Raw genomic sequence first — 57671 nt, 5'->3', positions numbered from 1 at the left:
TTCCTCCACTATTAGCCACTCTAATCCCCGATAAGAATCATCCATTTCCTCTTCTTAACATCTCGGCGTAATATCGCTGCCATTCCGGCCCATCCTCTCTTTGGGACGCAGCTATATTTTCGAGGAACTTCCCATGTTTTCTGTTTTCTTACAGGGCTTTGCCTTGAGCGCAGCCATGATTTTGCCGCTGGGCCCACAAAACACATTTGTTTTGAGTCAGGGGATCCGTCGTCAGTATCATCTGATGATTGCTTGCTTATGCGCACTGAGCGATATCGTTTTAATCTGTGGCGGTATTTTTGGTGGCAGCGCTTTATTGAGTCAGTCCCCCCTGCTGTTGATGCTAGTGACTTGGGGTGGGGTGGCATTTTTGCTGTGGTATGGCTGGGGCGCTTTTCGTGCGGCAATGGCGAAAGAGGAGATTCAAACGGGGGCTAAGGTGGTGCAGCAAAGCCGCTGGCGGATTGTAGTAACCATGCTGGCTGTGACATGGCTTAACCCACATGTTTATTTAGATACGTTCGTTGTGTTAGGAAGCTTAGGTGGACAGCTTGCAGCAGACGCCCGCAGTTGGTTTGCTTTTGGCGCCGTCAGTGCTTCTGCGATTTGGTTCTTTTCATTGGCATTGCTCGCCGCGTGGCTAGCGCCATGGCTGAGTACGCCTAAAGCTCAGCGGGTGATTAATCTTCTTGTTGCCTGTGTAATGTGGGTTATTGCCCTGCAACTGGCAAAAAATGGACTACATTTGTAAGGTGTTGTTGGCAGCAGGTGGATAAAATTCTGGATTGTTCCTAATGCGTTAGCGCTGTTTTTAGTTCAGGATGTTGTTCATCTTTCAGCGCCAGATAACGGCAGTTGAAACCACTAAACATCGAGTATGTCTACAAGGAGACACCATGAAGCTAAAAGCCTTAGCGATGGTTGCAGTGATGGGATTAAGCGCGTTGCCAGCGCTGTCTCAGGCGGCTGAAATGCCAGAAGGACCACATCTGGTGACCTCTGGAACATCAAGCGTAGACGCAACTCCTGATATTGCGACGCTGACTTTCCAAGTGACCGCTTCAGCGAAAGATGCGGCGAGCGCCAAGACGCAGGTCGATCAGCGTGTGGCAAAATATTTTGATTTTCTGAATACCAACGGTATTGAGAAAAAAGACATCAGTGCAGCTAACTTAAGCACTCAGCCAGAGTACGATTATCTGAAAGACGGCAAAAGTGAGCTTAAAGGCTATCGTGCCGATCGCCGCGTGCAAGTCACTCTGCGCCAGTTGGATAAGCTGAATGGTTTATTGGATGGTGCATTGAAAGCTAACCTCAATGAAATTCGTTCTGTTGAGTTAGGCGTTGCCAAGCCTGAAGCTTATCGTGAACAGGCACGTCAGGAAGCGATTAAAAATGCCGTGAGTCAGGCTCAGTCTCTGGCCAAAGGCTTTGGTGTGGTGCTTGGTCCGGTATACAGCATTCAATATCACGTATCCAACTACCAGCCAGCGCCAGTAAGCCGCATGTATATGGCGGCTGATTCAATGCCAAAAGCATCGGCTGCGCAGACCTATGAACAGCAAACGATCCAGTTTGACGATCAGGTTGATGTGGTCTTCAGCCTGAATAAATAACGTCTGCTGAGAGAGCAAAAAAGCACACCTGAAGGTGTGCTTTTTTTATGGTTTTTATAGCGACGATGAAGGGCTTAATCTTGGCGTAGTACGTTGTGCCCGTGAGAAAGCAGTGCATCGGTGACTCGACGCATCATGCGGCTTTCTGGTGCGAAGCGGTGCCAATACAGCATACGGCGCTGAACCATGCCGGGGGTTAAGTTTATCAGCGAGCCTTCTTTCAGCTCTTTTTCGATCTGAAGATGCGGGATCATACAGCAGGTGGTTCCCTGCAATGCGAGTTGTACAAAGGCTTCAGATGAATTGACGATATGGCACGGTACGCTGCCCGGCGGTAGATCAAAGTTCTGTTGCAGGAACGCTTGGTGCATATCGTCTAAGTGGTCAAAGGCGACGGCTGGCGCTTTCAGCAACGAAGAACGATTCACGCCATTTGGGAAATAACGTGCAGCAAAAGCCGGTGACGCTACAAACAGATAATCGAGAGCACCAAGGCGGTCGACTAAACAGCTAGGTAATGGCTGTGGCTGGATACTCACCGCGCCGACCACTTCACCACGACGAAGTCGTTCCTGAGTTCGGGTTTCGTCTTCAACCTGAAGGTTCAAGCGCAGCGGTGAATCCGCCAGCACCGGTTTTAAGGCGGGCAGCAGCCAAGTTGCCAAACTATCGGCGTTGACGGCGAGAGAGAGCAACAGAGGGCCATCGGTGCTGCTATCGTTGCCTAGCCACTCCTCTTCAAGCAACTCAACCTGATGCAGCAAAGCCAGTAAACGTTGCCCCTGTTCCGTTGGGCGAGGAGGGACGGTACGAACCAGCAGAGGCTGACCGAACAGGTTTTCTAACTGCTTGATTCGCTGAGAAACCGCTGACTGAGTTATACAGAGTTTTTGTGCCGCACGCTCAAAGCCACGTTCGCGTATTACCGCATCCAGTGCTTGCAAAGTCCGGTAGTCCGGGCGTTTCATGTTGTTCTTCGTCCCCTGCTCTTATGATTTTTATATCTTAATAACTGCAATATGCCACATTTTTTCCCCTTCAAGAGGAGAAAATACACTCTTGTCATGGAAAAGGTGATCGCGTAAGGCGAAAAAGCCGCCCTGTGACACGCCATTTATGGGCAGTTGCTCTATAATACGCACACGTTTTCGTAGCATAGTCCATAGGATTCGGTAATGACTCAAGATGAACTGAAAAAAGCAGTGGGTTGGGAAGCGCTCAAGTATGTAAAACCTGGCACCATCGTGGGTGTGGGCACGGGCTCAACCGCCGCGCATTTTATTGATGCGCTGGGCACCATGAAAGGGCAGATCGAGGGCGCGGTTTCAAGCTCTGATGCTTCCACTGAGAAACTGAAAAGTTTGGGTATTACTGTTTTCGATCTTAACGAAGTCGATTCGTTAGATATTTATGTTGATGGTGCGGATGAAATCAACGGCCACATGCAGATGATCAAAGGCGGTGGCGCGGCACTGACTCGCGAGAAGATCGTGGCGGCCGTGGCGAAGAAATTTATTTGCATCGTCGATTCTTCTAAGCAGGTAGATATTCTGGGTAACTTCCCGCTGCCTGTAGAAGTGATCCCGATGGCACGCTCCTACGTTGCGCGTGAGCTGGTGAAATTAGGCGGTCAGCCAGAATATCGCCAAGGCGTTTTGACCGATAACGGCAACGTGATTTTAGACGTGCATAATCTGAAAATTATGGATGCGATTGCGTTAGAGAAACAGATTAACGGTATTGCCGGTGTGGTCACCGTTGGCCTGTTCGCGAATCGTGGTGCGGATGTCGCACTGGTTGGCTCGGCTGACGGCGTGAAAACCATTACGGCTTAGGTTATCCGCCATGATGAATCAGCAGCTCCGAATCTTCGGGGCTGTTTTTTTATGTGCAGCACCTTGCGATTTTTTATCTTATTCCTCCCTCTTTGTTAACTTCGTTTTAAACATAGAATTCCATTTATTTATCACACCCCCTAAATTCGGTGACATATGTCACATATTTGCGCTTGGCGATACTTTCACGCTGCCACGATGAAAAGCAGTAGCATTTTTCGCCAACTTTTAACGTTTTCAACCCGTTGCTGACCCCCTTGTAGGCAATCGGTTGGCTTGCTGGATGCGTAATATTTGTTATGTTGGCTGCATGCCGCAGGAGTTTTGTTTTCCGTTGCGGCCACACTAAGGTTCGAATTAACAGGGGTTAGGGTCGGGTCATGGCAAAAGTATCTTTGGAGAAAGACAGGATTAAGTTCCTTTTAGTTGAAGGGGTTCATCAAAGCACCGTCGACAATCTACGTGCAGCGGGTTACACCAACATCGAATATCATAAAGGTGCGCTGGACTCGGAATCGATGAAGGCGTCCATTCGTGATGCTCATTTCGTTGGAATTCGTTCCCGAACCCACCTGACCGAAGATATCTTCGCTGCGGCTGAAAAATTGATTGCCGTAGGCTGTTTCTGCATTGGTACCAATCAGGTCGATCTTACTGCGGCGGCAAAACGTGGCATTCCGGTATTTAATGCGCCGTTCTCTAATACACGCTCGGTAGCCGAAATGGTGCTGGGCGAGCTGTTGCTGCTGTTACGCGGCATCCCAACGGCCAATGCCTGTGCACATCGCGGTGAGTGGAATAAACAGGCGGTGGGCTGTTTCGAAGCGCGTGGTAAAAAACTGGGTATTATTGGATACGGTCATATCGGAACTCAGCTGGGTATTTTGGCGGAAGGGATTGGTATGAACGTCTTCTTCTACGATATCGAGAACAAACTGCCGCTGGGGAATGCGCAACAGGTACGCCATCTCTCTGATTTGCTCAACATGAGCGATGTCGTGACATTGCATGTGCCTGAAACGCGCTCCACCAAAGATATGATTGGTGCCGAAGAGCTGGCGCTCATGAAGCCTGGCGCTATTCTTATCAACGCATCACGCGGCACCGTGGTGGATATCCCTGCACTGTGCAACGCGTTATCTTCCAAGCATTTATCGGGTGCGGCCATCGACGTGTTCCCAACGGAGCCAGCGACCAACAGCGATCCGTTTAATTCACCGCTGTGTGAATTCGATAACGTCTTGCTAACGCCGCATATTGGCGGTTCAACGCAGGAAGCACAGGAAAATATCGGCGCTGAAGTCGCGGGTAAACTCACGAAATATTCTGATAATGGTTCTTCATTGTCAGCGGTGAATTTCCCTGAAGTTTCTCTGCCGATGCATGAAGAAAATGTCAGCCGTCTACTGCATATTCATGAAAACCGTCCTGGCGTACTGACGCAGATTAACCAGATTTTTGCGGAAGAGGGCGTAAACATTGCCGCGCAGTATCTGCAAACCAATGCTCAAATCGGCTATGTCGTTATTGATATCGAAACCGAGACTGAACGCGCGGAAGCGGCGTTGCTACGCATGAAAGAAATTACGGGGACGATTCGTGCCCGCTTGCTGTACTAATCTCTGAGCGCGATCTTCTTCGCACTAACAAAAATGGCAGCCTAATGCCTAATGCTGTTCACTTAAGCATGATTTTAGGGGAAGTACACCGATGGGGTCGTAGCAGCTTTAGCTGCCGGAGCGCCCCGCGGTGTGCTAGCCCCGTGTATCTCGATCTCTTAAACGATCTGCATTAGCCTAATCGCTGCCATTTTTATTGGGAAATTTTGTCATCTTACCAGCGGTAGTGAGTACTGGGCGTGATGATTTCCGGTAGTGGAACGTCCCACTCTTGTACCGGCAACGCATCGACTCTCTGACAGTCATGCGACAATCCTATTGGGTACGGGCCGCATTGTTGCAGGTAGGCACTTTCCCAATCCTGCAAGGTTCGGTCATAGAATCCGCCCCCCATGCCTAATCTTTGCCCTGTGGCGTCAAACGCAACTAGCGGGGTAAAAATAATATCTAGCCGAGATACCGGTAATACCTGCTGTACGTTAAGACGTGGCTCTTCAATACCAAAATGATTCAGAACCATTTCGCTTTCAGCGCTATAGCGTAAAAACAGTAAGTTACCGCGGCTGAAGGGATGTAGGACTGGAAGATAAACCGATTTTCCCGCCTGCCAAAGACGTTCAATCAGCGGTCTGGTATTTAGCTCGCCATCGAAAGAGAGAAACAGGGAAACGGTGTGTGCGTTTTGAACGCGCGGTAGTTCCATCACGCGTGTAGCAATATCTTGTGCGGCATGATGTTGGAAATCAGTACTAAGATTTTTACGTAATTGGCGAACTGAACGGCGGATATCCGAGCGGGATTGGCCCGAATTTGAAGAAGAAATGCTGAGAGAATTATTATTGGACATGACACACCCGTTTAAGGATGTTTGGTGTAAGGGAATCTCCGAGGTGCCGCAGCAGGCTGTAACCCTTGAACCCATGGTTCAAGGTGAACGCAACGACGCAATCTTAAGGCTTCTCGGAGACCGAGCGTGCTCACCGATTACGGATCCGCCGCATTCTTGAGGTATTAAATATCGGCTCAGGGGACTGGCCCGCACACGAACACCTCAGAGAAATTTTGTATCCTTTACGCTAATTAGCTTATCACATTTTTCTTAAATTGATACGATTTTATTTAAAAATCGCTTGCTAACCAACATGTTACAACTATAAGTCACACTTATTCGAACTGCGCACCCTGACGATCAGTGATGCGACCTTGTTCCAGCAGAGCTTGTTCAATTGTCTGCTGCAACATGCGAATTCTTTGCTCCATATTGGAGGCATAATCGCGAGTTTTCAAGCGTTCTTGCGCCAGTTCGTGACATACGTTTAATGCCGCGATGAAAACCAGTTGCTCTGTATTTGTGACTCTAGTGCGAACTTTGAGATCTTGCAACCGCTGATTAAGATCCTCTGCAGCCTGATTCAACGCTTCTTGTTGTTCTGGCGGGCAATTAACTCTTAACGAACGACCAAAAATTTGAATATCTACCGGTTGTGCAGACATACCACCTTCCTGCCTAGATTTTGCGCCAGTTTCAAAACCGCGAGGGTCACTAAATCGGGCGCCAACTATATATACCTCGCTATGCAGATACAAGCCTTTTGACTCATGTCCTTCATACTTGAAGATTTATCTGTGTTGGCTGCACTTGCTTGCCGACTTGATGTAACTCCAACTATCTTGGGCATGTACCCTGGGTTACGAAGCCGCAAATGTGAATGCAACTTCAATGACTTTGGGTATGACAAGCCTTATAGCGTGCCCTTTTCTGGTATAGCGACTGATCTTGATGGTAGCATAACACGAACTTTATCTGCCAACGATGACCAAAACGTATGTCAATTGAGATTACTGTACCCGAATATTCTGTTTTTACTCAGGCTTTGCAGCAGCAAGGCGTTGGATTAACTCCCGCTGAAATGCATGGCTTGATCAGCGGGATACTGTGTGGCGGCAATCAGAACGATAATTGGCGCACGATGATCCACGATCTAACCAACGAGGGCGAAGCATTTTCTCAAACGCTCGCACAGCCGCTTCAGGCAACTTATCAGCACACCCGTGATGCGTTAGAAGATGATGGTTTTGGCTTCCAACTGCTTTTACCGGATAGCGATGATGTCACCGTGTTTGATCGTGCTGATGCGCTTTCCGGCTGGGTGAACCATTTCCTGCTGGGTCTGGGAATGATGCAAAAAAATCTTGGCCAGATCAAAGGCGAAGTCGGTGAGGTTATCGACGATCTGCGTAGCATTGCTCAGTTAGGCTACGAAGAAGACGAAGATCAGGAAGAGCTGGAACAATCTCTGGAAGAAGTTGCGGAGTACGTGCGTATGGCAGCGATGCTGTGCCACAGCGAATTCTCACAGGAAAAGCCAAACGCGGCTGAAATGCAAAAACCAACCCTGCACTAAATAAGCATTACGAAAAGTGCGACGATGAAATCAGGCGGAACTCTTACCGCCTGATTGATCTTGCTTATCCCATTACGCAATCCGCATGATAGTCTATATCCTTCATACTTGAAGCCGCATCTGTGTTGGCTGCTCATTTCAGAGTTCGCCACGCTACATGCCCGCAATTGCCGATTTCAGGAGAAGGTCATGACCCAGCAAGAATTTCAACGTCGCCGTCAGGCTGTTTTGGCACAGATGGCACCCGGTAGTGCCGCGCTCTTTTTTGCTGCGCCAGAATGCACCCGCAGCGCCGACAGTGAATACCCTTATCGCCAGAACAGCGACTTTTGGTATCTGACCGGCTTTAACGAGCCCGAAGCCTTGCTGATCCTGATTAAAAGCGACGAAACCCATAATCACAGCGTGCTGTTTAATCGCGTGCGTGACTTAACCGCCGAGACTTGGTTTGGGCGTCGTTTAGGGCAAGAAGCCGCACCAGCAAAACTCGGCGTCGATCGTTCCCTGCCTTATGGCGATATTGAAGAGCAACTGCACCTGTTGTTGAACGGCCTAGACGTGGTTTATCACGCTCAGGGTCAATATGATTTTGCAGACCAAATTACGTTTGCTGCGCTAGAAAAACTGCGTCGCGGCATGCGTCAGAATTTCCGCGCACCGGCCACGCTGATCGACTGGCGTCCTTGGGTGCATGAAATGCGCCTGTTTAAATCGCAGGAAGAAATTGCCGCGATGCGCCGCGCAGGTGAAATCACCGCGCTGGGCCATATTCGCGCAATGGAGAAATGCCGTCCTGGTATGTTCGAGTACCAGCTTGAAGGCGAAATCCTGCATGAGTTTACCCGTCATGGGGCGCGTTACCCTTCCTATAACACCATCGTGGGCGGCGGGGAAAACGGCTGCATCCTGCATTACACCGAAAACGAAAGCGAGCTCAAAGACGGCGAGTTGGTGTTAATTGATGCGGGCTGTGAATATAAAGGCTATGCCGGTGATATCACGCGAACCTTCCCGGTTAATGGCAAATTTACTCAGCCTCAGCGTGAGATTTACGATCTGGTGCTGGCATCGATGGATAAAGCGTTTGAAATCTTTGGCCCAGGCCGCAGTATCCGTGAAGCCAACGACGCAGCGGTGCGCGTGATGGTTGAAGGGTTAGTCAAATTAGGCGTGATGAAGGGCGACGTAGATCAGCTGATTGCCGATCAGGCGCATCGACAGTTCTTCATGCACGGTTTGAGCCACTGGTTAGGTCTGGATGTGCATGACGTCGGAGATTACGGCTCTTCCGCTCGCGAACGCGTGTTAGAACCGGGCATGGTACTGACCTGCGAGCCGGGGCTATACATCGCGCCAGATGCCGATGTCCCGGTGGAGTATCGCGGTATTGGCATCCGTATCGAAGACGATATTCTCATCACCGAGAATGGCTTTGAGGTGCTGACTAAAGACGTGGTTAAGCATGCTGACGATATTGAAGCGCTGATGGCACAGGCAAAGACCGCTAGCTGAGGAACGATACACGGCATGAAAATGATCATTGTAGGCGGAGGCATGGCGGGCGCAACGCTGGCGTTGGCGGTTTCCGCGTTGAGCGCAGGGCGCGTTCAGGTTGAGGTGGTTGAAGCGGTTTCGCCAGACAGCCGAAAACATCCGGGATTTGATGCGCGAGCTATTGCGTTAGCCTACGGCACCTGCCAGCAATTAGCGCGTATCGGTGTGTGGTCAGCGCTGAAAGCGTGTGGAACACCGATTGAGCGTGTTCACGTCAGCGATCAGGGGCATGCCGGTTTTGTGGGGCTTGAAGCATCAGATTACCAGATCCCATATTTAGGTCAGGTTATTGAGCTTCATCAGGCGGGTTCGCGGCTGTTCACGCTGTTAGAAAAAGCGCCGGGCGTCACCCTGCACTGTCCGGCCAAAGTTGTCGACGTTGAGCGCCAACAGCATAGCGCGACTATCTCGCTGGATAATGGTACCCGTCTTTCTGGCGAGTTACTGGTGGCGGCAGATGGTTCATCATCGGCGTTAGCACAGCACTGTAACGTTGACTGGCGCAGCGAGGATTACGGCCAGATAGCGGTTATCGCCAACGTCACGACCTCCTTACCGCATCAGGGCAAAGCGTTTGAGCGCTTCACCCGCAACGGCCCGTTGGCGATGTTGCCGATGAGTGAAGACCGATGTTCGCTGGTGTGGTGCCATGCGGCTGAAGATCAGGCTAAGGTCGATAGCTGGAGCGATGCTGAATTTTTACACCAGTTGCAGCAGGCTTTCGGCTGGCGTTTAGGTGCCATGGTGAAAGCGGGGAAACGACATAGCTATCCGCTGCGCTTAACGTCTGCCCAGCAACATATTAGCCATCGCCTTGCGCTGGTGGGTAACGCCGCACAAACGCTACATCCCATCGCGGGGCAGGGATTTAATCTTGGCCTGCGTGACGTTATGTCTTTGGCGGAAACCATTGCTCAAGCAGAACAGCAGGGCAATGATATCGGCAGTTATCAGATATTAAGCCAATATCAACAGCGTCGAGAACCCGATCAGCAGGCCACAATCGGTGTGACCGATGGCCTGATTCATCTATTTGCTAATCGTCTGGCACCGTTAGTTGTCGGGCGTAATCTCGGCTTAATGGCGATGGAGTTGGTTCCTCCGCTGCGTGAAACGCTGGCGCGGCGCACCCTTGGCTGGGTAGAGCGCTAAGTTTATTCTTGTCGTGCTCAGCGCTATTTAATTTGCCTGAGTGATTGAAGGAATATGATTCATTAACAGGAACAGAGAATCACAATGCAATCTTTTGATGTGGTTATTGCCGGTGGCGGCATGGTGGGGCTGGCAACGGCGGCGGCGCTTCAAGGCAGCGGGCTTCGCATCGCGGTAATTGAAAGTCGCATTCCTGAGCTCACGGAGCTAACGCCTGAACCTGCGCTGCGTGTTTCTGCCATTAATGCTGCCAGCGAGCGTTTGCTACAACATCTCGGCGTTTGGCAAGATATCCTCGCTCTGCGAGCGAGCGCCTATCAGGGCATGGAAGTGTGGGAAAGCGACAGTTTTGGACGTATTGCGTTTCGTGCCCAAGAGTATGGGCATACTCATCTTGGTCATATCATTGAAAACCATGTTATCCAGTTGGCGCTGTGGAATAAAGTGAGCCGTCAGTCCGAGGTCACGATGATTGCGCCAGCGACATTCCAACAGGTGGCGTGGGGCGAAAACGAAGCTTTTATCACGTTGGATAATGGACAGATGCTTACGGCTCGTCTGGTGATTGGCGCCGATGGTGCGCATTCATGGCTGCGTCAGCATGCTGATATTCCGCTGACGTTTTGGGATTATGGACACCATGCGTTAGTGGCTACCATCAAAACCCAATTGCCCCACGAAGGCTGTGCGCGTCAGATTTTCCGACCAAACGGTATTTTGGCTTTCTTGCCGCTGGAAGATACGCATTTATGCTCCATCGTGTGGTCCGTTTCTCCGGAAGAAGCTCAGCGCTTAGAGGCTTTGCCTGAGTCTGATTTCAACCGTGAGTTGGCCGTTGCGTTTGATACGCGTCTTGGTCTGTGCGAAGTCGTCAGCGCTCGACAGTCACATCCTCTGGTTGGGCGATATGCTCGCAGCTTTGCCGCGCACCGATTAGCGCTGGCGGGGGATGCAGCGCATACCATTCATCCATTGGCTGGGCAGGGTGTGAACCTCGGCTTTATGGATGCGGCTGAATTGGCCTCCGAGATCAAACGTCTACAGCGTCAGGGCAAAGATATTGGTCGCTATATGTATCTGCGCCGCTATGAGCGCACCCGCAAGCATAGCGCCGCGGTGATGCTGACGGCGATGCAGGGTTTCCGTCAGCTGTTTGACGGTGATAATCCCGCCAAAAAATTGCTGCGAGATGTCGGCATGGCGCTGGCTGATAATCTTCCAGGGCTAAAACCACGTTTGGTTCGTCACGCCATGGGCTTAGCGGATTTGCCTGAGAGTTTGCAAAAATAGAGTCCGTCATATAGACGTTGTAAAAATAGTGCCTCGCGGCTAGCTATGTATTTATGTTAGCCGCTCCCACCTTTTTGTTCTTTCTTGCCATCCCTCCAACCTGGTTTGAAATATTCTAATGTTGCTACTGGTTTTGAATTAGTTTTTCTCATGCATGGCAATTTAACATCCGCTATTTTCCCTAATGAAATTGCGATATACGTTATATAACTGCAATGCACTTGCAGTGAAAATGTTAATAATGTGCCATTCGACGCAGTTTTGTAGATGAAACTTCTGCATTATCCCTTCTCTAAATTTCACTAACGATAAAGTCTGGTCTTATTTTAACTTATGGTTAATCGCTGATATCGGTGATAACGTCTGGGGAAGGGTATCGTTTGCGTAGCGATGTTTACAGGTGTTCAGCTTTAGGGTTCACATCAACATTTTTAGGCAAAAAATATCTTATTAGCGCGCCCGGGACTCTATAGCGGATGGCTTGTACCGGATGACAAACGTTCAGGAAAAGAGGGTTAAGATGGCCAAACAGACTCCACTCTTCGATCAACACGTCGCCTGCGGCGCGCGTATGGTTGATTTTCACGGCTGGATGATGCCACTGCACTACGGTTCTCAGCTCGATGAGCACCATGCTGTGCGTCAGGATGCGGGCATGTTTGATGTGTCACACATGACCATCGTCGATCTTCGTGGGCCGCGCACGCGTGAGTTCCTGCGTTACCTCCTCGCTAACGATGTGGCAAAACTGACGGTGCCGGGCAAAGCGCTCTACACCGGTATGTTGAACGCCTCTGCGGGCGTTATCGATGACCTGATCGTTTATTTCCTTGAGGAAGAATATTTCCGCTTGGTGGTTAACTCCGCCACGCGAGAAAAAGATTTGGCGTGGATCACCGAGCATGCCGAGCCCTATCACGTTGAAATCACCGTGCGCGACGATCTGGCGCTGATTGCGGTGCAAGGCCCGCAGGCGCAAGAGCGCGCCGCAACGCTGTTTACTGATGCACAAAAACAAGCGATCAGCGGTATGAAACCATTCTTCGGCGTGCAGGCTGGCGACTACTTTATTGCGACAACGGGCTACACCGGCGAAAACGGCTATGAAATTGCTTTGCCAATCGGCGAAGCGGCAGAATTCTGGCAGAAGCTGGTGAAAGCGGGCGTTAAACCGTGTGGTTTGGGCGCGCGTGACACTCTGCGTTTAGAAGCTGGCATGAACTTATATGGTCAGGAAATGGATGAAGGCGTTTCGCCGTTAGCCGCCAATATGGGCTGGACCATTGCTTGGGCGCCGGAAGATCGTGATTTTATCGGCCGCGAAGCATTAGAGCAGCAGCGTGAGAACGGTACCGAAAAACTGGTTGGTTTGGTAATGACCGAAAAAGGTGTGCTGCGCAATGAGCTGCCGGTGCGTTTCACCGATGCCAACGGAAATCTTCAAGAAGGTGTGATCACCAGTGGTTCCTTCTCACCAACCTTAGGTGTCAGTATTGCATTGGCCCGCGTGCCAGCAGGCATTGGCGAAGAAGCTATCGTGCAGATCCGTAACCGTGAAATGCCAGTGCGTGTCGTTAAGCCCGGTTTTGTGCGCAACGGTAAAAGCCTAATTCACTAGGCTACTGCGCTTGCCACTTTAAGCTTGGGCAGTGCTCGGAATCCTCACGTACCGTGTGTACGCTCCGGTTCCTGCGCGCTGGCCGCACTCAAATTGGCTACGCTCGCTACGCCAATTGAATCAGACTTATAAAGTAAAATTTAACAAACATTTAAGAGAGGATGTCGATGAGCAACGTGCCTACTGAATTGAAATATACCGCATCTCACGAATGGGTTCGTGCAGAAGGCGAAGGGGTGTATAGCGTTGGTATCACCGAGCATGCACAGGAACTGCTGGGCGATATGGTCTTTATCGATCTGCCAGAAGTCGGCACATCTTTTGATGCGGGCGATGACTGTGCGGTGGCCGAGTCTGTGAAAGCGGCTTCCGATATCTATGCCCCAATCAGCGGCGAAATCGTTGCTATCAACGATGAGCTAGAAGGTGCACCAGAGCTGGTTAACAGCGCTCCATACTCCGAAGGCTGGCTGTTCCGCATCAAAGCATCAGACGAAGCGCAAATTGCTGGTTTGCTGGATGCCGCAGCCTACGAATCTTCTATCGAAGATTAATGCCTGCGTTGTGAATGGTGTTGGGCGCAGCCGCGCTTGATCGTGCTTCATCCTTTTTCCCCGCGCTCTAAGCGGGGAGAAAGTGAGTTCGTGCCGCATTTAGTTGTGTCAAATCAGCATTTCTTTTGTATGTACATTTAGGAATCAGTCACTCATGACCCAGACTCTCAGCCAGCTCGAAAACAGCGAATCCTTTATCGCTCGCCATATCGGTCCGTCTGTCCAACAGCAACAGCAAATGCTGGAAACCGTTGGCGCACGCTCTTTGCATGAACTGATCGAGCAGATCGTTCCTTCCGATATTCAGTTACCTACTCCGCCAGCGGTCGGTGATGCTGTAACGGAACATCAGGCGTTGGCTGAGCTGAAAGCCATTGCGGGTCAGAATCAGCGTTACAAATCCTTTATTGGTATGGGGTATCACGGTGTTTTGATGCCGCCGGTTATCCAGCGCAATATGCTGGAAAATCCGGGCTGGTATACCGCCTATACGCCATATCAGCCGGAAGTTTCCCAAGGTCGTCTTGAGGCGTTGCTGAACTTCCAGCAGCTGACGCAGGATCTCACCGGTCTTGAATTGGCGTCGGCTTCTTTACTGGATGAAGCCACCGCCGCCGCGGAAGCTATGGCGTTGGCGAAGCGTGCTAGCAAGCTGAAAGATGCGAATCGTTTCTTTGTGGCTGCCGATGTCCATCCGCAAACGCTGGACGTGGTGCGTACTCGCGCTGAAACCTTTGGCTTTGATGTGATCGTCGATGACGCGGACAAAGTGCTCGATCATCAGGACGTGTTTGGCGTATTGCTGCAACAGGTGGGGACCTACGGCGAGCTGCACGACTACACCGATCTGATGAATGAGCTGAAAAGTCGCAAGGTGATTACCTGTGTTGCCGCCGATCCTATGGCTCTGGTGCTGCTGGCCGCGCCGGGTAAATTAGGGGCTGACGTTGTGTTTGGTTCTGCGCAACGTTTTGGCGTGCCTATGGGCTACGGTGGTCCACACGCGGCATTTTTTGGCTGTCGTGATGAGTTTAAGCGCTCCATGCCGGGGCGTATTATTGGGGTTTCTCGCGATGCCGCGGGCAATACTGCACTGCGTATGGCGATGCAAACGCGTGAGCAGCACATCCGTCGCGAGAAAGCGAACTCCAATATCTGTACTTCTCAAGTCTTGCTGGCGAATATTGCCAGCCTGTATGCGGTCTATCATGGCCCCGTTGGCCTGAAACGCATTGCCGATCGCATTCATCGTTTGACCGATATCTTGGCTGCGGGTCTGAAGCAAAAAGATGTGACCGTTCGCAACCATAGCTGGTTTGATACCCTCACGGTAGCCGTGAAAGACAAGGCTGAAGTGTTGGCGCGCGCGCTGAGCTTTGGTTTTAACCTGCGCAGCGATATTCCGGGCGCTGTAGGGATTTCTTTGGATGAGGCGACCAGCCGCGAAGACGTTGAAGCACTGTTTGCTATTCTGCTGGGCGATAACCACGGGCTGGATATCGATACGCTGGATGCGCTGGTTGCAGAAGATAGCGCTGGCAGCATTCCTGCCCACATGCTGCGTACCGACCCAATTCTGACGCATCCTGTATTTAACCGCTATCACAGCGAAACCGAGATGATGCGCTATATGCATCGCTTGGAGCGCAAGGATTTGGCATTGAATCAGGCCATGATCCCATTGGGCTCTTGCACCATGAAGCTGAATGCTGCTGCGGAAATGATCCCAATTACGTGGCCTGAATTTGCTGAGCTGCATCCGTTCTGCCCGCCAGAGCAGGCTATGGGTTATCAGATGATGATTTCTCAGCTGTCGCAATGGCTGGTTCAGTTAACCGGTTATGATGCCGTGTGCATGCAGCCGAACTCTGGTGCACAGGGTGAATACGCGGGTCTGCTGGCCATTCGTCGCTACCACGAAAGCCGCAACGACGCGGCGCGCCATATTTGTTTAATTCCAAGCTCAGCGCATGGCACTAACCCTGCCTCGGCGCAGATGGCGGGGATGAGCGTGGTGGTGGTTGCCTGTGATGATTCTGGCAACATCGATCTACACGATCTGCGTGCTAAAGCCGAACAGGCGGGCGACGAGCTCTCTTGTATCATGGTGACTTACCCGTCAACGCACGGCGTGTATGAAGAAACTATCCGCGAAGTGTGCCAGATCGTGCATCAGTTCGGTGGGCAGGTTTACCTCGACGGTGCGAACATGAATGCGCAGGTAGGGATCACCACGCCTGGCTATATTGGCGCTGATGTTTCTCACCTGAACTTACATAAAACGTTCTGTATCCCGCACGGCGGTGGCGGACCAGGTATGGGCCCAATCGGTGTGAAATCGCATTTGGCTCCATTTGTACCAGGGCACACCGTAGTGCAAATTGATGGTTTAACCACCCAGAAAGGCGCGGTTTCTGCGGCACCGTTTGGTAGTGCTTCCATTCTGCCAATTAGCTGGATGTACATCCGTATGATGGGGGCTGAAGGGCTGAAGAAAGCTAGCCAGACCGCTATCCTGAATGCCAACTACATCGCAACGCGCTTGAAATCAGCGTATCCGATTTTGTACGCAGGCCGTGATGGTCGAGTCGCGCATGAATGTATTTTGGATATTCGCCCGCTGAAAGAGCAAACCGGTATTAGCGAAATGGATATTGCTAAACGTTTGATCGACTTTGGTTTCCATGCGCCAACCATGTCGTTCCCTGTTGCGGGTACGTTGATGGTTGAGCCAACGGAATCTGAAAGCAAAGCCGAGTTGGATCGCTTTATCGATGCGATGCTGGCAATCCGTGCTGAAATTGAACGCGTGAGCAGCGGCGAATGGACGCTGGCGGATAACCCGCTGGTGAATGCGCCACACATTCAGGCTGAACTGGTTAGTCACTGGGAGCACGCTTATTCTCGCGAACTGGCCGTATTCCCAACGGAATCAACACGTGAGAATAAATACTGGCCAACCGTAAAACGTCTGGATGATGTTTACGGCGACCGTAATTTATTCTGCTCTTGTGTGCCTATCTCTGAATACGAATAGCATTTAGATAGGCTGCCCAATCAAAACCGCCCTGACGTTAAAATCGCGTCAGGGCGGTTTTTTTATGGGCGTTTATGATGGAAGTAAGCGTTACAGCAAATTCAGTAAGTGCAAAATAATATGGCTGCTGTCGCCGCGTCGCCACGCAATCGCAATATCACTGGTTAGCCGAGTGTCTTTGAGCTTCAAACACACCACGTTTTTTTCGTCAATTTTGCTTAGTGAATCAGGCACGATAGCCATGCCAAAACCGCCGCCCACCATGCTGATCGCCGAGGTTAACTGAGGCGACTGCTGGCCTAGATTGGGCGAGAATCCGGCGACTTCACAGGCATGAATGGTTTGGTCATAAAGGCTGGGGGCTACTTCGCGCGGAAAAGTGATCAGCGATTCATCTTTGAGATCGATCAGTGAAACCGTGCGGTTATGGCTAAGTGGATGCTGGCGTGGGAGTGCCACCATCATCTCTTCGGTGTCGATGACGCGACACATAAAATCTTTGCTGCGTTCGCACGGTAGGCGGATAAACGCGAAATCAATGTTCCCCTCTTCTAATGCATTCATCAAACCGGACATCTCTTTCTCCTGCGGCTGAAGGTGCATCATTGGGTAATTTTCTCTAAAGCTATGCAGTAAAGAAAAAACCGCAGGGTTGAACGCCGTGGAGCAGGCGAAGCCGATATTGACCGTTCCGCTAATGCCTCTGGCGACGTTGCGTGCTCGCTCAAGCGCGGCATCGGTGAGTTTGATGATTTCACAGGCGTCTTTATAGAGCGTTTTTCCCGTTTCGGTTAGCTCAATCCCGCGCGTTAAACGTTTAATCAGCGGGGTGCCAACTTCATGCTCAAGCCTTTGAATTTGCTGGCTGAGTGGGGGCTGTGAGATCCCTAACTGTTCGGCTGCTCGCGTAAAGTGACCTGTTTGAGCCACCGCGACGAAATAGCGTAAATGGCGTAGTTCCATATCAAAAACGTCTCAAAGTGAACACAACATCATATTGGAACTCATTGCTGAAAGGAGTCAACCTTTAGTTAACAACGCTAATGATTAAAAAATGGATCACCTCATGAAAGCACATCATTCTGACTGTTCATGCGTGGCAGACATCGCAGAAACTGCTAAACAGCTCTATCGTAAACATCCAGAACGCGTCATTTATCAAACTTCTCTAATGAGTGCGCTATTAAGCGGGGTTTACGAAGGGGAGACCACAATGGCCGATTTGCTCCAGCATGGAGACTTTGGCTTAGGCACCTTTAACCATCTTGATGGCGAAATGATTGCGTTTAACCGCAATATTTTCCAGCTGCGTGGTGACGGCAGCGCCCGCCGCGCTAAACCTGAACAGAAAACGCCTTTTGCGGTGATGACCTTTTTCCAACCGACTGAAGAATACCGCATCAACCGTTTGCATAGCCGAGATGAGATCCATCAGGTTATCGACAAAATGCTCACCAGCCAAAACGCCTTTTGCGCGCTACGCATTGATGGGGTTTTCCGTAACGTAGAAACACGTACCGTGCCGGAGCAGCACCGTCCTTATAAACCAATGCAGGAAGCCATTGAGGCTCAGCCGACATACCACATTGAACATCGCGAAGGGGTGTTGATTGGTTTTCTGACACCTAATTACATGCAAGGTATCAACGTTGCGGGATATCACGAACACTTTATCACCGCCGAACGCGACTGCGGCGGCCATATTCTTGATTATCAGGTGGAAAGCGGCGTTTTGACCTTTGGTTCTATCGATAAATTACTGATCGATTTCCCTCATGATGATGATTTTATGCAGGCCGATTTGTGCCCTGCAAATTTAGATACGGCGATTCGTTCCGTTGAAAGTTAAGCCTTTTTGGCTGCGAGGAGTGTGGTTCCATGAAAAAGTCTGATAGCAATAAAGCATGGCAGTGCGGGGCGGATTTGATCGTCGCTCAGCTAGAAGCTCAGGGAGTGAAACACGTATTTGGTATCCCTGGTGCGAAAATCGACAGGGTGTTTAACTCGTTGGTTGATTCCAGCATTGAGACAATCGCCGTTCGCCATGAAGCCAACGCGGCATTTATGGCGGGAGCCGTTGGGCGTTTAACCGGCAAAGCCGGTGTGGCCCTAGTGACATCTGGACCTGGGTGTTCCAATTTAATTACCGGCGTAGCGACGGCGACCTCAGAAGGCGATCCTTTGGTTGCGCTGGGCGGGGCGGTGAAACGTGCCGATCATTTAAAACAGGTACATCAGACGATGGATACCGTGACGATGTTCCGTCCGGTAACCAAATATTCAGCCGAGGTGACTTCGGCGTCGGCATTGTCTGAAGTGTTGGCGAACGGCTTTCGTGCCGCCGAGTTTGGACGCCCCGGCGCCAGTTTTATCAGCTTGCCGATGGATATTCTCAATGAGCCGGTCAACAGCAGGGTGTTAACAACACAGCATCCTACTCTTGGTGCGGCTCCTTTTGAAAGCATCGTGCAGGTGGCCCGTCGGCTTGAAAAAGCGAAGAATCCGGTGATTTTGCTTGGCTTGATGGCAAGCCAGCCGCGTAACGCGGACGCTATTCGCCGCCTATTGCATAAAAGTGGACTGCCGGTAACCAGCACTTACCAAGCCGCTGGGGTTATCGATCAGGCTCACTTCCATCGTTTTGCAGGGCGTGTCGGACTTTTCAATAATCAGGCGGGAGACCGCCTATTGCGTAACGCTGATTTGGTTATAACGATTGGCTATAGCCCGATTGAATATGAGCCAGCACAGTGGAACAACGATGGTGCCGATCTGGTTCATATCGACATCATGCCTGCCGAAACCGATAGCGATTATCAGCCGGATATTGAGCTGGTGGGGGATATCGCTGAGACGTTAGATCTGCTGTCGGAACATATTCATGCCGCGCTTGATTTAAGCAGCGACGCGGTGGCGATTTTAGAAGAGCGCCGTCAGCAGCGCGATCTTTTAGCGCAGAAAGGAAGAAGCTTAACCCAGTTTGCCATTCACCCGCTGCGCTTGGTCAGAGCCATGCAGGATATCGTGAATAGCGACGTGACGCTGTGCGTTGATATGGGGAGCTTCCATATTTGGATCGCCCGCTATTTATACAGCTTCCGTGCGCGTCAGGTGCTGATTTCAAACGGACAGCAGACGATGGGGGTTGCGTTACCGTGGGCGATTGGTGCCGCGTTAGTCGACCCGAGCCGTAAAGTGGTTTCGGTTTCCGGCGATGGCGGTTTTATGCAGTCCAGCATGGAATTGGAAACGGCGGTGCGCCTAGGCGTGAACCTGTTGCATATCATATGGGTAGATGAAGAATACAATATGGTTGCGATCCAAGAAGACAAAAAATACCACCGTACGTCGGGGGTTAAATTTGGCCCAATCGACTTTAAAGCCTACGCGGAAGCGTTTGGTGCCAAGGGATTTGCCGTGACGTCTTCAGAAACATTGGAAAGCACGTTGCGTGCAGCGATGGACGTACAGGGCCCAGCGGTTGTTGCCGTGCCGGTTGATTACAGCGATAACGCACTGCTGATGAGCCAACTGAATATGAGCGAACTGTTTTAATTTTTATTATTGTCATTTCACCTACCCCGAAGGCTGTCTGACATAACATCTCTTCGGTTTCGGCCTCATCGTTTGCTTGATGAGGCTTTTTTTATTTATCGCGTTCAGGAATATCTTTAAGCCTTACTTTTTTTCATTAATTTTGGGTGAGATTTTCTAATGACAAAACCCAATAACTACAATTAAAGCTTGGCTGGGTGATAATATAAAAAGTGATAAATATTAAATAATTACATTATTATTACATCCTATTACTTACGCTAATCATCATTTTTACTCATGTTACTGATGGTCGGTTTCTGGGCAAGTCTGGCGACAAAAGTGTGATAGAGTTCTCACCGTGAAATGTTCCCCTTTTTAAGACGAGATCAACGGGGCCTAGCTGGCCTTATCTGTTGATACATCTGCATTTTTCATTATGGCAACCCACCTTGGTGCTTATACAGACTACGGGTGAACTATTGGCTTAAAACAACAACCATGACGTGTGACCACACACGCACTGGCATAAAAACAGGTAAGGCATTATGGAATTCATTGCTCAGTTAGTTAATCAGGTTAACAGCCTGCTTTGGGATGAACTGCTGATTTTCCTCCTGTGTGGAACAGGTATTTACTACACGCTGCGTTTGGGTTTCATTCAGATCCGTCATTTTGGCTCTGGTTTTAAAGCGTTGTTCGGCGGTATTTCTTTGTCAGGTGCAAAGGCTGACAAGCAGGGTATGAGTTCATTTCAGGCGGTTGCAACGGCTATAGCAGGACAGGTCGGTACCGGTAATCTGGCTGGCCCCGCAACGGCAATTGTGGCTGGAGGCCCCGGTGCGATTTTCTGGATGTGGGTTTCCTCGTTTCTGGGAATGGCGACGATTTACGCGGAAGCGATGTTGGCGCAAAAATTCAGATCAAAAGATAAAAACGGTCAAGTGGTCGGTGGCCCTGCGTATTACATTGAAAAAGGGCTGAACTGCAAATGGCTGGCCTGTATTTTCTCCGTGTTGGTGATTATTGCGCTGGGCTTTATCGGCAATATGGTGCAGTCCAACTCTATCGCGGCGGCGTTTAATAGTTCTCTGGGTGTACCAGGCTGGGTGATCGGTATTGTATTGGCTGTGATCACCGGCGTGGTGATTATGGGCGGGATCAGCAGCATTGCCTCATTCACCGAGAAAGTTGTGCCGATTAAAGCCGTATTTTATCTGTTGGGAACCTTGGTTATTTTGGTGCACAACGCCCACTATATTTTACCGGCGTTTAAATCGATTTTTGTGGCAGCATTTAATCCAACTGCGGTGTTGGGCGGTGGTGCAGGGATTGCGATTCAGCAGGCAATGCGTTTTGGTATCGCTCGCGGTCTGTTTTCCAACGAAGCAGGGATGGGCTCAACGCCGCATGCTCACGCGGTGGCTAAGGTTGAACGTCCAGAACAACAGGGTTATATCGCGATGATGGGCGTGTTTGTGGTGTGCGTTATTGTCACGTTAACCGCATTAGCGATTATCACGTCGGGTATGAGCATGTGGGAGTTAGGTGGCAAAACTCAGACCAACTTCCTTGGTGTATTCACCGGACAAGGCATTGCGGTGACTCAGCAGGCATATACCTATGTTTATGGCTATTTTGGCAGCCTGTTTATTTCGGTTTCGCTGTTCTTCTTTGCTTTCTCAACGATTGTTGGTTGGTACTACTATGGTGAAATGAATATTCGTTATCTATTCAATTCCCAACGTGCGGTACGTGCTTATCAGCTGGTGGTGATTGCCTTCATCTTTATTGCCTCGTTCTTCAAAGTCGAGCTGGTGTGGAATATGGCGGATATGTTCAACGGACTGATGGTATTGCCAAACCTCGTGGCGCTGATTTTGCTGTCGCCGATAGTGATTAAGATGAGTAAGTATGTGGGTGGGAAGGTAGCGGAGAATAAGGTTTAAACATTGGTGGATGTTATGTCCGCAATTTTACCTTTGTACTGTGTGAACGTCCTTTAGGTATGGTGCATATTACGTCCGCTTAAAATCCCGAACGCTACCAGTGCATCGTGCAGGCGTCCGTGTTAGGGGGCCAATCGCCGCCCCCTAACAACCCGGCTTGGCACCCCCTTCCAGCCCGCTACGCGGGTGCCCTCATTTCATCATTCCGGTCTTAACGGAACGAACGGCAATCGCCATCCTGGCTCCTCCGTTCTTTCGCCGACGTCCCTGTCGGCGAATCCTAACCTGCATGATTCACTCGGCTGTCCGGTAACGTGCCGGAAAAGGTCAAACCCAAAAGACAAAAACTCGATCTGTTTTTTAGTTTAAGTCATGGCATTTAGAGCAGTGAAAACAGGATGTTTTCACGAGGGGAGGAGGCGCCAAGGATGGCGCATGCCGACCCGGCGCGGAGATGGCATCTCGGATAAAAGCGCGCGAGTTGAGAGCCCCCGCGCAACGGGGCTCTCATCGGACGCCTTCGACTTGGCTAAATATGAAAGCGGTTATTGATAGGCGGTCGAAACCTTACACCATGTCGTACAGAGAATAGGCGAACAAAACCTGCCCCTACCATCTACACATACAAATAAATCGCAAAAAAATGACAAGCGCATCCGCCCAGCACAAACGCATGCCAGATCGCGTGGTTGTACGGAATTCGTTTACTGACGTAGAAAATTACGCCTAGCGTATAAACAATCCCACCTACCGCCAGTAGCGTTACACCACCCCATGCCAGCTTGGTTGCTAACTGATAGATAACAATTAATGACAGCCACCCCATCGTGAGGTAGGTAATAAGTGAAAGCACTTCAAAGCGATGGGCAAACGCGAGTTTGAACAAAATACCAAACAGTGCAATCCCCCAGATGACCCCCATCAACCATTTGGCTAAGGTGGAATCTAATCCAACCAGCAGGAATGGCGTGTAGGTGCCGGCTATCAATAAATAAATGGCGCAGTGGTCAAACACCTTCAGCCAGCGTTTAACGTTCTGATGCGAAATCGCGTGATAGAGCGTGGATGCAAGAAACAGCAAAATCATGCTGCCGCCGTAAAGGCTGTAGCTGGCGATTGCTGTGGCATCGGCACCGGTACCAATGGCTTGCACCAACAATAAAACCAGACCGACGATCCCCAGAATAAAACCAATTCCGTGACTGATGCTGTTGGCAACTTCCTCTGCCAGTGAATATCCCTGCTGAACAATGTTTGCCTTTGCCATAGTGCGGCACTACCTCTGTTGAACAATGGAAATCATGCTATTGCTAAAAACTAGAGCTAGGTTAGCTGAGAACCATTCCAGTGTACACGTGTAAGCTCAAATATAATTGCGCTAATTACGACACGAATGACTTTGTTTTTGTTTATCATGTAATTATATGTTTTTAGAGCGAGTAGATTGGCTTTAGGAATAATAGTGCAGCAGAGTATTTGTCATGATTTTCACAAAATGACGATTGATTTATTATCATCCAAACATTTGTTGGTCTGCGACATTGTAACAGCGGCAAAGTTTCGTCAATTTTTTCCTTTTGTAAGTTGCGCAACCTTTCATCTAAACACAAAAAACGTGAGTGTTTCTCCCCGAATGCCTGATGGCATAAGCCTTTCAGGGCAATTCGTATGACAATGACTTGGTTTTAAATTTGATTATTGCCGCAAAGATTGTAGAATCCCTCCGAATTTTTTCATCGCAAACGTGAACGCAATCGATTACGTATTTAAGAATGTATTCAGAGATCACAGATTTTTGTGAGCAATAATTTCTATAATACGCACGGCCAGAAAGGTGGGTTGTTGATCAATTGATGGCTATTTGTGGTGATGTTTACATGGGTCTTTTCCCTGGCAGGGAATTTTGCTTAAGGTAAGTAGCAATATTATGAAAAAAATAATTTTAGCTGCAGGCACCGTGCTTGCACTTTCAAGCAGCGTTACCGCTGTAGCAGCAGACAACAACAGCGAATATCTTTCTGACTGGTGGCATCAAAGCGTTAACGTGGTGGGCAGCGCCCATACGCGTTTTGGACCACAGCTGAGAGACGATACTTACCTTGAGTACGAAGCTTTTGCTAAGAAAGATTGGTTCGACTTCTACGGTTACATAGATGCGCCAATGTTCTTCGGCGGTGACAGCACCTCTCGCGGTATCTGGAACCACGGTTCTCCTCTGTTCATGGAAATTGAACCGCGCTTCTCTATCGATAAGCTGACTGGCACCGATCTGAGCTTCGGCCCGTTCAAAGAGTGGTACTTCGCGAATAACTATATCTACGATATGGGTCGCAACAACGATAACCGTCAGAGCACTTGGTACATGGGTCTTGGTACCGACATTGATACCGGCTTGCCAATGAGCCTGTCGATGAACGTGTATGCCAAATACCAGTGGCAGAACTACGATGCGGCCAACGAAAACGAATGGGACGGCTACCGTTTCAAAGTTAAATACTTCGTGCCAATCACCGAAGTATTGGGCGGTAAGCTGAGCTACATCGGCTTCACTAACTTTGACTGGGGTTCTGACTTAGGTAAAGATTCTGGCCATAGCGACCTGAATGGCATGCGTACTCGTACCAGCAACTCTATCGCTTCTAGCCATATTTTGGCACTGAACTACGATCACTGGCACTACTCCTTCGTTGCACGTTATTTCCATAACGGCGGACAATGGCAGGATGGTACTGAGCTGAACTTCGGCAAAGGTAACTTTGACGTGAAATCTACCGGCTGGGGTTACTACCTGGTTGCGGGTTACAACTTCTAAGCTTCACCGAGTTGATGCCTATACGAAAGGAGCCTAAGGGCTCCTTTTTTGCATTTGGGCCCAGCCTGAGAGCGGATTAAAAGAGGAACTTTTAACAGCAAATTCAGCCATTTTCACCCTCCTTGTTTTAGTCCATGATAGTGGCAAAGGCAGGTATCACTCTGCGGCTTTTCTAAATTCATTTTTTGGCGAAGAGGTTCTATGACTAAACATCTCAATAAAGATACTCAGGTATGTATGTCGCTGGCGGCGCGTCCGAGCAACTTCGGCACGCGCTTTCATAATTATCTTTATGATGCGCTCGATCTGGACTATCTCTATAAGGCCTTTACGACCAAAGATATCAAAGCGGCAATTGGCGGTGTACGCGCGTTGGGGATCCGTGGTTGCGCGATCTCAATGCCATTTAAAGAGGACGTTATCCCGCTGGTGGATGAGATGGATGCATCTGCTAAAGCCATTGATTCCGTTAACACCATTGTGAATACCGATGGCTATCTCAAAGCGTATAACACCGACTATTTAGCGATTGCCCAGCTTTTGGCGCAGTATGCCGTTTCTCCTGAACAAGTCTTTGCCCTGCGTGGCAGCGGTGGTATGGCGAAGGCCGTGGCCTGTGCGTTAAAAGACGCCGGCTTTAAGCAAGGCTATATTGTGGCGAAGAATGAAAAAACCGGGCAGCAACTGGCTTCTCTATATGGCTATGAGTGGCGGCCAGATATGCAGGGAGTGGAAGCCGAGGTGCTGATCAACGCGACGCCAATTGGCATGAGCGGGGGAGCCGATGCTGACACGTTGGCCTTTAGCGAAGATGAGATTGATCGTGCGAAGGTGATTTTTGATGTTGTTGCTTTGCCATCAGAAACGCCGATGATTCGCTATGCCAAGACTCAGGGGAAAACGGTTATTAGCGGCGCTGAAGTTTTTGCTATTCAGGCAGTTGAGCAGTTTGTGTTGTATACCGGTATTCGCCCCGATCATGAGCTGTTTTTGGCTGCGGCGAAATATGCGCGCGGGTGAAATTGGGGTAAGTGCTTTTAGTTTGACAGACCCCCTCCCAGCCTCCCCCTTAGCAGGGGGAGGAGCACATCGAGTGCAAAATTAATACCGAGAACCGTTCGGCCCCCTCCCCTGAGAAGGGGAGGGCTGGGGTGGGGGCAAGCAATGAGATGAATTACCCTTCCACCAACGAATATGGCAGTGGTTGAATCGTTAGCATGCTGCCTTCATCGTCACGAACGCGTAGAACGCTATCGGTTTCTAAATCGTTATTGAGCACGACCTGAACGTTTAGGCTACCGTCGTTAAGCTGAACGGCGGCTAATACCGTTCCGGTGCGTCGCCAGTTTTCGCCTAGCTTGAGTTCTAAATCTTCACCTGCCTGCGGTACACGACTGGCGGAGCCTTGCAGCCAATAAAGCGCTCGCTTGTTGGCACCGCGATATTTAGCACGAGCCACCATTTCTTGGCCGGTATAGCAGCCTTTTTTAAAGCAGATGCCATTCAGTGCCTGAAGATTCGTGGCCTGTGGAATAAACTGACCGCTATTAGCGACGTCAATAACCGGCTGACCCGCTTCGATATCAAGTTCAACCCACTGCTGACCGTCGTTAAACTGCGCACTATCACGCAGCTTGTCTGTGAGCATTTCAGCGGTGGATAAAGAAGTTATCAGCAAATAGCGTGCTTCTGGCTGAGATAAATAGAGCAGCGTGGTGTCTTCATGCGTTACCGCCGGCGTGTTGGCATCAGGCAACTGTGGGAAATAAGCGGCAAGTGCGGCATCGGCCTTAAAGCCTGCAATGCCAAGGATCACTGCATCATTATCTGCGCTGATAGTGAGCTTGGAAAACACCGCATATTTTTTCAATTCGGTGATTTGGTTTTCTGCCACGCTGCGGCGTACCAGATAAGAGAAGCCTTCCGCTCGATGGAATAAACGCAGATCGCTCCACATTTTTCCCTTCGCGTCACAATGCCCGCAGAGGGTGTGTTCATGCTCAGTGAGTGCTGCAACGTCTACGGTGAGCTGGCCCTGCAAATATTTGCTAGCGTCAGGCCCCGTCACGTTTACCAACTGCCAATCGTCGAGCAACATTATTGTTAAGGGCAGATGGTTAGAGGCTACCGGTTGGCGTGGCGCGAAAAGAGAGTTCAAAGTCATGATGGTTCCCTACTGATGCAATCCCGAAATGGAATCTAACCATGTTAAGAGAGGTGGGTAGGATTGCAAATGGAAATATTGCGCTGTTGGTATAAATGCTCACACGCAGAGGTAAATATGTGGGACTAAGGCGGCAAAGAGGGAGGAGAATTCCGAGTTTTTCTATAAACCTTATATTTGCCGAGGTTTAACGCACGGTCTGGTACATAATGCGCTAATAAATATGTCAGTTTGTGAACCTATTTTCTAAATCTTCGCTGGATTCGCGCTAAAATGGAGTCGCGTATCTCGTATCGGCTGGGAACCCAGTGAGCTACGGGGTGTCTTACGAGATTATCTTATAAGAATAAGGTTAACTGATCAGGAGTGAGTAAATCATGGATATAGGAAATAAATCACGCATTCATTGGGCTTGCCGCCGCGGTATGCGTGAGTTGGATATCTCCATTATGCCGTTTTTCGAACATGAGTATGATTCACTGAGCGATGCAGATAAACAGACATTTGTGCGCTTACTTGAGTGCGACGATCCCGATCTCTTTAATTGGCTCATGAACCACGGTTCACCCAAGGATCCTGAATTAGCGCATATGGTTAAACTTATTCAAACGCGAAACAAAGATCGTGGACCAATGGCGTTGTGATGTACGAGTGTCATGGCGAACGCAACTTTTGTTGTTGGTTACGCATGGCATTCTGATTTTGTTGATTTTGCTAGCACCATGGCCGGAAAACTATAGTTTTTATTGGTTGGTGTTGCTGACTTTAGTTGTGTTTGAATGTATCCGCAGCCAAAAGCAGATCGCTAAGATTCAGGGAGAGTTTAGCTTTCTAGCGGATAATCATATTCAATGGCAACAGAACGAATGGGAGTTATGTAAGACGCCTTGGATCAGTGATTTTGGCGCATTGCTACCCTTGAAAAGTGTGAAGCAGCAGGGAAAGAAAAAGCGTTTATGGATTGCGGCAGACAGTTTGACGCCAGAAGCATGGTGCCACTTGCGCCGCACTTTGATGCAAACGCACCAGAGTGATTAGTGAATAATGCCCGAGGTTTCCATCGGGCATTTTTGTTTCTTTATATGCAATGTGTGCAATAAGCATCGCATTACAGCAATTCAGCGATCTCCAGCATGATCTGTTCGCACCATTGTTCTAGGCGCTTGTCGCTTAAATCGTATTGATTCGCTTCGTCGAGAGCCAAGCCAACGAACAGCTTGCCATCGTCAATCACTGGTTTAGGGCTGGTAAACTCGTAGCCTTCTGTTGGCCAATAGCCGACAAACTGCACGCCTAGCGGCAGTAAACGATCGTGAAGCATACCCAGTGCATCGAGGAACCATTCGCCATAACCAAGTTGATCACCCATGCCATACATGGCGATGATTTTATTTTGTAGATTCAAGCTTGGCAGTGCGTCCCAGACGGCTTCCCAGTCTTCTTGAATCTCACCAAAGTCCCAGGTTGGAATACCGAGGATCAGAATGTCGTAATCCTCCATGCGCTGGATCGGGACATCCTTGATGTTATGTAAATCGACTAACTCGGCGCCGAGAATATCGCGAATTTTTTCAGCGGCCATTTCGGTATAGCAAGTGCTGGAGCCGTAAAAAAGACCTATCTTCATAGTAATACCTAAAAACATTCGAGCTGCGACTAGGCGGCAATCAGGGTGAAAGAAGGTAGCGAACGCTGCGGTAATGTAAAGGGTGCAGGGAAGTTGCTGCCGTCGGGTTACAAATACATAACACCAGAGTGTATCAGATTTGAATCCGTGTCAGGCATAATGCACACTAAACCTTGGTTTGAGTCTTTATCAATGGAGTCGCCGGTGCACGAGCAAGATCAGGCACTGATAGAACAATTTTTAGATGCGCTGTGGTTAGAGCGCAACTTAGCCGAAAATACGCTGGCCTCTTATCGTCTAGATTTAAGGTCGCTGGCTGAATGGCTGGCGCATCATCACTCTGATTTATTACAGGCTCAGGTTTCTGATCTGCAAAGTTTCTTAGCTGAACGCGTCGATGGCGGCTATAAAGCAACCAGTTCTGCCCGTTTACTCAGCGCCATGCGTCGTTTATTTCAGTATTTCTACCGTGAAAAAATGCGCGGCGACGATCCAACGACGTTATTATCGTCACCCAAGCTACCGCAGCGGTTGCCGAAAGATCTCACCGAAGAACAAGTTGATACGTTGCTACAAACGCCAAGCGTTGAGAACCCGATAGAATTGCGCGATAAGGCGATGCTTGAAGTGCTTTATGCCACCGGACTCCGCGTTTCTGAACTGGTGGGGCTGACGCAGGCCGATGTTAGCTTACGTCAGGGCGTGGTGCGCGTTATCGGTAAAGGTAATAAAGAGCGTCTGGTTCCGCTGGGGGAAGAGGCGGTTTACTGGATTGAGTATTATCTGGAGTATGGCCGGCCATGGCTGCTGAATGGGCAAACGATAGACGTGCTGTTTCCCAGTAATCGTGCCCAACAGATGACGCGCCAAACGTTTTGGCATCGGATTAAACACTATGCGGTACTGGCGGGAATCGATAGTTCTCGCTTATCACCGCATGTGCTCAGGCATGCTTTTGCCACCCATTTGCTGAACCATGGGGCAGATTTGCGTGTCGTACAAATGTTGTTAGGGCATAGCGATCTGTCCACAACCCAAATTTATACGCATGTAGCTACTGAACGACTGAAGCAGCTACATCAACAGCATCATCCCCGTGCGTAAGGCGCAGGGAAATACAAGGATTACGCAATGAAGAAAGGTTTAATTTGGCTGTCTTTGCTGGCGGCTTCAGTCACTGGCGCAGCACATGCAGGTGATGCTGAAATCCAGCAGTCGCTGAAAACATTGGGCGTACAGAAAGCCGAGATTCAGCCTTCTCCGGTTGCAGGTTTGCAAACGGTATTTACCGATAACGGCGTGCTTTACGTGACCAGCGATGGTAAGCACATTCTGCAAGGGCCGATGTATGACGTCAGCGGCGCTGTGCCGGTTAACGTGACTAACCAGATTCTGGTTGGGCGTTTGCAAAAGCTGGTGCCTGAGATGATTGTCTACAAAGCACCAAAAGAAAAACACGTGATTACGGTCTTTACGGACATCACCTGCGGCTACTGCCACAAACTGCATTCGCAGATGAAAGAGTATAACGATCTGGGTATCACCGTTCGTTATCTGGCATTCCCGCGTCAGGGCTTAAGCTCTCAGGCGGAAAGAGATATGCAGTCAATCTGGTGCATGGCCGATCGTCGTAAGGCATTTGATGCGGCGTTGAGCGGTGAAGCTACTCAGCCAGCAACCTGTAATGTTGACATCAAAAAACACTATGAGCTCGGCGTGCAGTTTGGCGTGCAGGGAACTCCTGCCATTGTGCTTAATGACGGCACCGTGATCCCTGGCTATCAGGGGCCGAAAGAGATGTTGGCGATGTTGGATGCGCAGGCAGCCATGAGCAAGGCTAAAGGTTAATTGGTTTGATCGTATCAACACAGCTCCGCCGCCGAGAGGCGGTGGAAAATCATGAACTTCCTGACGATCTCCACCCGCTATTGCGCCGCGTTTATGCCAACCGTGGCATTGTTAGCATGCAAGAGCTGGAGCGTGGGGTTAAAGGTTTACTCTCATACCAGACGTTATCGGGTATTGATCGCGCAGTAGAGCTTCTCCATCAGGCACTGTCTGAGCATCAACGTATTGTTATCGTTGGTGATTTTGATGCCGATGGCGCAACCAGCACCGCGCTTTCCATGTTGGCATTGCGCAGCATGGGGGCGGCAAACGTTCAGTATCTGGTACCGAACCGTTTTGAAGATGGCTACGGGCTGAGCCCTGAAGTGGTTGAGCAGGCTGCTGCTATGGGCGCAGAGCTGATCATGACCGTCGATAACGGTATATCGTCTCATGCAGGCGTTGATAATGCGCATGCTCGTGGGATCAAAGTACTGGTTACCGATCACCATCTGCCGGGCGAAACTTTGCCCGCAGCTGATGCCATGGTTAACCCGAATCTCAACGACTGTGATTTTCCATCGAAGTCATTAGCCGGCGTTGGTGTGGCGTTCTATCTGATGTTAGCGCTACGCAAGCATCTGAATGAACATGGTTGGTTTGAACAACACCGGATCGCCGCGCCGAATCTGGCTGATTTGCTCGATTTAGTGGCGCTAGGCACGGTGGCAGACGTTGTTGCGCTGGATGGCAATAATCGAATTTTGGTGCATCAGGGTCTTAATCGTATCCGCGCGGGTAAATGTCGTGTCGGGATCCGTGCGTTGTTGGAAATTGCCAATCGTGATGCCCGTCAGTTAGTCGCAAGTGATTTAGGTTTTGCACTTGGCCCACGGCTTAACGCCGCAGGGCGCTTGGACAACATGTCGGTTGGCGTTGAGCTACTGCTTTGCGACGAGATGCCAAAAGCGCGCGAGCTTGCCAGCGATCTGGACAGTTTGAACGTGACGCGCCGTGAGATAGAGCAGGGCATGCAGGTTGAGGCATTACAGATTTGCAGCGAGCTGGAACGCACTACGGTTGAAATGCCGTACGGTTTGGCGCTGTATCATCCTGAATGGCACCAAGGCGTGGTGGGCATTCTCGCTTCACGTATCAAAGAACGTTTTTACCGTCCGGTGATTGCTTTTGCTCCGGCGGGCGATGGCATTCTGAAAGGCTCAGGTCGTTCCATTCACGGTTTGCACATGCGCGATGCACTGGAGCGCATTGATTCGCAGAACCCTGGTTTGATCATGAAGTTTGGCGGTCATGCGATGGCGGCTGGATTGTCGCTAGAGGAATCGCGCTTTGATGAGTTCCGCCAGCGTTTTGCTGAACTGGTCGGCGAATGGCTGGATGCATCTCAGCTAGAAGGCGTGATCTGGTCTGACGGTGAACTGTCGATGGACGAGCTTTCGCTGCCAACTGCAGAGTTGCTGCGCGATGCAGGGCCATGGGGGCAGGCGTTTCCTGATCCTACCTTCGACGGCAAGTTCAAAATCTTGCAGCAGAGGCTGGTGGGTGAACGTCACCTGAAGCTGATGGTTGAGCCCGTGGGTGGCGGCCCGCTGCTAGATGGTATCGCTTTTAACGTGGATACCACGCTGTGGCCGGATCCGAGCGTACGTGAAGTGGAGCTGGCATTTAAGCTGGACATTAACGAATATCGTGGCAACCGCAGTGTACAGCTGATGATTCAGCACCTTTGGCCGCGCTGACGCACTCGAACAAAAATCCATGTAATGTATGAGGGGTAGCACAAGCTGCCCCTTTTTGTTCTTGTTATACTGCTCAGATGATTAAGTGTAGTGAGACGCTGCTCTTTTATAAGAAGAAGTAATAACAGCGAGCCTGCAATAAGCCATACATTTTAATCGCGTCGTTCCTCGCCGGAAATTGCAGCAATAGAGCTTGAAAATCGCGGAATGACTGCCATTTATAGGTGTGAGTTGCTATATTCTGTAAGGACATTTTGATAGAGTCGAAAGCTAGGCGTAAGCAGTTTTTTAGTTCATTACGCTGCCTTAACGCTATTTTTATCGTCTCTTTATGACGGTTTAGGAATTCCTTTAGAGGAATGACATGGTTCCGTCGCTGAACACTTAACGAAAGATATAAGAAAATATGTTTGAAATTAATCCGGTAAAAAGCCGTATTCAGGACCTGTCTGAACGGACAGAAGTTCTGAGGGGGTATCTTTGACTATGATGCCAAGAAAGAACGGCTAGAAGAAGTTAACGCCGAGCTCGAGCAGCCCGACGTATGGAATGAGCCAGAACGCGCACAGGCGCTGGGCAAAGAACGTTCCTCATTAGAAGAAATCGTTAATACCATCAATCAAATGACTCAGGGTCTGGATGATGTATCCGGATTGCTGGAGCTGGCTATCGAAGCCGACGACGAAGAGACCTTCAATGAGGCCGTCGTTGAGCTGGATCAGTTAGACGCCAAACTGGCTCAGTTAGAATTCCGTCGTATGTTCTCTGGTGAGTACGACAGCGCTGATTGTTATATCGACATTCAGGCCGGTTCTGGCGGGACAGAAGCACAGGACTGGGCAAGCATGTTGCTGCGTATGTTCCTGCGCTGGGCGGAAGCCAAAGGTTTCAAAACCGAAATTATTGAAGAATCAGACGGCGAAGTAGCCGGTCTGAAATCTGCGACCGTAAAAATCTCCGGTGAATATGCTTACGGCTGGCTGCGTACTGAAACTGGCGTGCATCGCCTAGTTCGCAAAAGCCCGTTTGACTCTGGTGGTCGTCGTCATACGTCATTTAGCTCTGCGTTTGTGTACCCAGAAGTGGATGACGATATTGATATCGAGATCAATCCAGCCGATTTGCGTATTGACGTATACCGCGCCTCTGGTGCCGGTGGTCAGCACGTTAACCGTACGGAATCCGCAGTACGTATTACCCATATTCCGACCAACATTGTGACTCAGTGTCAGAATGACCGTTCTCAGCATAAGAACAAAGATCAGGCAATGCGTCAGCTGAAAGCTAAGCTGTACGAATACGAAATGCAGAAGAAAAATGCTGAGAAACAAGTGATGGAAGACAACAAGTCTGACATCGGTTGGGGGAGTCAGATCCGTTCTTACGTTCTGGATGACTCTCGCATTAAGGATTTACGTACTGGCGTTGAAACGCGTAATACACAGGCCGTGTTAGATGGCGACCTGGATAGATTCATTGAGGCAAGCTTGAAAGCCGGGTTATGAGGAAACAATATGTCTGAACAACAATCACAAGGTGCCGATCAGGCTCTTGATCTTAACAACGAAATGCAGTCTCGCCGTGAAAAATTGGCCGCGCTGCGCAAGGAAGGGATCGCATTCCCTAACGATTTCCGCCGTGATGCTACTTCGGACAAGTTGCATAGCCTGTACGACGAAAAGGATAAAGCAGAACTCGAAGATCTGAACATCGAGGTTTCTGTTGCTGGTCGTATGATGACCCGCCGTATCATGGGTAAAGCTTCCTTCGTTACTTTGCAGGATATGGGTGGTCGCATCCAGCTGTATGTTGCTCGTGACGATCTGCCAGAAGGCCTGTACAACGACCAGTTCAAAAAATGGGACTTGGGTGACATCATTGGTGCGCGCGGTAAAGTATTCCGCACTCAGACGGGTGAACTGTCTATCCATTGTACCGAAATTCGTCTGCTGACTAAGGCACTGCGCCCGCTGCCAGACAAATTCCACGGCCTGTCCGATCAGGAAACTCGCTATCGTCAGCGTTATCTTGATTTGATCGCTAACGAAGAGTCTCGTGAGACTTTCCGTATTCGTTCTAAAACTCTGGCTGCCATCCGTAGCTTTATGGTGAACAAAGGCTTCATGGAAGTGGAAACTCCTATGATGCAAGTGATCCCTGGCGGTGCGTCTGCACGTCCATTCATCACTCACCACAATGCGCTGGATATCGATATGTATCTGCGTATCGCGCCAGAACTGTACCTGAAACGTCTGGTTGTGGGTGGCTTCGAACGCGTATTCGAAATCAACCGTAACTTCCGTAACGAAGGCGTTTCTCCGCGTCATAACCCAGAGTTCACCATGATGGAACTCTATATGGCTTACGCGGATTACAAAGACCTGATCGTTCTGACCGAAGATCTGTTCCGTACTCTGACTCAGGAAGTTCTGGGCAGCAGCATTGTTCAGTACGGCGACCAGACTTTCGACTTCGGCAAACCTTTCATCAAAATGACCATGAAAGAGTCCATCAACCACTATCGTCCAGACATTAAAATGGAAGATTTGGATGACTTGGACAAAGCGATCAAAATCGCTGAATCTCTGGGCATTAAGATCGAGAAGAGCTGGGGCCTAGGCCGTATTCAGTGTGAAATCTTTGATGAAACCGCAGAGAAAAACCTGATTCAGCCAACCTTCATCACCGAATACCCAGCAGAGGTTTCTCCGTTGGCTCGTCGTAACGATGATAACCCGTTCATCACTGACCGCTTCGAGTTCTTCATCGGCGGCCGTGAAATCGGTAACGGCTTCTCCGAGCTTAACGATGCGGAAGATCAGGCTGAACGCTTCCAGGATCAGGTTCGTGCGAAAGACGAAGGTGATGACGAAGCGATGTTCTACGATGAAGACTATGTGACTTCTCTGGAACACGGTTTGCCACCAACCGCAGGTCTGGGTATTGGTATCGACCGTATGATGATGCTGTTCACCAACAGCCACACCATCCGTGACGTGATCCTGTTCCCAGCAATGCGTCCAGTCAAATAAGTTTGTAAGCGGTAGCTAGCCTGCCGCATACGAAATAAAAATCCCCACTGGTTTAAAACCGTGGGGATTTTTTTTAAGAATTGATTTCCTAAATTGTGATCGCCTAACGGTCTAACTGCTTAATTATTCGTCACTTAGTATTTTAATCTGCTTGATGGTATGCCAGAAGGGACTATAATGATCGCCACATTGATGCGGGCGTAGTTCAATGGTAGAACGAGAGCTTCCCAAGCTCTATACGAGGGTTCGATTCCCTTCGCCCGCTCCATTTTCAAGTCTCTGAAACTCCACCAACGTCAACTACCCTCTGATTTAACTGAGTTTTTATCGCTGTCTGCGTCAACTCAATTCAACCGGCATAATCCCAAATCAACAAGCCATTGTGTATAAGATTATGTATAGTTTCGCCTATACACTTTAGAACTATACACATTGCGCGATTTTAGAGGAGGAAACTATACACATGCCTCTTACAGACCTTGAAATTCGCCGTGCTAAGGCGGAAGCAAAGACATATACCAAATCAGATGGTGGTGGCTTGTCCCTGCAAATCGAGCCGAATGGTTCTAAAGGATGGCGCTTTCGCTACCGTTATGAAGGCAAGGCTAAATTAATCTCTCTGGGGACTTATCCAGCAGTATCCCTGTCTGACGCTAGGAAAAAGCGTGATGAAGCAAAAGATCTTTTAGCTGCTGGAGTTAACCCGAGTGAAATCCGGAAAGAGAAGAAGCTAGCTCAGCAAGAGAAGCTGGGTAATACCTTCGAATCAATTACTAGAGAATGGTATCAACGACGCTATGACTTATGGGCTGAGTCCTACCGTACAGAAATGATCGCGACATTTGAAAAAGATGTTTTCCCGTATATTGGGCATCGTCCCATTGATTCTATCGCTCCAATGGAGTTGATGGGTGTCCTGACTCGACTTGAGGAGCGCGGAGCTACGGAAAAAATGCGTAAGGTGCGTCAACGCTGTGGTGAGGTTTGGAAATATGCAATAGCAACAGGGCGTGCATTATCTAACCCTGCACCAGATCTAGCGAGTGTGATGAGGCCGCATAAAAAGGCGAATTACCCATATCTGAAAGCCGCAGAGTTGCCTGATTTTCTCCGCGTTCTTCAGGCGTATACCGGTAATGTGCTCGTTAAGCTAGCGATGAAGTTGCTTATCATAACAGGAACTCGTCCAGGTGAATTGCGTAAGGCGGAATGGTCTGAGTTTGATTTTGAAAAAAATGTCTGGAATGTCCCTGAAGAACGAATGAAAATGCGTCGTCCCCATGCCGTTCCTTTGTCTCGACAAGCTCTGATTATTTTGGATGAACTTAAAACGATGACAAGTGGTTATCTATATGTTTTTCCAGGAAGGCTTGAAAAAGTCAAACCGATCAGTGACATGTCGCTGAACGTATTAATTAGGCGTGTTGGTTATGGAGGAAGGGCAACTGGTCACGGTTTCCGTCATACCATGAGTACCATTCTTCATGAACAGGGTTTTAATTCAGCCTGGATAGAATTGCAGCTTGCTCATATAGACAAAAATAGCATTCGTGGAACGTACAACCATGCGCAATATCTGGATGGAAGACATGAGATGATGCAGTGGTATGCGGATTATATTGACCAGCTTATCAGTTCATCAATAGATAATAGTTATTAGTTGAACCCCGGCCATTTTGGACCGGGGGTCTCCACTCTTTTTTTATTTTTCTGATGGCATGTAGCTCGTTGATTAAATCAGGGGGGTGTTTGAGGGATGCCGTGGAACGTAACTCTTTGCGTGCGGCTTATATTCATAAAGCCGAGCATCTTGATGAACGCAAACTGAACCGTACCGGTTTAATGGGAGAGATTTAGTCCGGGAACTCAGGCTGCCAGATCCTTATTCCCGATGGAAGCGTAATATGCTTTTTCTGCTTTCCGGCTGACCGTAGTCCGCACTTTTTACCCCGAAGCACGCCTGCGAGGCCCATGCTCTTCATCAGTCGCGCGACGGTGCATCTGGCCACGCTGATGCCTTCACGCTGCAGCTGCCGGATGCCATAGACACTGTAGTTGTCGTCATACACTCGCTGTATTTCTGGCTTCAACTGAGCGTCACGGCGGTCATGCAGGCTGCGTTTCTCCGGATGCTGGCGGTATTCACGGTGCCGGAAGTACGTCGACGGGGCGATATTCAGCTCATGACATACCGGTCCGACCCCGTGACTATCGCTGAGGGTATCCAGCAGCGGCATTATTTTTTCCACAGACGGTCGTACTCCGCCTTCGCAAAATAAGCCGAGGCCTGGCGCAGAATATCGCTGCTGCACCGCAGTTCACGAACCTCTTGCTCCAGCTCTTTGAGACGCAGCCGCTCATCGCTTGTGAGCCCACCATCGCCGGAACCATTATTGCGCTCATGCTGACGCAGCCAGGCTCTGAGCGTGTCAGGGCTACAGCTAATTTTTGGCGCGATGGAATTGATGGCGGCGTGCTCTGAGTGATATTCACTGCGCTGTTCCATCAGCATTCGGACAGCCCGCTCACGCAGCTCTGGTGGGTAACGGTTTGCTCTTTTGGATGTCATTTCGGGTCTTTTTTCACTGAGAATTTAGTCTCCCGAAAATCCGATACGGTTCAGTTTTGCGTGCGCAATCGAAGGGGGAGGGAGGAAGTATCAGCTTGTGCATCGGCTCCCGCCCCCGATATTCTTAACCCCGATGCTATCTTCAGCATTATCTAGTCCCTAAAAAGCAATCAATTAACGTGATATGGATTGCTCAATGTTTCTCTGGCCGACAAGATTTCTCGTGCATTCATTACATCATGCATACTTACCGGTGGTGCCTGGTTTCCCCAGCCATTTCGGATGAAGGTGGCAACGTCAGATATTTGTTGATCATCCAATTTCCAGCCAAATTCGGGCATAGATGCGGCAGTAGGGTTGATTTTCGTAGCAACCCCTTGTCCCCCAAGCAATATCGCTCGTAATACATTGGCAGCGTCTGGCGCTTGGACACCACTACTTCCTGCTAATGCGGGGATCATTCCTTCAACACCGAGTCCATTCGCTTTATGACAAGCCTTACAGTTGTTCTGGTAGATGCTTTCTCCACGGTCCATTTCGCTTTTTGCTGCAGTAAGCGGAATTGTCGTATCCCAGCTTCCCGGTATGCTTTGTAGATATTCAGTAATGGCTCGTAAATCATCATTCGTCATGTACTGCAAAGAGTTATGAATGGCTTCCCCCATAGGGCCAGAAGCGACAGCTTGTTCTGTGCTGCCAGTTTTAAGATAACTGACAACCTGATCTTGCTCCCACTCGCCGATACCTTGCCGTTTATTGTTGGTGATTTCTGGAGCAAACCAACCTTGCAACTCACCTCCCTGTAGATACTTGCCGCGTTTATCCGCTCCCAACAGGTTTTTTGGTGTATGGCATGATGTGCAATGTCCGAGGCCTTCTACCAAGTATGCTCCTCTATTCCACTGTTGGGATTTATTCTGGTTTGGCTTAAATGGAGCCGCGTCAAAGAACAGCAGATTCCATCCCCATATCATTTGTCGAATATTAAAAGGAAATGGTAAATTCGTTTTCTCTACATTATGATGTACAGCAGGAATTGTGTTGAGATAAGCTTTTATTTCTTTTAAATCTAAATCGCTAACCTTGCTATATACGTTATATGGCATGGCAGGATAAAGATTTTGGTCATGGATACCTTTACCGTTGCGCACTGCGTTAATGAATTGCTTATCAGTCCAATTGCCAATCCCCGTTTCCTTATCTGGTGTAATATTGCTCACCATTATTTTTCCAAATGGTGTTTCCAACGCCATTCCTCCGGCATAAGGTTTACCTCCCTTTGCGGTATGGCAAGCGACGCAGTCGCCAGCTCTAGCCAGATACTCCCCCCGTTCTAATGTCGTTTTCCCAATGCTACTTAGCGGCTGGGGAGCTAAAAAATCATGTTGCTGATGGCTGTTGTGCCATATTTTGTAGCCTGTGAAACAACCGACAACAACAGCTGCGCTACCTAAAATTAGAGCTAATACTTTTTTAACTGCCATGATCACACCTCCACCAAAGGACCAGGCGCTTTGACGTAACGCGTTTTAATTGCTTCAGCAGCCCAAAGTGTAAGTGCAGCAACGGTGCCCGTTGGATTATAACCCCCGTTATTAGCAAAGGCAGAAGCGCCGACCACAAAGGTATTATGTACATCCCAACTTTGCAGATAGCGGTTCAGCGCGCTGGTCCGTGGATCGTCACCCATAACAGCCCCGCCTGTTGTATGTGAAGATAAATTATCCATCGGTGAGAATGGGTTGGCAGTTGGTTCCGAACGTACAACTACTTCAGCCGCCATAGCTTTACCTAGCTCCACAGACCTATCGGCCATAAAATGAGCAGAGCGTTTATCATTTTCATTCCAGTCGAATGTCACACGCAATAGTGGACGGCCATGGCGATCTTTATATTCAGGGTCTAGATCGAGGAATACATCACGATGTGGATAGCTGTTTCCCTGACAGTAAACTGAGTTGGCATTCTGGTAACTCTGTTGATACGCCTCTTTCCAACTACGCCCCCACTTCGGTGTTCCGGGGGGGACTAAGTTGCCGGCAGCGATTGGTCGGCCGTTTGTCGAATGTACTAAAGCAACAGCCCCCCCAATAAAATTATGTTGGCTATGATCAAAGTTGTCTCCGTTGAAATCGTCAATCGCTTGTGCTAACGCTCCCGCGCCAATAAACGGATTAAGGTGTTCATTTTTGAAGAAAATGCTGGCACCGGAAATTGTTTGATAGGCATAGTTCCTCCCTATAACCCCATCTCCGGTTTGGTGGTTATAGGGTTTTCCAATGCCTGACAGCAACATTAGACGGACGTTATCCATTTGATAAGCTGCAATCACAACTATGTCTGCCGGCTGCTCCCATTGCTCACCTTGATTATCGATGTAAGTCACACCTGTAGCTGTTTTCTTATCGCCACTAAGATTCACCTGTAACACTTCAGACTCTGTGATGACCTGAAAATTTTCACGCTGCATTAGAGCAGGCAAAATGCATGCCTGAGGGCTGCTTTTTGACCAGTTTCCGCAACCAAAAAACTCACAATATCCACAATAGGTACAGGGTGCCATTTTTACGCCTAGCGGGTTTGTATATGCTGCTGATGTATTACCTGCAGGTACAGGAAATGGGTGGTAACCTAAATTTTTAGCTGCTTTATCAAAAATTTCGGCCATACGTGTGCGTTCGAGTGGAGGCAATGGGTAATCTCGCTGGCGCGGGCCTTCAAAAGGATTACCGCCTTCTTGAGTTATGCCTTTGATGTTACCTGCTCTTCCTGAAGTCCCCGCGTAACGCTCAAATTTGTCGTAAAACGGTTCTAAGTCTTGGTAAGAAACCCCCCAGTCTTGCACTTGCAACCCAGGTAAAAACTTGCTTTTTCCATAACGTTCAACAGTCATGCTATAGCTCTGAAAATCATAAGGAAGAAAGCGCCACGTCATTCCATTCCAATGTGTGCCAGCCCCACCTACGTTCCATCCAAATTGATAGGTATTCCATTCACGTAAGGGCAGAGCTCGCTGTATTGGCGTATTACGAAAAGTGAGTGTTTCAACTGCGGGTGGTTGCATAATTGCACGACGACTCACAAATCGCAGTTCATCGGTATCGATAGTGGTAGGAAAGTCGGTGCTTGTGTCTCGCCATGAACCACGCTCAATAGCGACTACATTTAAACCGGCCATAGTTAACTCATTCGCCATTAAGGACCCAGCCCAGCCAAGACCTATAATCACCACATCAGTTTTTTCTCTTTTCTTGCTCATACTGTATTCTCAAAAATCTCATAGAAGTCTATATTTATCAGGCGTCTTTTTTCGCGCCTATCATGCTGACTGGTGACAGGCCTAAATCTTCACCACGGAGCTTGATTTCCTCTCGATAGTCATAGCGTGCACCTGGAAAACCGAGCATTTTCCATCCTGCCATGTCCTTATTGCCTCCATATAGTGGATCGGCAAAAAATCCTTCGCGCACGTTTTGAATCAGCATGGAAAAAAATGCTTGTCCGTTAAGACCAGTCAGTGGGACTTCACCATTCTCAATCGCTTGCAGCATGGCAATTTGCTGCTCTTCTTCTAATTGGTTGAACGCTTTCTGATGTAATTTATTCGCGACACTATCAATGGACGCAAGACCTAACCTATAGCGCTCGGCAGGAGTATCATTAAACTGTGGACCTTGCTGAGGAAATCCTTGAATGACAGGGCCAAGGCGATAAACTGTCATCGCTTTTCCAAAGTCCCCACTCAATTGACGATCGATGAAAAGTGTACATCCTGCGTCTTTTGCGCCAATGCTCAATTCGTCTGGTGGAATGATGAGATCAACCAGTGCATCCATCAACACCACTTCACTTTCATTAAAAAAGCGCCATTCGCCGGCAGAAATCGGCTCTGGAGGGCGTACTGCGTATGGGTGCCATGGCATTCCACCTGATATTATTTTTGCTCTGACCTTCAGTGCAGTAGTAGCAATTAACACGGCCAATGAAAGGATGAAATGTCTCCTTTTCATTATCGTTCTCCAAATAAAAACCAAGAAAGTAAGTAACTAAATCGCTACCAGATTTTTACAACTCTTTATTATGTAATATGTTGAATATTGGTAGCATATACATAAAGTGCTTATCTGGAAAAATGTTAAAAAAAAAAGTAATCCTCTATTAAGAAACATTAATTTAGATACAGAATTTGTATCTGAGAGATAAACCTATGCGAGGAGTCTCAATGTATTAAGTAATACAATCATGAAAACGAATTTGCCTGAGCAACAGCAACTAGATGACGGGGCGCAGTACTACAGGTGAATGTAGCTCCTGCTGCTAACGATTGCAAAACTCTGCAATTGACAGCGTGTCCTGCGCTAGTGGATGCACTGTTGGATCGGGTACTTCAGCTCCAGCGCGGTGATCACTCGGGCAATATCCGCAATATCGCCTGCTGACAACGGCTGCAGAGGACGAGGCAGGCAATCGGTATCGGTCAGTCCAAGCACGCCAGCGGCAGCAGCAATAACGCGAATACTTCCGCCATGTTTACGGAACAGCGCCCACAACGGTTCATGGTTAGGATTTTCAATCTTTTATTATTAACATTACAAGGCTAATGCTATCGGTTAAGTTGTCGACTATAGGTGTGTAAAGCCACAAACAGACCAATTTCTACGCCGAGTTTTTGGCCCATTTCAGTAGAGTATTGGCCGCGCAAGAACATAACAGATTGAGCTGGGGCCAGCTGTTGGCGAAGAGATGTCAGAGTTTAACGGGCATAGTGAAGGTGATGTGTTGCCATTCGCAGTCGGGGAGGATGTGTTGCTGTTCGGCAATCCATTGCTCAGTCGCTTTCATACCGCAGTCACTACAGCCTTAACCGACTCTGCGGCTGGCGAGGCAACCCCGTGCCCCAACTGACCGTCGAGCGCGGGCGCATGGTGATTGAGCTGGATATTAATCTCTGACCCACAGGCAAAAAATCCCGGCTGGTTTAGGGCTGGGATTTTTTGAGTATTATTGAAGTAAATTGCTAACTTAATGGTTCAATATCAGCGGGGTAAGCCGTTAAAACATCTAACGTATCACCTTCACTATCAACGAATTCTACTTCATAAGCTAAAGTTGGCTCTTTATATATCAAAACAACAGCTCCCATACATCCTTGTAGAACCGTGCCAGACAAGTCTCTTGTTGCTTTCACTACATCATATTCTTTGATCATAAAGCGAGCACCAATATTTATTTTTTAGCTGGAATAGCAGTAACAAGCCTAACTACACCATCATTATTCTTAATCCAACCAAATTTAACGTTAATAGTCCTACCATTTGTGCCAGTTATTGGTATCACCTGATCATATTTAGTGCCAAACTGCGTTTCTGCTGTTTTAACAGCTTTACTGGAGTCAAAAACGATTTGTTTTGCAAGTTCGTTTGAATTTGTATTGTTAAAACCCAAGGCACCATCGAACCATTCCGCTTTACTTCCTCCGACAGGATGTTGTTTATCCAACAGATAGTTAGCTAATTTTTGATCAACACTAAGTTGTGTTTCTGCTGTATTCTTAATCGGATTTATGACATTGCTACTTCCAGCATTCTTCGCCGCATTAGCCGCTACAGATTCAGCCTTCGCCGCCGTCGCTTCCGTTACCGTCTTGCCTATACCCACCGCACCGCCTGCACCAACACCGCCCGGCACGATAGCCTCTGACATCTGAATACCTGCATTATTCAGACACAGAACAACGTTACCCGCACAGGCCTGTATTGCCGCTTTTGCTGCCGCCGCGATTTCTGGTGTCGCCGCTGCAAGAATACCCCCGCCAAGCCCAGCCGGAAGCGCAACCATCAGCGCATCGTTCATTGCCAGCCCTTTCTGGCAGGCTGCTCCACCAGGATTCGTTGAACAGGATGCTATATTCTTCCCATGCTCCTGCACGAACTTCTCCTGACTACTTTCCGTGCCACCCAGAAGATTATTCTCAACAACAACTTTATCCGTTGCGAACTCAGCTGTCGCAACCACTTTTTCCCTATTTTTTCCGTTGGTTACAACCGGTTTTTCCTGTTCCGTTTCGCTGCCCGCCGATTTTGCCCCGACGCGCTTTTTCAGCCCGTGACGCCATTTTCCCCTGCACTGTTAAAGAGCAACCACCTAGGCCATCGGTCGATGGTGGTTCATTAAAACGGAGAAAATAAAATACTCTTATTATCGCGATCAGCCTGCTCTATTAGTGCAACCACAGATAATAGGTAATCATGAACATCTTGCTCTGATGATTCATCTTTCATCAGGTTACTAATCTCCTTACGAAGATCTGCAAGTTGCTCATCACTAAAAAGCTCCATGTCACAGTTAGATAACTCAGATAACAATGGGTATTTACAGTGATCGTCCCTGATTAAAAAACTTTCATTTCCCGGAAAGTCTTCCAATGAGGCAATGCTTTCACCAATAACTTTATCCCATAAGTAAACAATAAACATATAGTTACCTCACCACCGTCTTACCCGGGAACGTATTAACCAAATTACCTTTCTTATCAGTGATGACCGTCATAATTGACGTTGGCATACTGTTGTTCATTGCATCAACACCAATATTTTTCCCCATATCCACAGTACGAATATAGTTACCAGTAGATGGTGAGTATTGCACCGGTGTCTTCACAACAGTATCTGACTGCAAGACCGTTTTCAGCTCATCCTTCGTCATTGTGAAGTGTGACTTATTAGCTCCCCATTCACCGCCGTGTTTCTTCCAGGCGTATTCAAGCCCTGAGGCTGTCGAACCATCACCATTTCTGAGGTTGACTCTGGACTGAACGTTCGATCCTTTCCAGACTTCCTTCGCGGTATTGGCCGCCACAGCTTCAGCCTTAGCCACCGTCGCCTCTGCCGCTGTCTTGCCAATACCTACCGCACCGCCAGCGCCAACACCGCCCGGCACAATAGCTTCCGACATCTGGATGCCAGCATTATTCAGGCATAGCACCACATTGCCTGCACACGCCTGTATCGCTATTTTGGCAGCCGCTGCGATTTCAGGCGTAGCTGCAGCCAGTAAACCGCCACCAAGCCCGGCTGGCAAAGCAACCATCAGCGCATCCTGCATTGCCAGCCCTTTCTGACAAGAGGCACTACCAGGGGCAGTGCTGCATGACATGATATTTTTCGCATGCTCCTGCGACGCTTTTACCTGCCCGTCCTCTGTACCACCGCCGAGAAGGTTATTCTCAACCGCATTCTTACCGGCCTGAGCCCCTGCGAGCGTATTAGCGCTGCTGTCACCGGCAACACCGCCAGCCAATCCTGATGCGACGGTAGAGAGGGTGCTGATATTTTGCTTTTTCTCTTCGCTCAGTGCAGCGATTTTTTCTGGTGTGTCAGCACCATACAGTGTCTTAGCCAGATAACGAGCTGCTAGCTCACCGCTCGCCGCGCCTGCAGCCCCTGCGGCGGCTGAGTTACCGCTCATCTCAGCGGCCATCGCACCCCATACCGCATGGGCCAGTACATTGGCTGTGTCGTTTTCCCCGGTAGATTTCTTGATTTGCTCAGCCACATACGGATTGAGGCCACCGGCGACCGCTTGCGCCATGTTGCCTCCGGCAAGCCCCTGAAGTACCGCCGTCACCGCCTGTGCGGCTTTCTGCATGTCGCTGCCGGTGCCGTACTGCTTCATTTCATCTTGGTATGTTGAGGTGCCTCGCAGCATCTCAGCAAAGTCTTCTTTCTGTTTTACCGTCGCGTTTTCTGGGAGCGCTTTACCGCCCGCTTTCAGATACTGCTCTCGCGCTGCATTCAGCCCGTTGATGTCCCCTTGGGTGCGGATAACGTCTGAGACCTGACCGCCAATCTCGCCAATCAGCTGAGCCTGTTTTAGGCGGTTTTGCTCTTTTTCCTTATCAAATATTGGGCTGATGCTGTCGTTGGCATGGTCTGTATCACGACTTAGCGCATCCACGTCCTGCTTCTGATGGGCCTTGTCATTGAGGGTAATCGTGCCATCGCTCACGGCCGCCTGCGTGGTGCCTTGGGAATGCCCCTCATGATTGCCGCCTGCTAATGCCAGGTTATTGCTGTTAGACAGTAAATTACCCAGCAGGCTACCGCCGGTACTGAAGCTTCCCCCTTGATGCTCAGCCGAGAAATCCGCCTGATTGTGGATATCACTAAAGCCCAGCGTTCCCGTCTCCAGACTGTTCTTGCTCTTATCGGCCTGACTGGCAATCACAGCGCCATCCAACTGCGTATGCTGCCCCACAGTAATATCAAATCCACCTTTACCCGCATAAATCCCAGTTTGCTCCTGTACCGAGTCATAATTGCTGTGAATTTTGTCCTGGTTGATACTGAGCTGAGCACCGCCTCCAGCACCGGTAATAGGGATGGAGAGCCCACCTGAGACACTGTTTTGTTTGGCGTCATAGCGGTCACTGTCTTGCTGGCTGCTCAGGGTTAAATCCCGGCCCACATTGGCCGTGACGGTTTCACCGCTGACCTGTGCGCCATTGAGCGTCGTGTCTCGTCCACTATTGAGCGTGATGGTTTTCCCACTGTCGACGGTGGTTTCGGTCCACTGGGTGCCATTGCCGTTCTCTTTGCCACTGCCTTTATTGGCATTTGCAGAAGCGCTAATGCCTGCCGTGGAGACATCCACCCCGACCCCAAAGCCGCTGCTGCTGTTTTTTCCGGTCGTTTGCTGGGTATTAGCCGCGCCACCAAGCAGGAGATCGCTGTGTGCATCCAAGTGAGTATCGCTGCCGGCTTTCAGCTGACTGCCTGCAATCACGATATCTCCGCTGTGCTCACCCGGCGTTTTACCCGTGGCGGTGACCGATAGGTTATTGCCTGCGGTGAGCGTAGAGCCCGTGACGTTATCGGACTGTGTGTGCGATTCCGATTTGGATTTCTGGCTCCCTAATGAGGCGCTGATACCCACGGTATTGGAGAGGTTTCCTCCTTTGGCTTGTTCAAGCGCAACCGCCTGACCGGCTTGTACACCGGACAAGGCGGCTTTCGTGCCCTGTAAGGCCGCCAGTCTGCCATCAGTTTCTTTTTTCGCGTCTTGGGCGGTATTGACCGCGGTGTTGATAGCGCCACCTGCGGCGCCTGAGAGGGCAACGGTCAACCCACTGGTTTTTTGTTCGAAGGTTTCATCACGAGAGCGCTTGTCATGGCCCGGTTCAATCACCACGCTACTGCCTGTGACGCTCAAGTCTTTGCCGGCAATAAGGTCCGCACCACCGATATGAGTTTGGTTGCCAGACGTTATGCTCACGTTACCCGACGTGGAGCCTATCGTACTGACGCTCTGACTTTGCGTTGTGCCGTCTTCATTGATTTGATGGCGAGAGCTCGTACTCCCAACCGTAAACCCTAAACCCCCACCGCTAAACACACCGCTTTTTTTCTTCTCTTTGAGACGATAACTGGACTGTTCTTCTGTCGCTGCAGTGATATCAACATGATTACCCGCACTGGCCGTGACGTCGTGGTCACCCACCACCGAAGAGCCCTGAACGGTGAGGTCATGTCCCGCCTGAAGTTTGACATTATCGCCACTCAGCAGACTGCCTTTCTCGTGAGTCGCAAAGTCTTGCTCAACGGTATGGGTGGTTGTTTTGGATAAGAAGCCACTTTTGACCTTGGTTTTTTCGTAGAATCGATAATCGCTCTCGGTGGCAGTATCTAACGTGATGTCGTGACCTGCCTTCAAGGTGATATCGCCTTTTGCTTCGGTTTGGGCCGCCTTCGCCGTGATATCGTGTCCTGCAGTAATCGCGGTGTTGCCGCCGCTGGCGATTTCTGTTCCTTGTTGACGCACGCTTTCGGTTTCGCTCTGCGTGCGTTTGGCGTGATAGGCGGTGTTACTGGTGTTTGCGTCGGCATCAAGCGTCACGTCACGTCCTGCGGTCAATGTCGCATCTTGACCTGCCACTAGACCTGCCGCCTGACTGTGGATATCTCGTCCTGCGGACAGCGAAAGGTCAGTGCCACTGGTCAGCGTGGTGCGGGTGTGGTCAGTGGCACTTGACGATACGCCCCCTTGTTGCTGTGAGGTCTGTGTCTGAGCCGCATTCAGGTTGATATCATGACCGGCTTGCACAGAGGTGGATTGACCGGCATTCAGGGCACTGCCCGTTATCGCGATATCTTGACCCGCCTGCAGCTGAAGGTTTCCCCCTGATGTGATGGCGCTGCCGTGATAGATTGTTTTTTTGTCGCTTGAGTCGGCTTTGTTCCAGGCACCTGATTGTTGGAAACTGTCGGTGAGTGTATTGCCCGTTACGGCAATATCACCCCAGGCATTCATCACTAAATCACCGCCAGCAGAGACTGTCGCACCGGTTATACTGATGTCTTTACCTGCTTTAAGGCTCAATGAGTCCAGTGAGCTTATCCCTGCCGTTGGGCCTTGCAGCGTTTGTGTAAAATCAATCGATTGATGACCGCTTCCGCCTACACTGCCTGCGGTGAAGTCTTTGACCTGAGTGATATTATTAATGCTGCCATTGACGCTTTCTAGGGCAACGGTATTTCCGCGGATGGTTGACCCAATATTATTGATATCGCCTAACGCGTTTAAGTTGAGATTGCCACCTGCGCTAAGCAGGCCCGCGTTAAGATTATCCAACGCATTTTCACTGTTAACAGCGATATCTTGATGCGCGGTTATCGTACTACCGCTATTAACGATATGGCCGCCATTGAGGGTCACATTATTACCGGTAATAACACTGCCATTGGCGATGGTCGTGTCCTTCGGGGACAGATACAGTTTCGGTATCATGACCGTTTGACCATTGACCGTACTCGCCTCCCACCAGAGGATGCTTTTATCGAGTGCAGCAATCTGGTTTGCAGTCAAGGCTACGCCAAACGTTAATCCAAGCCCCTGCTGCGCTTGAGCGGCATTATCAATCAGATATTGCATCTGCGCTAAGTCTGAGCCCATCCCATTCAAATAGCGGCTGCCGGTTTGATTGACTAATGCGTTACTCACATAGCGAGTGTCAAAGGCCGCATCGCCGAGGAAACGATAGTCATAGTCTGGATGAAGGTTTAACCTGTCCATGAAGTAGGATGAACCATAGTACTGATGTTCATCCGTCCACGTGCTGTTGGTCTCACGCGGCGCTTGCCCCGGTTGAATACCTAACAGCGTGTTGAGGTCATTGAAGACGCTGTTATCTAACTGCCCCAGTCCGTTAAGCTTAGGATTAGTTGTAATTAAATACGGACTATCAGGGTCGGAGGTTGCCACAAAATATCCGTTATTCCCGGTCGGCAGAGGGTAAGCACTGGTGTCGACAGTTTTGGGGTGATACTTATTGAGCGTCGATACGTTCTCTGGGGAGATGGAGGCATCTTTTAGGGCGAGCGTATCGCCCAGTGACGTGAGGTCTTGCCCTGTGGTGGCATAGTTCGCGTAGGAGGTTGCCCCTTCGTCGCTGACCAGGGCGTTACCGCCCGAAATGCTTTGCAGTGCATCCTGAAGTGCATCATTCCAGCGCGGTCCCCCGACCGTGACGCTGTCAGTATCAGTAAGTCCTTCTTTATCAACGCCCGTGTTGACCTGTGGTTGTCTTAAGGCGTTGAGCTGAGGAGCGGAAAGTGTCCCGCCCACTTGGCCTGCGTGGGAAGACGTCGTTTCATTCCCGATAGTATCCGCAAATTGAGCGGTAACATCGCCACCGGCTTGAATGACAGACCGGTAAATATCACCCACTTCCTCGGCATTCTCATGGCCTGCCAGCGTGAACGTGATGGTATCCGTTTTAGGTAATACGATACTCTCGCCGCTGCTGGTATATCCCGGATTGTAACGAGGTGGTAATGTATCAACCGTATCCGTGGCATACTGCTGTTGGCTATATTTCTCAGGTGCATATTCATAAACCAGATAGTCTGTCCACGTCCCTGATTGCCAACTCTGATTATTGAGTGTATTGCCTGCCAGCGTCATATTATTGTTGGCAAGTATAACGCTTGCGGCATTGTCTAATGCCCCCGCATGAAGGGTGAGGTTTCGCCCTGAAGCAATACGCGCCGCACCGCCGTCACTGGTGACATCGGTTCGAATTTGGTTGTAAACAAACTTCTGCTTCGCGGTGTCTTTAAACGGGGCGTAGTAGTACTGATAAAAATGGTTATAGCTGCACGCACCATTCCCATTACACGGGCCGGACTGTTTGGTATACGAGTAGCCATTGACGCCAAAACTCCCTTCAGGCAATTGGCTGATATCGACCGCGAGCGTAGCGTCGCCTACGCCAGGCAGTGTTTGCGCCCCGTTAACTTGAGATTGCATCGCTTTAAGACCGTCACGCTGATTGAGTAGGTGGGCGGTATTCAACGTGATGTCACCGCTTTGCGTTTCAATCGTGCCGGAGGTATTCACTATCTCTGTGTTGGCACTCCCCGCGGTATCTTTCTGTATCCAGAGGTTATTGCCTGCCAGAATGTCAGCGCGTTGATTTTTGACACTCTGGGCATACAGGCGCATATCATTGCCAGCATAGAGTAGGGCAGTATTGAGGATGTTGTTGATAGCACTCAGCGTCAGCGAGCCTGCGGTGCCGGTAAATCCGTTAACGAGAATATCACTCGCACTGGTGAGCGTGATGTTGCCCCCACCTTGCACCGAGCCTGAAGCATCCAGCGTAATATGCTGTGCATCAAAGGTGCTCTCTCCTGTGCCGAGGGTGATTTGCCCCTGATTATTGAGTGCACCGCTGGCATGCAGGTTAACCGCTTGCCCTTGCATCACGTTTTGATTAAGCAGGTCGCCTTGGGTGTGAACCGTGAGCGTTTTGCCCGCCGCGATGACATTCTGGCCGGTAAAGGTATTGATGATATTGAGGGTGGTGTCACCCAGCGCCACGATACGTCCCAGCGCATTCAGCACCGTGCTCACTACCCGTAAATCACCGCCGCTCATCAGTGCCGCATCATGGCCGATAGAAAGCGTATCCGCTTGAACATTGACGCTCGAAGTACCCAGAACGGTGCCGCCATTGTTGACGTCGTGCGCAGTAAGTATGAGATTGCCCGCTTGCAGTGTTCCTGTGTTCTTAAGCGTATTCCCCGTGAGTGAACCTTGCTGCTGAGCGCGCCACGTTCCTTGATTATCAAACGTCATGACGTTTTGCGTGATGGCGTCTGCTTGAATGAGTCCGGTGTTAACTAAGTCGCTTCCACTGAGCGTCAGGTCTTTGGCAAAGAGCAACTTCCCACTATTGTGTAAGCTGTCGGCCACGTTAATCTGTGAGGACTCACTGCCTTGAATAAGGCCATCATTGGTCAAGTTTGGCGTGGTGAGCGTTAGCCCCTGCTTGCTTTGAATGACGCCTGATGACAGATTAATGAGACTCTTGTTCGGTGCAATAACCATCTCTGAGGCACTGTAAATCTGACCGGCGTTACGCAGCGTTTGTGCGTGTACGTTGACATTATTGCCCTGAAGGCGGCCTTGATTGTCTATCGACGCCGCGTTAAGGACTAAAGCCCCTGCCGATAGCAGTTGGCTATCAATACGTGCAATAACATCCTGCGTGGCCTCAATAGTCAGACCGTCAACGCCGCTGATTGTGCCGGCGTTATCAAGATGGCCTGCCTTAATCGTCAGATTTTTGGCAATCCACTCACCTTGATTGATAATACTGAGCGCCTGTAAGGCGGCTTGGCCATTAGCAGTAATTTTACTGCCTGCGGTGGAGCGGAAATCACTCGATACAGAGAGTGCCAATGACTGCGCGCTTTGGATCGCCCCCTGATTGTTGAGGTTGCGTGCATTCAGCAAGATGTTTTGAGCTTGCCAAACCCCGAGGTTCGTCACATCTAAACCTTGGACATCGAGAGTCCCCTGACTGAGCAACTTCCCCGTATCTGTATTGGTGAGCATCAGGTTATTCGCATTGAATGTCAGCGAATCCAACCCAATTAATGAGCCGCTGTTATTCACACTGGCTGGAGTAATGGTGAGACGCTGTCCTTGAATATTACCCGCATTGGTTAACGTGCTGCCTTTAAGGAATAGGTCGCCTGCACTTAACAATGCACCGCGATTGTCATAGGCTTTTGCTTGGAGGTTAGCCGAGCCTTGACTCAATATCTGACCGATATTGGCCAATGTATCAGCGACGGCGAGGGTAAGCTTCTCAAGGCCCAGTAAAGTACCGCTATTGCGCAATATTGGACTATTGAGCGTCGCTTGCGCGCCTTGTATGACCCCTTCATTAATCAGGGAGTGCGCGGTGCTCAGAGCGACATTGCGGCCTGCAATGGCCTTTCCTGTTTTCCCTATGTTAAGTGTATCCGCTTGTACGGTGACGTCGTGGGTGCCTTGCCACAGTCCGCTATTATTGACTGTGTTGCCCGTCACTGTCAGATTATCGGACATTATTTTGCCCGTATTCTGTATCTGATGGGCCTGCAACTCACCGTTGGCCTGACTCCATATTAACCCGCTATTGGTGAGTGAATGGGTTGAATGCCCAGTAAGCTGAGCGATGCCTTTCACCGCACCTTGGTTGCTAAAATCATCAACATCAAAGTTCAGAGTATCCCCTTGCCACTCACCGTCATTGCTGGCCTGACGACTTTGCAGGCGAAGATCGCCTTTACTGAGAATACTTCCAGAAGCATGGTTGTTAAGTATTTGGCTTGATAAGACGAGGGAATTCGCTCCTTGGAGTATGCCCGAATTATCTATTGTCGCCCCTGTCACCGTGACGTTATTTGCCGCAATGACTCCCGCATTACTTAAAAGGGGAGCGTTCAATATCGCATCGCTACGCGCTAATAACTGCCCGCCTTGCTGGTTGGTGAACTCACTCCAGGTCAACGCGATGTTATTCGCGATGACCTTACCTTGATTGGTGAAATGACGGCCTTGCAACGTTAAATTATCGTTAACCTGAAGAAGCCCTGCATTATCCATATCGTCTAAGGTCAAATCTAATGCACTGCCACTCACCACTTGACCTGTTTGGTCATTTTTAAGATGAGAGGTTAACAACGATAGTGAGCGATTTCCCTGGAGCAGCCCGCTATTGGTCAGTATAGGTGTCGTCACGATGAGCTCATTGGCGGCGAGTGTTCCACTATTGGAGAGTGTTTCACCCTGCAAAGAGGCATCGCCTTGGCTCAATAGATACCCTTGGTTATCAATACTCCCTTTAGCTTCGACATTGAGGCCTGTTTGCGCTTGTGTGCGACCGGTGTTTACCCAAGTGTCGGTATGAATACGGACAGTATCGCCTTGTAGAGTACCTTCATTTTTAATATTGGTGCCTTGAACACTTATGACGCCGTCGCTTAGCCATTGCCCGTTCGAATAGTTATATAACTGAGGTCCGTTTAATGAGAGCGCCTGACTTCCCTGAATAAGGCCGCGATTAGCCACTTCGCCTTGTAGCGTCAGGATGTTGGCGACTAACCATCCAGAGTTGTCCATTGCCTGTGCACTCAGTGTGATATCGCGCTGCCCTAAAATTTTCCCCGTGTTATTGAGTTGGCCTAGGATGCGCAGGGTCGCTATTTGCTCACCAAGGGCATTCCCTGTGTTTTCCCAATCCGTTGCTTGAAGCTCAAGCGTTTTACCCTGCAGTAATCCGCTATTTTTGAGTGAGTCACTCTGTAGAGCCAGACTATTAGCGCTGAGCATGACACCGCTTTTTTGGTTATCTAGATGGGATGCATGAACTCTGAGTGCATCGCTGGCTTGAATACCACCGGTATTACGGAGTGTCTGGGCCTCGAGTTGTAACTGACCTTGCGAGAGCAAACGACCGCTATTATCGACGCTTTGAGTTTGAGCGGTGAGAGACGCGTTCCCTTGCAGCGTGCCCGTATTGGTCAAGGCTGTCGTCGTTACTTTCGCGATATCGGCGGCGAGTAAGCCTGCATTGGTCAAAACATCGCTGTTGCTGGTCAATACATTGTCAGCGAGTAGGCGACCACCGCTGGCATTGGTGATGTTTTTATGCGCTAACGTCAGGTTAGCTGCATGAGTTTCGCCGCTGTTATCGAAAGCTTGGCCACTGAGCGTGATATCACTCTCACTCCCAATGACGCCCATATTGGTCAATACCGGAGTTGAAAGGGTAAACCCACGCTGACTGTAAAGCACGCCGTCTTGGCGATTACTGAGGCTTTGCGTGTCGATATTTAAGGACTGAAGGCCGCGAAGTAGGCCATTGTTATCGATGCTATCAGCAGTGAGATAAAGCGCCTGGGCGGTGAGCTTTCCTGCATTATCAACATTTTGGGCGTGAAGGTTTAACGCATTTTCAGCACTCAGTAAACCCGCCGGTGCATTCGTTAAGCGCTCTCCGATGTTAAAGGTGAGGGAGTTCGCCCCGAATACGCCATGGTTGTCCAGACTATTCGCTGTGATAGCCGCCAGCCCTGATGCTTGTATTGTGCCGCTTTGGTTAACGGATTGACTCTGGAGTGTCAGGTCGCCCAAGGCGGTGATCTGCCCCTGATTTTCAAACGCCGTAGTATGAATCGAGGCAGACTGTGCTTGCGTGTTGCCACGATGGATAAGGTGACCTGTTTTGATATCTAACGTACCGGCCGAGAAAAGCTCGCCTGACAAGTCACCTTGGGTTGTTGCATTGATAGCAATACGTTTAGCTGACTGCGTTTTGGCGCTTTGCTGTGTGGTCAGCGACTGACCATTGAGGCTCAAAGCCCCTTTAGCTGATGTTAACCCTGCCAGCGAGAGCGTTTGCCCTGACAAGGTGACATCGCCATCACTGAGAAGGCTTGAATTCGCGCGGGTACTCACGTTGTGGCTGTTGATATCAAGAGATTGCGTTCCCCGAATGAGGCCCGCATTCTGAAGGTCATCAGCATGAATAAATACCGTAGTATCACTCAGTAACTGCCCTGATGAGGCAATATCTAATGCGTGTTGGAGTTCAAGTGATAGCTGCTGCTGGGCGCTCAATACCCCCGTATTGCTAAGGTTTATTGCTGACACGTTTATTCCCGCGCCCGATAAAAGCCGTCCGCGGTTGTTTAACTGCTCGCCGTTAAGCGTCAATGACCCTAAGGACTGAAGAAGCCCCGCGTTATCCAGAGACTGTGTGTTCAGGGTGGTGTTGCGATTGCTTTTTAACGTCCCCGATTGTGTTAACGCCGCACTGGCGAGTTGAACATCCTGCCCCGCCAGCGCTTGTCCCTGCAACATAGCCGCTTGAGTGGACTTTATCTCTAGGTTGCGTTGAGCATTTAACTCAGACTGTTTACCGGTCGTGAGTGTTTGGCTGGTGAGCGAGATATCTTGGGCACTGCTGATTTTGCCATCGAGTGTTGCCTGAGTGGCATCAACATTAACCGATTTTAATCCCATCAGCGTTGATGGCGTGTCCTGCGTCAGGCTCTGCGTAGCTTTCACCGTCACATTACCGGCACTCAGGGCGCTATTTTTCCAGTTTTGACGTTGCCCGCTGAGTGCAAGCGAGCCTTGAGGGGTGACTGCACCTAACGCATCCGTCCCCGCCGCCACTCGACTATTGTTGATATTGACTGTGCCACGACTGCTCAGACTGATGGTCTTGCCGCTTGTTAAGGTAGCGTCATTCAGTACAAGCCCGTCTTGTGTATTAACATCAATAGCGTTGCCGGCTTTTTGTTCGCCGCTGAGTGTTGCCTGCGCCGCGTTGACCTGCAAATTGCCTTGTGCCAAGGTGTTGCCCAAGGTGAGATGCCCATGACTGTCGAGTTGGATATCACCTTGTCGTGCATTGAGATTGCCAAGGTTGACGCCAACCCCTGTTTCGCTGGAAACCAGCTTAATACGGTTGGCGTACATTCCACCCAGTGCGCGCGTATCGATGGCCAGTGTGGGTACCTGTCCTTCGCCTTTTATCGGCACAACAGTGCCATCTGCCTTCACGCGATTGGCGCCAGCAATGACGGTGAGGTCTTTAGCATGTAGTTGCGCATTCATCTCCGTGGCGCGAGCAATCAGGTTAACGCGGTCCGTTTGGCTGGCATTAAGTCCTTGCCCCTCAATCGAAATGCTGCCTTTTGTCACCTCGACGGACTGTAATACTCCGGATGCGTCAAGAACGGGCTTCCCTGTGGTGAGAGTGGCCTGCGGGGTGTTGATAAAACCACACCCGCTACAGGTAATACCGTAGGGGTTGGCCACCATGACATTGGCCTGCTTACCGGCGACTTCAACAAAGCCTTGTAGCTCAGAGCGGTTGGCACCCACGACTTCATTGATGATGCCAGACGCTTCTTTTCCTGGTTTGAGGTTAGGGTTATTTTGGATAAGCCCACCCAACTGAGTTTGCGTCAGGCGGTCGGTGGCATTATTCAGGATGACGCCTTCTTTACCGACGTTAAAATCCTGGTATTGGTTATGAGAAATCCCGGCCTGATTGGGTGTAGCAATATTCACGACGGGCACACCATTACCCGCCTTATCCATCTGTGTGCCCGGCGTTACCGGCGTGATGCTGGCCGCGAGCGCGGGCATCACGGGCTGAAGAACAAGCAGTCCGCTGAGGGTATAACTCAGGATGCGATAGCGTATTGATGGAGTTAATAAATGCTCAGCCATGTGCAGGTTCCTTAAAACGCCAATCCAATACGATAATAAACTGAGACCCTATCCGGCGTGAGCCACCCTGGATAAGACAACGGCCAGCCGACGGTGAGCTGATTTGAGACAACGCGCCCGGCACTAAAGAGCCCGACAGCCCCTCCCCATAAGGTGCCAGAGGCATAGGGGTCGCGTGAGTCCGGCTGAAGATAGCCACCATCGATAGTCGCAACAGCCCCGACGTTGCCGAGAAGGGGCCATGAGAATAAGGTCCAGTCCAGCTCGTTACGCCAATAGCCGCCTTTATCGCCGGCAAGGTACTGTTCTTTAAATCCGCGCACTGAGCTCTCGCCGCCAATCGTTAAGCGTTCACTGCCGTAGAGCCGGTCAGGTGTCCATTGACCATAAGCGCTGGTGAGATAGGTGAGACTCTCTGTGAGGGGTAAGTAATAGCTGCTCGACAGCGTCCATTTAGTGAACTCAGCCTGAGGTGAGTGAGGCGCTTTATCGGTATCATGCTCGCCCCCTAACCAAGGAATGCCGCGATTAAACGTGGGATTAAAGGTGGCAAAACCACGCCATAATCGGAAGCTTTGATTAATACCCAGCATCGCACTGGTGAGCACCCGGCTACTGCTGTCGAGCCGTTCATCATTGAGATAATTTTGACTACTACGACGCGTGAGCCCCAGCATAAGCGCTGTTTTCATGTCACTGTCACGGTATACGGTCCAACTGCCCGTGACGCGGTGTGTTTGGGTGTCCCCACGTGAACGCCAATCATAGCCACGGTTATTAATGGTGGTCAGGTAATTGCTGTAGGCATAGCTGTAGTCGAGTAGCCCATATCCGTAAGGAATACTCACGCCCGCTTGGACGCTTTGGGCGTCATGGTCATTGGCAAAGGCGCTACTGCGCGCCCCACTGACAAACCAGCGGTCAGCCAGACCCAGTAGATTATTGGCCGTGAGTGAGGCATTGAGTTGACCCACGCCGGTACTTTTCTGCCCGCTGTTATCAAATCCCACCCCAAACTGCAAAGGGAACTCAGGCGTGGCGGTGAGGTTGATAATGGAATAACCGGGCTGTTTGCCCGGCAATATGTCGATTTGTACCGGCGTACTGCGGACGCGATTGATTTGCTCCATCCCCTGCT

At 49.8% G+C, this 57671-nt stretch carries 39 protein-coding genes, 1 tRNA gene, 1 other RNA gene, 4 pseudogenes and 1 other annotated feature (1 of these 46 only partly in view); of the genes and pseudogenes, 26 read left to right on the top strand and 19 right to left on the bottom strand.

Going from position 1 to position 57671, the window contains the following annotated elements; translation table 11 throughout:
- The first annotated feature begins 133 nt into the window (after positions 1-133).
- Both argO and RSC70_RS08195 read left to right on the top strand, forming a co-directional pair.
- Complete coding sequence (gene argO / locus RSC70_RS08200) at positions 134-751, top strand: arginine exporter ArgO (protein WP_282814431.1); 618 nt, start codon at positions 134-136, stop codon at positions 749-751.
- Between the two features lie 145 nt (positions 752-896).
- Entirely contained in the window at positions 897-1616 is a 720-nt protein-coding gene (locus RSC70_RS08195; protein ID WP_025799152.1) for an oxidative stress defense protein, read from the top strand.
- Between the two features lie 74 nt (positions 1617-1690).
- Here RSC70_RS08195 and RSC70_RS08190 read toward each other — a convergent pair whose 3' ends face one another.
- Entirely contained in the window at positions 1691-2584 is an 894-nt protein-coding gene (locus RSC70_RS08190) for a LysR family transcriptional regulator ArgP (protein ID WP_025799154.1), read from the bottom strand.
- A 207-nt stretch (positions 2585-2791) separates the two neighbouring features.
- Here RSC70_RS08190 and rpiA point away from each other — a divergent pair, with 207 nt between their 5' ends.
- Together rpiA and serA are read left to right on the top strand one after the other, a co-directional pair.
- Positions 2792-3451, top strand: coding sequence for a ribose-5-phosphate isomerase RpiA (gene rpiA / locus RSC70_RS08185; RefSeq protein ID WP_025799156.1), 660 nt, complete (start codon positions 2792-2794; stop codon positions 3449-3451).
- 380 nt (positions 3452-3831) lie between these two features.
- A complete protein-coding gene (serA, locus tag RSC70_RS08180) occupies positions 3832-5070 on the top strand; it encodes a phosphoglycerate dehydrogenase (protein WP_025799158.1) in 1239 nt (412 codons plus the stop codon).
- A 214-nt stretch (positions 5071-5284) separates the two neighbouring features.
- Here serA and RSC70_RS08175 read toward each other — a convergent pair whose 3' ends face one another.
- From RSC70_RS08175 to zapA, 3 genes are all read right to left on the bottom strand, one after another.
- Complete coding sequence (locus RSC70_RS08175) at positions 5285-5917, bottom strand: 5-formyltetrahydrofolate cyclo-ligase (protein WP_332542203.1); 633 nt, start codon at positions 5915-5917, stop codon at positions 5285-5287.
- 31 nt (positions 5918-5948) lie between these two features.
- A non-coding RNA gene (ssrS, locus tag RSC70_RS08170) (6S RNA) lies at positions 5949-6131 on the bottom strand.
- 103 nt (positions 6132-6234) lie between these two features.
- Positions 6235-6564, bottom strand: a complete 330-nt coding sequence (gene zapA, locus RSC70_RS08165) for a cell division protein ZapA (RefSeq protein WP_004846886.1) — start codon at positions 6562-6564, stop codon at positions 6235-6237.
- A gap of 332 nt (positions 6565-6896) precedes the next feature.
- Here zapA and RSC70_RS08160 point away from each other — a divergent pair, with 332 nt between their 5' ends.
- The 7 genes from RSC70_RS08160 (at position 6897) to gcvP (ending at position 16680) form a co-directional block, all read left to right on the top strand.
- Entirely contained in the window at positions 6897-7475 is a 579-nt protein-coding gene (locus RSC70_RS08160; protein ID WP_040046195.1) for a YecA/YgfB family protein, read from the top strand.
- Between the two features lie 189 nt (positions 7476-7664).
- Positions 7665-8987: a Xaa-Pro aminopeptidase gene (gene pepP, locus RSC70_RS08155; RefSeq protein ID WP_332542202.1), complete on the top strand. Its 1323-nt coding sequence runs from the start codon at positions 7665-7667 to the stop codon at positions 8985-8987.
- A gap of 15 nt (positions 8988-9002) precedes the next feature.
- Positions 9003-10181: a 2-octaprenyl-6-methoxyphenyl hydroxylase gene (gene ubiH, locus RSC70_RS08150; protein WP_332542201.1), complete on the top strand. Its 1179-nt coding sequence runs from the start codon at positions 9003-9005 to the stop codon at positions 10179-10181.
- Between the two features lie 84 nt (positions 10182-10265).
- Positions 10266-11471 (top strand): FAD-dependent 2-octaprenylphenol hydroxylase, encoded by a 1206-nt coding sequence (gene ubiI, locus RSC70_RS08145; RefSeq protein WP_332542200.1) that lies wholly within the window; start codon positions 10266-10268, stop codon positions 11469-11471.
- Positions 11472-11991: 520 nt separating this feature from the next.
- A complete protein-coding gene (gcvT, locus tag RSC70_RS08140; protein ID WP_040046191.1) occupies positions 11992-13089 on the top strand; it encodes a glycine cleavage system aminomethyltransferase GcvT in 1098 nt (365 codons plus the stop codon).
- A gap of 167 nt (positions 13090-13256) precedes the next feature.
- On the top strand, positions 13257-13643 hold the full coding sequence (gene gcvH / locus RSC70_RS08135) for a glycine cleavage system protein GcvH (protein WP_025799171.1): 387 nt from the start codon (positions 13257-13259) through the stop codon (positions 13641-13643).
- Positions 13644-13797: 154 nt separating this feature from the next.
- Positions 13798-16680, top strand: coding sequence for an aminomethyl-transferring glycine dehydrogenase (gene gcvP, locus RSC70_RS08130; protein WP_332542199.1), 2883 nt, complete (start codon positions 13798-13800; stop codon positions 16678-16680).
- A gap of 90 nt (positions 16681-16770) precedes the next feature.
- On the opposite strand, the gene RSC70_RS08125 is transcribed toward gcvP, so the two are convergent.
- Complete coding sequence (locus RSC70_RS08125) at positions 16771-17643, bottom strand: LysR family transcriptional regulator (protein ID WP_130999302.1); 873 nt, start codon at positions 17641-17643, stop codon at positions 16771-16773.
- A 103-nt stretch (positions 17644-17746) separates the two neighbouring features.
- Between RSC70_RS08125 and budA the strand changes: the two genes are divergently transcribed.
- From budA to RSC70_RS08110, 3 genes are all read left to right on the top strand, one after another.
- Positions 17747-18529, top strand: a complete 783-nt coding sequence (budA, locus tag RSC70_RS08120) for an acetolactate decarboxylase (protein ID WP_332542198.1) — start codon at positions 17747-17749, stop codon at positions 18527-18529.
- Positions 18530-18558: 29 nt separating this feature from the next.
- Positions 18559-20235 (top strand): acetolactate synthase AlsS, encoded by a 1677-nt coding sequence (alsS, locus tag RSC70_RS08115; RefSeq protein WP_046459055.1) that lies wholly within the window; start codon positions 18559-18561, stop codon positions 20233-20235.
- Between the two features lie 527 nt (positions 20236-20762).
- Complete coding sequence (locus tag RSC70_RS08110) at positions 20763-22163, top strand: alanine/glycine:cation symporter family protein (protein ID WP_040046186.1); 1401 nt, start codon at positions 20763-20765, stop codon at positions 22161-22163.
- A gap of 616 nt (positions 22164-22779) precedes the next feature.
- On the opposite strand, the gene trhA is transcribed toward RSC70_RS08110, so the two are convergent.
- Entirely contained in the window at positions 22780-23430 is a 651-nt protein-coding gene (trhA, locus tag RSC70_RS08105) for a PAQR family membrane homeostasis protein TrhA (protein WP_025801627.1), read from the bottom strand.
- Between the two features lie 660 nt (positions 23431-24090).
- On the opposite strand from trhA, the gene RSC70_RS08100 reads away from it, so the two are divergent.
- Positions 24091-24975 carry a nucleoside-specific channel-forming protein Tsx gene (locus tag RSC70_RS08100; RefSeq protein WP_025801626.1) on the top strand — a complete coding sequence of 295 codons (885 nt, stop codon included), beginning with the start codon at positions 24091-24093 and terminating at the stop codon, positions 24973-24975.
- A 201-nt stretch (positions 24976-25176) separates the two neighbouring features.
- On the top strand, positions 25177-25995 hold the full coding sequence (locus RSC70_RS08095) for a shikimate 5-dehydrogenase (protein ID WP_040046184.1): 819 nt from the start codon (positions 25177-25179) through the stop codon (positions 25993-25995).
- A gap of 154 nt (positions 25996-26149) precedes the next feature.
- On the opposite strand, the gene ygfZ is transcribed toward RSC70_RS08095, so the two are convergent.
- A complete protein-coding gene (gene ygfZ / locus RSC70_RS08090) occupies positions 26150-27139 on the bottom strand; it encodes a tRNA-modifying protein YgfZ (RefSeq protein ID WP_332542197.1) in 990 nt (329 codons plus the stop codon).
- Between the two features lie 377 nt (positions 27140-27516).
- Here ygfZ and sdhE point away from each other — a divergent pair, with 377 nt between their 5' ends.
- Both sdhE and RSC70_RS08080 read left to right on the top strand, forming a co-directional pair.
- Positions 27517-27783, top strand: a complete 267-nt coding sequence (gene sdhE / locus RSC70_RS08085) for an FAD assembly factor SdhE (RefSeq protein WP_025801623.1) — start codon at positions 27517-27519, stop codon at positions 27781-27783.
- Positions 27764-28177: a protein YgfX gene (locus RSC70_RS08080; RefSeq protein WP_046449103.1), complete on the top strand. Its 414-nt coding sequence runs from the start codon at positions 27764-27766 to the stop codon at positions 28175-28177. The genes sdhE and RSC70_RS08080 overlap by 20 nt, the downstream gene beginning before the upstream one ends.
- Positions 28178-28247: 70 nt before the next feature.
- Here the strand turns inward: RSC70_RS08080 and fldB are convergent, their stop codons facing one another.
- The gene (gene fldB, locus RSC70_RS08075) at positions 28248-28766 is read right to left on the bottom strand and encodes a flavodoxin FldB (protein ID WP_040046181.1); all 519 of its coding nucleotides are present in this window, start codon (positions 28764-28766) and stop codon (positions 28248-28250) included.
- 192 nt (positions 28767-28958) lie between these two features.
- Here fldB and xerD point away from each other — a divergent pair, with 192 nt between their 5' ends.
- The 8 genes and pseudogenes from xerD to RSC70_RS21040 all read left to right on the top strand — a co-directional run.
- Positions 28959-29870 carry a site-specific tyrosine recombinase XerD gene (xerD, locus tag RSC70_RS08070; RefSeq protein WP_172722389.1) on the top strand — a complete coding sequence of 304 codons (912 nt, stop codon included), beginning with the start codon at positions 28959-28961 and terminating at the stop codon, positions 29868-29870.
- A gap of 27 nt (positions 29871-29897) precedes the next feature.
- A complete protein-coding gene (dsbC, locus tag RSC70_RS08065) occupies positions 29898-30614 on the top strand; it encodes a bifunctional protein-disulfide isomerase/oxidoreductase DsbC (RefSeq protein WP_025801619.1) in 717 nt (238 codons plus the stop codon).
- 5 nt (positions 30615-30619) lie between these two features.
- The gene (gene recJ, locus RSC70_RS08060; RefSeq protein ID WP_234618814.1) at positions 30620-32353 is read left to right on the top strand and encodes a single-stranded-DNA-specific exonuclease RecJ; all 1734 of its coding nucleotides are present in this window, start codon (positions 30620-30622) and stop codon (positions 32351-32353) included.
- Positions 32354-32759: 406 nt separating this feature from the next.
- A protein-coding gene (prfB, locus tag RSC70_RS08055) for a peptide chain release factor 2 (protein WP_096079952.1) occupies positions 32760-33858 on the top strand; the annotation gives its coding sequence in 2 pieces (ribosomal slippage) (positions 32760-32834 and positions 32836-33858; 1098 coding nt in all).
- A 9-nt stretch (positions 33859-33867) separates the two neighbouring features.
- Entirely contained in the window at positions 33868-35385 is a 1518-nt protein-coding gene (gene lysS, locus RSC70_RS08050; protein WP_040046179.1) for a lysine--tRNA ligase, read from the top strand.
- A gap of 194 nt (positions 35386-35579) precedes the next feature.
- A tRNA-Gly gene (locus tag RSC70_RS08045) sits at positions 35580-35653 on the top strand.
- A gap of 195 nt (positions 35654-35848) precedes the next feature.
- Positions 35849-37045 (top strand): tyrosine-type recombinase/integrase, encoded by a 1197-nt coding sequence (locus RSC70_RS08040; protein ID WP_313883641.1) that lies wholly within the window; start codon positions 35849-35851, stop codon positions 37043-37045.
- A gap of 53 nt (positions 37046-37098) precedes the next feature.
- Positions 37099-37212: pseudogene (locus RSC70_RS21040) on the top strand (tyrosine-type recombinase/integrase); the annotation flags it as partial.
- 78 nt (positions 37213-37290) lie between these two features.
- On the opposite strand, the pseudogene RSC70_RS08035 reads toward RSC70_RS21040, so the two are convergent.
- The 11 genes and pseudogenes from RSC70_RS08035 to RSC70_RS07985 all read right to left on the bottom strand — a co-directional run.
- Positions 37291-37954 (bottom strand): annotated as a pseudogene (locus RSC70_RS08035) (IS3 family transposase); the annotation flags it as partial.
- Positions 37551-37667 (bottom strand) — a sequence feature (AL1L pseudoknot). (Overlaps the previous pseudogene by 117 nt.)
- Before the next feature lie 170 nt (positions 37955-38124).
- The gene (locus RSC70_RS08030; RefSeq protein ID WP_332542196.1) at positions 38125-39438 is read right to left on the bottom strand and encodes a cytochrome c; all 1314 of its coding nucleotides are present in this window, start codon (positions 39436-39438) and stop codon (positions 38125-38127) included.
- Between the two features lie 2 nt (positions 39439-39440).
- The gene (locus tag RSC70_RS08025) at positions 39441-41213 is read right to left on the bottom strand and encodes a GMC family oxidoreductase (RefSeq protein ID WP_332542195.1); all 1773 of its coding nucleotides are present in this window, start codon (positions 41211-41213) and stop codon (positions 39441-39443) included.
- A gap of 37 nt (positions 41214-41250) precedes the next feature.
- Positions 41251-41964 (bottom strand): gluconate 2-dehydrogenase subunit 3 family protein, encoded by a 714-nt coding sequence (locus tag RSC70_RS08020; RefSeq protein ID WP_332542194.1) that lies wholly within the window; start codon positions 41962-41964, stop codon positions 41251-41253.
- A 348-nt stretch (positions 41965-42312) separates the two neighbouring features.
- Positions 42313-42510, bottom strand: a pseudogene (locus RSC70_RS08015) (hypothetical protein); the annotation flags it as partial.
- 50 nt (positions 42511-42560) lie between these two features.
- Positions 42561-42811, bottom strand: a pseudogene (locus tag RSC70_RS21035) (IS91 family transposase); the annotation flags it as partial.
- Positions 42812-42971: 160 nt separating this feature from the next.
- Entirely contained in the window at positions 42972-43163 is a 192-nt protein-coding gene (locus RSC70_RS08005) for a DUF4926 domain-containing protein (RefSeq protein WP_313883645.1), read from the bottom strand.
- A 17-nt stretch (positions 43164-43180) separates the two neighbouring features.
- The gene (locus RSC70_RS08000; protein WP_313883646.1) at positions 43181-43969 is read right to left on the bottom strand and encodes a DUF6883 domain-containing protein; all 789 of its coding nucleotides are present in this window, start codon (positions 43967-43969) and stop codon (positions 43181-43183) included.
- 155 nt (positions 43970-44124) lie between these two features.
- Positions 44125-44430 (bottom strand): hypothetical protein, encoded by a 306-nt coding sequence (locus RSC70_RS07995; protein WP_313883647.1) that lies wholly within the window; start codon positions 44428-44430, stop codon positions 44125-44127.
- Positions 44431-44434: 4 nt separating this feature from the next.
- Positions 44435-56533, bottom strand: a complete 12099-nt coding sequence (locus RSC70_RS07990; RefSeq protein WP_332542193.1) for a hemagglutinin repeat-containing protein — start codon at positions 56531-56533, stop codon at positions 44435-44437.
- A gap of 11 nt (positions 56534-56544) precedes the next feature.
- Positions 56545-57671 carry the 3' portion of a ShlB/FhaC/HecB family hemolysin secretion/activation protein gene (locus RSC70_RS07985; RefSeq protein WP_442904273.1) on the bottom strand. 541 nt of this gene lie beyond the right edge of the window, so only the last 1127 of its 1668 coding nucleotides appear in the window; its start codon lies off the right edge, out of view; its stop codon occupies positions 56545-56547.

Origin of the sequence: Hafnia sp. (assembly GCF_036648275.1) — a bacterium.
Lineage (GTDB): Bacteria > Pseudomonadota > Gammaproteobacteria > Enterobacterales > Enterobacteriaceae > Hafnia > Hafnia alvei.
This window is presented reverse-complemented; position numbering and strand designations above follow the sequence as displayed.

Bases quoted from the DNA above. Each gene is read 5' to 3' on its own strand.
- RSC70_RS08020 (WP_332542194.1), bottom strand. From the start codon at position 41,964: ATGAAAAGGAGACATTTCATCCTTTCATTGGCCGTGTTAATTGCTACT.
- ygfZ (WP_332542197.1), bottom strand. From the start codon at position 27,139: ATGACTTTGAACTCTCTTTTCGCGCCACGCCAACCGGTAGCCTCTAAC.
- RSC70_RS08190 (WP_025799154.1), bottom strand. From the start codon at position 2,584: ATGAAACGCCCGGACTACCGGACTTTGCAAGCACTGGATGCGGTAATA.
- RSC70_RS08110 (WP_040046186.1), top strand. From the start codon at position 20,763: ATGGAATTCATTGCTCAGTTAGTTAATCAGGTTAACAGCCTGCTTTGG.
- ubiH (WP_332542201.1), top strand. From the start codon at position 9,003: ATGAAAATGATCATTGTAGGCGGAGGCATGGCGGGCGCAACGCTGGCG.
- RSC70_RS08125 (WP_130999302.1), bottom strand. From the start codon at position 17,643: ATGGAACTACGCCATTTACGCTATTTCGTCGCGGTGGCTCAAACAGGT.
- RSC70_RS07995 (WP_313883647.1), bottom strand. From the start codon at position 44,430: ATGTTTATTGTTTACTTATGGGATAAAGTTATTGGTGAAAGCATTGCC.
- RSC70_RS08175 (WP_332542203.1), bottom strand. From the start codon at position 5,917: ATGTCCAATAATAATTCTCTCAGCATTTCTTCTTCAAATTCGGGCCAA.
- RSC70_RS08160 (WP_040046195.1), top strand. From the start codon at position 6,897: ATGTCAATTGAGATTACTGTACCCGAATATTCTGTTTTTACTCAGGCT.
- dsbC (WP_025801619.1), top strand. From the start codon at position 29,898: ATGAAGAAAGGTTTAATTTGGCTGTCTTTGCTGGCGGCTTCAGTCACT.
- RSC70_RS08100 (WP_025801626.1), top strand. From the start codon at position 24,091: ATGAAAAAAATAATTTTAGCTGCAGGCACCGTGCTTGCACTTTCAAGC.
- gcvP (WP_332542199.1), top strand. From the start codon at position 13,798: ATGACCCAGACTCTCAGCCAGCTCGAAAACAGCGAATCCTTTATCGCT.
- RSC70_RS08095 (WP_040046184.1), top strand. From the start codon at position 25,177: ATGACTAAACATCTCAATAAAGATACTCAGGTATGTATGTCGCTGGCG.
- ubiI (WP_332542200.1), top strand. From the start codon at position 10,266: ATGCAATCTTTTGATGTGGTTATTGCCGGTGGCGGCATGGTGGGGCTG.
- pepP (WP_332542202.1), top strand. From the start codon at position 7,665: ATGACCCAGCAAGAATTTCAACGTCGCCGTCAGGCTGTTTTGGCACAG.
- RSC70_RS08195 (WP_025799152.1), top strand. From the start codon at position 897: ATGAAGCTAAAAGCCTTAGCGATGGTTGCAGTGATGGGATTAAGCGCG.
- budA (WP_332542198.1), top strand. From the start codon at position 17,747: ATGAAAGCACATCATTCTGACTGTTCATGCGTGGCAGACATCGCAGAA.
- gcvT (WP_040046191.1), top strand. From the start codon at position 11,992: ATGGCCAAACAGACTCCACTCTTCGATCAACACGTCGCCTGCGGCGCG.
- RSC70_RS08030 (WP_332542196.1), bottom strand. From the start codon at position 39,438: ATGGCAGTTAAAAAAGTATTAGCTCTAATTTTAGGTAGCGCAGCTGTT.
- rpiA (WP_025799156.1), top strand. From the start codon at position 2,792: ATGACTCAAGATGAACTGAAAAAAGCAGTGGGTTGGGAAGCGCTCAAG.
- gcvH (WP_025799171.1), top strand. From the start codon at position 13,257: ATGAGCAACGTGCCTACTGAATTGAAATATACCGCATCTCACGAATGG.
- serA (WP_025799158.1), top strand. From the start codon at position 3,832: ATGGCAAAAGTATCTTTGGAGAAAGACAGGATTAAGTTCCTTTTAGTT.
- lysS (WP_040046179.1), top strand. From the start codon at position 33,868: ATGTCTGAACAACAATCACAAGGTGCCGATCAGGCTCTTGATCTTAAC.
- trhA (WP_025801627.1), bottom strand. From the start codon at position 23,430: ATGGCAAAGGCAAACATTGTTCAGCAGGGATATTCACTGGCAGAGGAA.
- RSC70_RS08040 (WP_313883641.1), top strand. From the start codon at position 35,849: ATGCCTCTTACAGACCTTGAAATTCGCCGTGCTAAGGCGGAAGCAAAG.
- RSC70_RS08005 (WP_313883645.1), bottom strand. From the start codon at position 43,163: ATGATCAAAGAATATGATGTAGTGAAAGCAACAAGAGACTTGTCTGGC.
- RSC70_RS08025 (WP_332542195.1), bottom strand. From the start codon at position 41,213: ATGAGCAAGAAAAGAGAAAAAACTGATGTGGTGATTATAGGTCTTGGC.
- xerD (WP_172722389.1), top strand. From the start codon at position 28,959: ATGGAGTCGCCGGTGCACGAGCAAGATCAGGCACTGATAGAACAATTT.
- argO (WP_282814431.1), top strand. From the start codon at position 134: ATGTTTTCTGTTTTCTTACAGGGCTTTGCCTTGAGCGCAGCCATGATT.
- RSC70_RS07990 (WP_332542193.1), bottom strand. From the start codon at position 56,533: ATGGCTGAGCATTTATTAACTCCATCAATACGCTATCGCATCCTGAGT.
- alsS (WP_046459055.1), top strand. From the start codon at position 18,559: ATGAAAAAGTCTGATAGCAATAAAGCATGGCAGTGCGGGGCGGATTTG.
- fldB (WP_040046181.1), bottom strand. From the start codon at position 28,766: ATGAAGATAGGTCTTTTTTACGGCTCCAGCACTTGCTATACCGAAATG.
- zapA (WP_004846886.1), bottom strand. From the start codon at position 6,564: ATGTCTGCACAACCGGTAGATATTCAAATTTTTGGTCGTTCGTTAAGA.
- sdhE (WP_025801623.1), top strand. From the start codon at position 27,517: ATGGATATAGGAAATAAATCACGCATTCATTGGGCTTGCCGCCGCGGT.